The organism is Streptomyces sp. NPDC048664, assembly GCF_040650555.1.
Classification (GTDB): Bacteria; Actinomycetota; Actinomycetes; order Streptomycetales; family Streptomycetaceae; genus Streptomyces.
Genome location: NZ_JBEZHK010000046.1, coordinates 1 through 53,463, shown reverse-complemented (window position 1 = coordinate 53,463; position 53,463 = coordinate 1). Strand labels below are relative to the sequence as shown.

At 71.7% G+C, this 53,463-nt stretch carries 47 protein-coding genes, 1 tRNA gene, 1 pseudogene and 1 riboswitch; of the genes and pseudogenes, 31 read left to right on the top strand and 18 right to left on the bottom strand.

Features of this window, described 5'->3' with window-relative positions:
* Positions 1-115 precede the first annotated feature (115 nt).
* Positions 116-2,935 carry a penicillin acylase family protein gene (locus AB0C59_RS33075; protein ID WP_363011239.1) on the bottom strand — a complete coding sequence of 940 codons (2,820 nt, stop codon included), beginning with the start codon at positions 2,933-2,935 and terminating at the stop codon, positions 116-118.
* Between the two features lie 235 nt (positions 2,936-3,170).
* Between AB0C59_RS33075 and AB0C59_RS33070 the strand changes: the two genes are divergently transcribed.
* From AB0C59_RS33070 to mscL, 6 genes are all read left to right on the top strand, one after another.
* The gene (locus tag AB0C59_RS33070; RefSeq protein WP_363011245.1) at positions 3,171-4,682 is read left to right on the top strand and encodes a potassium/proton antiporter; all 1,512 of its coding nucleotides are present in this window, start codon (positions 3,171-3,173) and stop codon (positions 4,680-4,682) included.
* Between the two features lie 224 nt (positions 4,683-4,906).
* Positions 4,907-6,184, top strand: a complete 1,278-nt coding sequence (locus AB0C59_RS33065) for an MFS transporter (RefSeq protein WP_363011237.1) — start codon at positions 4,907-4,909, stop codon at positions 6,182-6,184.
* A gap of 85 nt (positions 6,185-6,269) precedes the next feature.
* Positions 6,270-6,602 carry an FmdB family zinc ribbon protein gene (locus AB0C59_RS33060; RefSeq protein WP_363011235.1) on the top strand — a complete coding sequence of 111 codons (333 nt, stop codon included), beginning with the start codon at positions 6,270-6,272 and terminating at the stop codon, positions 6,600-6,602.
* 109 nt (positions 6,603-6,711) lie between these two features.
* Positions 6,712-7,545 (top strand): S-methyl-5'-thioadenosine phosphorylase, encoded by an 834-nt coding sequence (locus AB0C59_RS33055; protein ID WP_363011233.1) that lies wholly within the window; start codon positions 6,712-6,714, stop codon positions 7,543-7,545.
* A 154-nt stretch (positions 7,546-7,699) separates the two neighbouring features.
* Positions 7,700-8,302 carry a hypothetical protein gene (locus AB0C59_RS33050; RefSeq protein WP_363011231.1) on the top strand — a complete coding sequence of 201 codons (603 nt, stop codon included), beginning with the start codon at positions 7,700-7,702 and terminating at the stop codon, positions 8,300-8,302.
* A 96-nt stretch (positions 8,303-8,398) separates the two neighbouring features.
* Positions 8,399-8,905 carry a large conductance mechanosensitive channel protein MscL gene (gene mscL / locus AB0C59_RS33045; RefSeq protein WP_363011229.1) on the top strand — a complete coding sequence of 169 codons (507 nt, stop codon included), beginning with the start codon at positions 8,399-8,401 and terminating at the stop codon, positions 8,903-8,905.
* A gap of 15 nt (positions 8,906-8,920) precedes the next feature.
* On the opposite strand, the gene AB0C59_RS33040 is transcribed toward mscL, so the two are convergent.
* Positions 8,921-9,115 (bottom strand): hypothetical protein, encoded by a 195-nt coding sequence (locus AB0C59_RS33040; protein WP_363011227.1) that lies wholly within the window; start codon positions 9,113-9,115, stop codon positions 8,921-8,923.
* Between the two features lie 59 nt (positions 9,116-9,174).
* Here AB0C59_RS33040 and AB0C59_RS33035 point away from each other — a divergent pair, with 59 nt between their 5' ends.
* The 3 genes from AB0C59_RS33035 (at position 9,175) to AB0C59_RS33025 (ending at position 11,643) form a co-directional block, all read left to right on the top strand.
* A complete protein-coding gene (locus AB0C59_RS33035) occupies positions 9,175-10,227 on the top strand; it encodes a P1 family peptidase (RefSeq protein ID WP_363011225.1) in 1,053 nt (350 codons plus the stop codon).
* A 270-nt stretch (positions 10,228-10,497) separates the two neighbouring features.
* On the top strand, positions 10,498-11,247 hold the full coding sequence (locus AB0C59_RS33030; protein ID WP_363011223.1) for a DUF6227 family protein: 750 nt from the start codon (positions 10,498-10,500) through the stop codon (positions 11,245-11,247).
* Between the two features lie 42 nt (positions 11,248-11,289).
* On the top strand, positions 11,290-11,643 hold the full coding sequence (locus tag AB0C59_RS33025; RefSeq protein ID WP_363011221.1) for a VOC family protein: 354 nt from the start codon (positions 11,290-11,292) through the stop codon (positions 11,641-11,643).
* A gap of 18 nt (positions 11,644-11,661) precedes the next feature.
* On the opposite strand, the gene AB0C59_RS33020 is transcribed toward AB0C59_RS33025, so the two are convergent.
* From AB0C59_RS33020 to AB0C59_RS33010, 3 genes are all read right to left on the bottom strand, one after another.
* The gene (locus AB0C59_RS33020; protein ID WP_363011219.1) at positions 11,662-12,234 is read right to left on the bottom strand and encodes a GNAT family protein; all 573 of its coding nucleotides are present in this window, start codon (positions 12,232-12,234) and stop codon (positions 11,662-11,664) included.
* Positions 12,235-12,333: 99 nt separating this feature from the next.
* Positions 12,334-12,594: a hypothetical protein gene (locus AB0C59_RS33015; protein ID WP_363011217.1), complete on the bottom strand. Its 261-nt coding sequence runs from the start codon at positions 12,592-12,594 to the stop codon at positions 12,334-12,336.
* A 197-nt stretch (positions 12,595-12,791) separates the two neighbouring features.
* The gene (locus AB0C59_RS33010; RefSeq protein ID WP_363011243.1) at positions 12,792-14,291 is read right to left on the bottom strand and encodes an MFS transporter; all 1,500 of its coding nucleotides are present in this window, start codon (positions 14,289-14,291) and stop codon (positions 12,792-12,794) included.
* Between the two features lie 165 nt (positions 14,292-14,456).
* Here AB0C59_RS33010 and AB0C59_RS33005 point away from each other — a divergent pair, with 165 nt between their 5' ends.
* Positions 14,457-15,464, top strand: a complete 1,008-nt coding sequence (locus tag AB0C59_RS33005; protein WP_363011215.1) for a YafY family protein — start codon at positions 14,457-14,459, stop codon at positions 15,462-15,464.
* 743 nt (positions 15,465-16,207) lie between these two features.
* Here the strand turns inward: AB0C59_RS33005 and AB0C59_RS33000 are convergent.
* Complete coding sequence (locus tag AB0C59_RS33000) at positions 16,208-17,206, bottom strand: sigma-70 family RNA polymerase sigma factor (RefSeq protein WP_363011213.1); 999 nt, start codon at positions 17,204-17,206, stop codon at positions 16,208-16,210.
* Between the two features lie 171 nt (positions 17,207-17,377).
* On the opposite strand from AB0C59_RS33000, the gene AB0C59_RS32995 reads away from it, so the two are divergent.
* On the top strand, positions 17,378-17,896 hold the full coding sequence (locus AB0C59_RS32995) for an N-acetyltransferase family protein (protein WP_363011211.1): 519 nt from the start codon (positions 17,378-17,380) through the stop codon (positions 17,894-17,896).
* 84 nt (positions 17,897-17,980) lie between these two features.
* Here AB0C59_RS32995 and AB0C59_RS32990 read toward each other — a convergent pair whose 3' ends face one another.
* Positions 17,981-18,787, bottom strand: coding sequence for a class III extradiol ring-cleavage dioxygenase (locus AB0C59_RS32990; RefSeq protein ID WP_363011209.1), 807 nt, complete (start codon positions 18,785-18,787; stop codon positions 17,981-17,983).
* Positions 18,788-18,918: 131 nt separating this feature from the next.
* Between AB0C59_RS32990 and AB0C59_RS32985 the strand changes: the two genes are divergently transcribed.
* A complete protein-coding gene (locus AB0C59_RS32985; protein WP_363011207.1) occupies positions 18,919-19,422 on the top strand; it encodes a MarR family transcriptional regulator in 504 nt (167 codons plus the stop codon).
* Positions 19,423-19,710: 288 nt separating this feature from the next.
* On the opposite strand, the gene AB0C59_RS32980 is transcribed toward AB0C59_RS32985, so the two are convergent.
* Positions 19,711-21,252: an MFS transporter gene (locus AB0C59_RS32980; RefSeq protein ID WP_363011205.1), complete on the bottom strand. Its 1,542-nt coding sequence runs from the start codon at positions 21,250-21,252 to the stop codon at positions 19,711-19,713.
* Positions 21,253-21,632: 380 nt separating this feature from the next.
* The gene (locus AB0C59_RS32975; protein WP_363011203.1) at positions 21,633-22,277 is read right to left on the bottom strand and encodes a helix-turn-helix domain-containing protein; all 645 of its coding nucleotides are present in this window, start codon (positions 22,275-22,277) and stop codon (positions 21,633-21,635) included.
* A gap of 376 nt (positions 22,278-22,653) precedes the next feature.
* Between AB0C59_RS32975 and AB0C59_RS32970 the strand changes: the two genes are divergently transcribed.
* A complete protein-coding gene (locus AB0C59_RS32970; protein WP_363011201.1) occupies positions 22,654-23,928 on the top strand; it encodes a M6 family metalloprotease domain-containing protein in 1,275 nt (424 codons plus the stop codon).
* A 126-nt stretch (positions 23,929-24,054) separates the two neighbouring features.
* On the opposite strand, the gene AB0C59_RS32965 is transcribed toward AB0C59_RS32970, so the two are convergent.
* Entirely contained in the window at positions 24,055-24,690 is a 636-nt protein-coding gene (locus AB0C59_RS32965) for a helix-turn-helix domain-containing protein (protein ID WP_363011199.1), read from the bottom strand.
* Positions 24,691-25,127: 437 nt separating this feature from the next.
* Between AB0C59_RS32965 and AB0C59_RS32960 the strand changes: the two genes are divergently transcribed.
* A tRNA-Arg gene (locus AB0C59_RS32960) sits at positions 25,128-25,203 on the top strand.
* Between the two features lie 773 nt (positions 25,204-25,976).
* Here the strand turns inward: AB0C59_RS32960 and AB0C59_RS32955 are convergent.
* Positions 25,977-26,147, bottom strand: a complete 171-nt coding sequence (locus AB0C59_RS32955; RefSeq protein ID WP_171154443.1) for a hydrophobic protein — start codon at positions 26,145-26,147, stop codon at positions 25,977-25,979.
* Positions 26,148-26,286: 139 nt separating this feature from the next.
* Between AB0C59_RS32955 and AB0C59_RS32950 the strand changes: the two genes are divergently transcribed.
* The 3 genes from AB0C59_RS32950 to AB0C59_RS32940 all read left to right on the top strand — a co-directional run bounded on the left by AB0C59_RS32950 (position 26,287) and on the right by AB0C59_RS32940 (position 29,880).
* Positions 26,287-26,460, top strand: coding sequence for a CsbD family protein (locus AB0C59_RS32950; protein ID WP_363011197.1), 174 nt, complete (start codon positions 26,287-26,289; stop codon positions 26,458-26,460).
* Between the two features lie 268 nt (positions 26,461-26,728).
* A riboswitch (M-box (ykoK) riboswitch) is annotated at positions 26,729-26,900 on the top strand.
* A gap of 344 nt (positions 26,901-27,244) precedes the next feature.
* Positions 27,245-28,591: a CBS domain-containing protein gene (locus AB0C59_RS32945; RefSeq protein WP_363011195.1), complete on the top strand. Its 1,347-nt coding sequence runs from the start codon at positions 27,245-27,247 to the stop codon at positions 28,589-28,591.
* Entirely contained in the window at positions 28,588-29,880 is a 1,293-nt protein-coding gene (locus AB0C59_RS32940) for a divalent metal cation transporter (RefSeq protein ID WP_363011193.1), read from the top strand. The genes AB0C59_RS32945 and AB0C59_RS32940 overlap by 4 nt, the downstream gene beginning before the upstream one ends.
* Before the next feature lie 499 nt (positions 29,881-30,379).
* Here AB0C59_RS32940 and AB0C59_RS32935 read toward each other — a convergent pair whose 3' ends face one another.
* On the bottom strand, positions 30,380-30,586 hold the full coding sequence (locus AB0C59_RS32935) for a hypothetical protein (protein WP_363011191.1): 207 nt from the start codon (positions 30,584-30,586) through the stop codon (positions 30,380-30,382).
* A 321-nt stretch (positions 30,587-30,907) separates the two neighbouring features.
* Here AB0C59_RS32935 and AB0C59_RS32930 point away from each other — a divergent pair, with 321 nt between their 5' ends.
* The 5 genes from AB0C59_RS32930 (at position 30,908) to AB0C59_RS32910 (ending at position 34,099) form a co-directional block, all read left to right on the top strand.
* On the top strand, positions 30,908-31,648 hold the full coding sequence (locus AB0C59_RS32930; protein WP_363011189.1) for a hypothetical protein: 741 nt from the start codon (positions 30,908-30,910) through the stop codon (positions 31,646-31,648).
* A 16-nt stretch (positions 31,649-31,664) separates the two neighbouring features.
* Positions 31,665-31,829 carry a hypothetical protein gene (locus tag AB0C59_RS32925; RefSeq protein ID WP_363011188.1) on the top strand — a complete coding sequence of 55 codons (165 nt, stop codon included), beginning with the start codon at positions 31,665-31,667 and terminating at the stop codon, positions 31,827-31,829.
* A gap of 429 nt (positions 31,830-32,258) precedes the next feature.
* Positions 32,259-33,467 carry a cytochrome P450 gene (locus AB0C59_RS32920; protein WP_363011186.1) on the top strand — a complete coding sequence of 403 codons (1,209 nt, stop codon included), beginning with the start codon at positions 32,259-32,261 and terminating at the stop codon, positions 33,465-33,467.
* Positions 33,468-33,569: 102 nt separating this feature from the next.
* Positions 33,570-33,857, top strand: coding sequence for a hypothetical protein (locus tag AB0C59_RS32915; RefSeq protein ID WP_363011184.1), 288 nt, complete (start codon positions 33,570-33,572; stop codon positions 33,855-33,857).
* The gene (locus AB0C59_RS32910; protein WP_363011182.1) at positions 33,854-34,099 is read left to right on the top strand and encodes a hypothetical protein; all 246 of its coding nucleotides are present in this window, start codon (positions 33,854-33,856) and stop codon (positions 34,097-34,099) included. Before AB0C59_RS32915 ends, AB0C59_RS32910 begins: the two co-directional genes overlap by 4 nt.
* A gap of 242 nt (positions 34,100-34,341) precedes the next feature.
* Here AB0C59_RS32910 and AB0C59_RS32905 read toward each other — a convergent pair.
* Positions 34,342-34,569 (bottom strand): annotated as a pseudogene (locus tag AB0C59_RS32905) (chaplin); the annotation flags it as partial.
* A 402-nt stretch (positions 34,570-34,971) separates the two neighbouring features.
* Here AB0C59_RS32905 and AB0C59_RS32900 point away from each other — a divergent pair.
* The 4 genes from AB0C59_RS32900 (at position 34,972) to AB0C59_RS32885 (ending at position 38,377) form a co-directional block, all read left to right on the top strand.
* Positions 34,972-35,919: a slipin family protein gene (locus AB0C59_RS32900; RefSeq protein WP_363011180.1), complete on the top strand. Its 948-nt coding sequence runs from the start codon at positions 34,972-34,974 to the stop codon at positions 35,917-35,919.
* 136 nt (positions 35,920-36,055) lie between these two features.
* Entirely contained in the window at positions 36,056-36,793 is a 738-nt protein-coding gene (locus tag AB0C59_RS32895) for an SDR family oxidoreductase (protein ID WP_363011241.1), read from the top strand.
* A 99-nt stretch (positions 36,794-36,892) separates the two neighbouring features.
* Complete coding sequence (locus AB0C59_RS32890; protein WP_363011178.1) at positions 36,893-37,402, top strand: glutathione peroxidase; 510 nt, start codon at positions 36,893-36,895, stop codon at positions 37,400-37,402.
* A 78-nt stretch (positions 37,403-37,480) separates the two neighbouring features.
* Positions 37,481-38,377: a MerR family transcriptional regulator gene (locus AB0C59_RS32885; protein ID WP_363011176.1), complete on the top strand. Its 897-nt coding sequence runs from the start codon at positions 37,481-37,483 to the stop codon at positions 38,375-38,377.
* Positions 38,378-38,488: 111 nt separating this feature from the next.
* Here the strand turns inward: AB0C59_RS32885 and AB0C59_RS32880 are convergent, their stop codons facing one another.
* Positions 38,489-40,495: an MFS transporter gene (locus tag AB0C59_RS32880; protein WP_363011174.1), complete on the bottom strand. Its 2,007-nt coding sequence runs from the start codon at positions 40,493-40,495 to the stop codon at positions 38,489-38,491.
* Positions 40,496-40,676: 181 nt separating this feature from the next.
* Positions 40,677-43,133 carry a D-alanyl-D-alanine carboxypeptidase gene (locus AB0C59_RS32875; RefSeq protein WP_363011172.1) on the bottom strand — a complete coding sequence of 819 codons (2,457 nt, stop codon included), beginning with the start codon at positions 43,131-43,133 and terminating at the stop codon, positions 40,677-40,679.
* A gap of 226 nt (positions 43,134-43,359) precedes the next feature.
* Here AB0C59_RS32875 and AB0C59_RS32870 point away from each other — a divergent pair, with 226 nt between their 5' ends.
* The 3 genes from AB0C59_RS32870 to AB0C59_RS32860 all read left to right on the top strand — a co-directional run bounded on the left by AB0C59_RS32870 (position 43,360) and on the right by AB0C59_RS32860 (position 45,753).
* Entirely contained in the window at positions 43,360-44,112 is a 753-nt protein-coding gene (locus tag AB0C59_RS32870; protein ID WP_363011171.1) for a GPP34 family phosphoprotein, read from the top strand.
* A 418-nt stretch (positions 44,113-44,530) separates the two neighbouring features.
* Positions 44,531-45,388, top strand: a complete 858-nt coding sequence (locus AB0C59_RS32865) for a helix-turn-helix transcriptional regulator (protein ID WP_363011169.1) — start codon at positions 44,531-44,533, stop codon at positions 45,386-45,388.
* Between the two features lie 176 nt (positions 45,389-45,564).
* Positions 45,565-45,753 (top strand): DUF397 domain-containing protein, encoded by a 189-nt coding sequence (locus AB0C59_RS32860; RefSeq protein ID WP_363011167.1) that lies wholly within the window; start codon positions 45,565-45,567, stop codon positions 45,751-45,753.
* A gap of 94 nt (positions 45,754-45,847) precedes the next feature.
* On the opposite strand, the gene AB0C59_RS32855 is transcribed toward AB0C59_RS32860, so the two are convergent.
* Complete coding sequence (locus AB0C59_RS32855) at positions 45,848-46,687, bottom strand: hypothetical protein (protein ID WP_363011165.1); 840 nt, start codon at positions 46,685-46,687, stop codon at positions 45,848-45,850.
* Between the two features lie 96 nt (positions 46,688-46,783).
* On the opposite strand from AB0C59_RS32855, the gene AB0C59_RS32850 reads away from it, so the two are divergent.
* The gene (locus AB0C59_RS32850; protein ID WP_363011163.1) at positions 46,784-47,569 is read left to right on the top strand and encodes an SDR family oxidoreductase; all 786 of its coding nucleotides are present in this window, start codon (positions 46,784-46,786) and stop codon (positions 47,567-47,569) included.
* 4 nt (positions 47,570-47,573) lie between these two features.
* Here AB0C59_RS32850 and AB0C59_RS32845 read toward each other — a convergent pair whose 3' ends face one another.
* On the bottom strand, positions 47,574-48,734 hold the full coding sequence (locus AB0C59_RS32845; RefSeq protein ID WP_363011161.1) for an ADP-ribosylglycohydrolase family protein: 1,161 nt from the start codon (positions 48,732-48,734) through the stop codon (positions 47,574-47,576).
* Between the two features lie 143 nt (positions 48,735-48,877).
* Complete coding sequence (locus tag AB0C59_RS32840; RefSeq protein WP_363011159.1) at positions 48,878-51,466, bottom strand: bifunctional FO biosynthesis protein CofGH; 2,589 nt, start codon at positions 51,464-51,466, stop codon at positions 48,878-48,880.
* Positions 51,467-51,658: 192 nt separating this feature from the next.
* On the opposite strand from AB0C59_RS32840, the gene AB0C59_RS32835 reads away from it, so the two are divergent.
* Entirely contained in the window at positions 51,659-53,176 is a 1,518-nt protein-coding gene (locus tag AB0C59_RS32835; protein ID WP_363011157.1) for a CehA/McbA family metallohydrolase, read from the top strand.
* Positions 53,177-53,463: the final 287 nt, after the last annotated feature.

Sequence of the window (53,463 nt, the reverse complement as noted above, 5' to 3'; positions counted from 1 at the left end):
TCAAGCTGGTTTACTTGCTATACGTCGTGTCCTCCGCCCTTGTCGGGGGGGCCGAATTCCGCATCCCCCACCACCCCGGGGGGGGGGGGGGCCCGGTTCGGGGGGCTCGTACCCGTCAGGGAGTGAGCTTCAGGGTGTCGGTGGTGCTCTTGTCGACCGCCGGCCCGGAGAAGTGCCACGACAGCAGATCGCCCTTGGCCCACAGGTCCGTCTGGTCGGTGTAGTGGGCGTTGTAGGCGTGCCCGGAGGCCCCGGAGAGGTTGATCCACTTGGACTTGTCGAAGTCGGCCAGGTTGACCACCATCCGCATGGAGGGCACCCAGACGACGCCGTAGCCGCCCGCCGCGTTCCACCCGGTGGCGTTCACGGTCGCCTCGCCGCCGTCGAGCTGCCAGGGCCCGCGGTTGAGCATGTACTGCAGTATCCCGGGGCCGTCGGTGCCGAGCGTCTGGTTCTTCAGGAACAGGCGGTGCAGCCGGCCCCAGCTCCAGGTGTCGACGTCCTTGCCGAGCTTGGCGGTCAGCTCCCAGCGTGCGTCCGCCATGGCCCGCGCGAAGAGCTGGTCGCGCGTGGTGGTGGCCGCCTCGGTGCGCGTGGCCGGCGTGTGCCACCAGTCGTTCTGCTGGTCGTCGAGGATGCTGCGCACGACCTCGAACCAGCGGTCGCCGCCGTCCGGCTGCGCCTGGTCCGGCTCGCGCTCACCGCACTCACGCACCTTCTTCTGCTCGTCCGCGGGCCCGGTGCTGTCGGCCGGCTCCACCCACAGGCACTGCCCCTTGACCCGCAGCTCCTTGGGCATCTTGTTGCCGAAGGCCAGCTTGAGGACGTTGCGCCAGACCGCGTTGAAGTACGCGGCGGCCGCCGAGTCGGCGTCCTGGGTGTAGTCCCAGCCCTCCAGCAGCTTCTGCGTCTGGCGGACGTTCTTGTCGGCGATGTCGATCTTGAGCAGCTTGGGCACCAGCAGCTTGGCGATCTCGCTGCTGTCGTCGAGCTGCATCTGCCGCATGTCGTCCGTGGAGATCTTGCCGCCGGTCTTGATCTTCGACTCGATCAGGTCGGCGATCCGCTGGCTGCGCGCGCCGTAACCCCAGTCCGTGGTGAGCGTGTAGGGGTACTTGCTCTTGTCGATCACGGCCTGGTTGGCGGTGACGATGTAGCCGCGGCTCGGGTCGAGCGCGTAGGGCAGCGCGTCCTGGGGGATGTAGCGGCCCGTCCAGCTGTAGCGGGAGTCCCAGCCGGGCGCCGGGAGCGAGCCGTCGCCCTTGGCCCGCACCGGGATCTTTCCGGGCAGCTGGTAGCCGATGTGGCCCTTGGTGTCGGCGTAGACGAGGTTCTGCGAGGGCACGTCGAACGAGCGGGACGCGGCCCGGAACTCGTCCCAGTTCGCCGCCTTGTCGAGCGCGAAGACGGCGTCCATGGTGGTGCCGGGGTCCAGGGCGGTCCACCGCAGGGAGATGCCGTAGCCGTCCCCGCGATCCGGGGCCCCGGTCTCGACGGTGGCCTTCCTGCCGACGGTGACGAGTTCGTCGTCCCGGTCGGACAGCAGCGGGCCGTTGTCCGTGGCGCGCACGACGATCTTCTTGGAGCTTCCGCCGGCGACCTTGATCGTCTCGGTGCGGGTGGTGAACGGCCGCACCTTGCCGTCGGAGAGGTAGCCGTTGCCGGACATCTTCTCCAGGTAGAGGTCGGTGACGTCGACCCCGGAGTTCGTCATGCCCCAGGCGATGTTCTGGTTGTGGCCGATGACCACACCGGGCATGCCCGCGAAGGTGTACCCCGTGACGTCGTACGAGCACGCGCTGGACACGGTGGTGCAGTGCAGGCCCATCTGGTACCAGACCGACGGCAGCGAGGCCGACAGGTGCGGGTCGTTGGCCAGCAGCGGCTTGCCGGTGATCGTGTACTTCCCGGAGACGACCCAGGCGTTCGAGCCGATGCCGTTGCCGTTCACGCCCACGGCCGTCGGAACGTCGTCCAGGACCTTGGTCAGGCCCGAGAGCTGGCTCTGCAGGGCGGCGGACCGCGCGGAGGACGAGCCCGACGCCGAGGCGCCGGTGCCGGTGGCCGTTCCGGAGCCCGTACCGGTGCCGGTGCCCGTGCCGGTCCCCGTGCCCGTGCCCGACTGCGTGCCCGCCGTCGAGGAGCCGCCGAACGTCTTCGTGAGGGCGTCGTACTCACCCTCGCCGTTCTGGACGATCGGCTTGTTGCGTCCGTAGGGGTAGTCCGGATACAGGTCGGAGATCTGCTTCGGGCCGAACCGGCTGGTCATCAGCGCGCGGTCGACCTCGTCCTTCATGTTGCCGCGCAGGTCCCAGGCCATCGCCTTGAGCCAGGAGACCGAGTCGACGGGGGTCCACTGCTCGGGGTGGTAGTCGTTGGTGAACCCCAGGGCGGCGTACTCCAGGGAGATGTCCTTGCCGTCCTTGCCCTTGAGGTAGGCGTTGACTCCCTTGGCGTACGCCTGGAGGTACTTCTTGGTCGAGGCCGACAGCTTCGTGTCGTACTCCTGGCGCGCCACCCGGTCCCAGCCGAGCGTCCGCAGGAACTCGTCGTTCTTGACCTGGCCCTTGCCGAACATCTCGGACAGGCGACCCGACGTCATGTGGCGGCGGACGTCCATCTCGTAGAACCGGTCCTGCGCCTGGACGAATCCCTGCGCCATGAAGAGGTCCTGGTCGGAGGAGGCGTAGATCTGGGGGATCCCGTTGCCGTCGCGCTTGACCTCGACGGGGCCCGACAGGCCCTGGAGGGTGAGCGACCCCTTGGTCTGCGGGTAGGAGGCGCGCACGGTGCTGACGGACCAGTAGCCGCCATAACCGAAGCCCCCCACGAGGCCCAGAACCAGGACGATCAGAAGCAGACGGGCTCTGCGCCCCTTCTTCCTGCCGGACTTGCCGGGCTTCTGGCCGGAAGAGGCGGTGGTGTTGGGGGGCATCGCTGTCCTTGCTGTCCTAACACGAGCGGCAGGGCGGGCTGTGCTTTCTACTGAGCGCTGGAGCAACCATAGGCGCAGGGCCCGGTCCGCCCTACCGCGGAGTCGGGAACGAGCCGGACCACCGTTCGATCATGGACCCCGAAGCGTCAAGAAAGCGTCAAGAGTTAGGTAGGCTAATGAAGTATCGGGGCCGACGCCACGGGCCCCGGCCCCCTGGAGAGAAGGGACCCAGCCGCTGACTGTCCACCACCTCGACCAGCTCCTGCTCGCGTGCTCGCTCGTCCTGCTCATCGCGGTGGCGGCCGTCCGGATCTCCTCGCGCAGCGGTCTCCCCAGCCTGCTCGTCTACCTCGGCATCGGCATCGCCATGGGTCAGGACGGGTTCGCCCACATCCACTTCAGCAACGCCGAACTGACCCAGGTCATCGGATACGCGGCCCTGGTCGTGATCCTGGCCGAGGGCGGACTCGGCACCAAGTGGAAGGACATCCGGCCCTCCCTGCCCGCGGCCACCTCGCTCGCCCTCGTCGGCGTCGCGGTGAGCGTCGGCGTCACGGCGGCCGGCGCCCACTACCTGTGCGGTCTGGGCTGGCGGCACGCGCTCATCATCGGCGCGGTGGTCTCCTCCACCGACGCGGCCGCCGTCTTCTCGGTCCTGCGCCGCATCCCCCTGCCCGCGCGCGTGACGGGCATCCTGGAGGCCGAGTCCGGCTTCAACGACGCCCCGGTGCTCATCCTCGTCGTCGCCTTCTCCACGGCGGGCCCCGTGGAGCACTGGTCCACGCTGCTGCTGGAGATCTTCGCGGAGCTGGCCGTCGGCGCCGCCATCGGCCTCGCGGTGGGCTGGCTGGGCGCCTGGGGGCTGCGGCACGTGGCCCTGCCCGCGTCCGGCCTCTACCCGATCGCCGTCATGGCCATCGCGGTCTCGGCCTACGCGGCGGGCGCGCTGGCCCACGGCAGCGGGTTCCTGGCCGTGTACCTGGCGTCGATGATCCTCGGGAACGCGAAGCTGCCGCACTGGCCCGCCACCCGCGGCTTCGCCGAGGGGCTCGGCTGGATCGCGCAGATCGGCATGTTCGTGCTCCTCGGCCTGCTGGTGACCCCGCACGAACTGGGCGACGACGTCCTGCCCGCCCTGCTGATCGGGCTGGTCCTGACCATGGTCGCCCGGCCGCTGAGCGTGGTGGTGAGCCTGACCCCGTTCCGGATGCCGTGGCCGGAGCAGACGCTGCTGTCCTGGGCCGGGCTGCGGGGCGCGGTGCCCATCATCCTCGCGACCATCCCCATGGTGAACGGGGTGGACGCCACCCACCGCATCTTCAACATCGTCTTCGTGCTCGTGGTCGTGTACACCCTGGTCCAGGGCCCGACACTGCCCTGGCTGGCCCGCACCCTGCGCCTGGGCGAGGGGTCGGGGGCCGCCGACCTGGGCATCGAGTCGGCGCCCCTGGAGCGGCTGCGCGGACACCTGCTGTCCGTCGCGATCCCCGAGGGCTCACGGATGCACGGCGTCGAGGTGGGCGAGCTGCGGCTGCCGGCCGGCTCGGCGGTCACCCTCGTCGTACGCGAGGGCGAGTCGTTCGTTCCGCTGCCCGCGACCGTGCTGCGGCGCGGCGACGAACTGCTCGTGGTCGCCACCGACCAGGTCCGCGACGCGGCGGAGCGGCGGCTGCGGGCCGTCGGCCAGGGCGGCAAGCTCGCGGGCTGGCTCGGGCTGACGGGGAACGGGACCGGGAATGCCAGGTGAACACCCCGCCCGTGCCGCTTTTCACAGGCACCGCACGCCTTTGGCTCTGTACAATCACAGGGCACCCTGATCGAACCAACTCTGCCTGACGCAGAGCTGGCGCGACCGTATGGCGGCCGGGACGCTCGTGGAGCAGACGACGGCATCTACCGCAGTCCGCGCAAGAGGACAGCTCTCGGCGCCCCCGCACGGGCGCGCTACCAGGCGGCAGAAAGGCACGGGCCGTGGCATCCACGGTCACCTCGAAGTCGTCCCGTCCGGGCTATGGGCAGCTGCTGCGCACCCGCGGCGCCTGGACGTTCCTGCTTCCCGGATTCGCGGCGCGTCAGCCGTTCGCGATGCTCACCCTGTCGCTGGTGCTGCTGGTGCAGCACACGACCGGCTCGTACGGCGCCGCCGGTGCCGTCGCCGCGGTCACCGGCGTCTCCATGGCGCTGTTCGCGCCCTACAGCGGTCGGCTCGCCGACCGTCACGGCCAGCGGGCGGTGCTGCTTCCGGGCGTCCTGGTGCACGCCCTCGCGGGCTCGGTCCTGACGGCGCTCGCCCTCGCCCACGCACCCCTGTGGGTCCTGTTCGTGGCCTCCGTGCCGACGGGCGCCTCCGTGCCGCAGGTCGGCCCCATGGTGCGCGCCCGCTGGGGCGTGAAGCTCCAGGACTCGCCCCTGATGGCGACGGCCACGGCCTTCGAGTCCGTCACCGACGAGCTGACCTTCGTGCTCGGCCCGCTGCTGGCGACGGCCCTGTGCACCACCGTGGACCCGGCCGCGGGCCTGCTCACCGAGGCCGGTCTGACGCTGGTCGGCGGTGTGCTGTTCGCGGCGCAGAAGAGCACGCAGCCGTCCGTCGCCGCCGTGGCCCGGACACACGAGCGGCACGACTCCGCGCTGAGCATCCCCGGGGTGCGGGTGCTGATCGTGACCTTCCTCGGCATCGGCAGCGTCTTCGGAGGCATGCAGGTCGGGTTGGCCGCGTTCACCGAGTCGATCGGCGAACCGGGACTCAACGGCGTCCTGTACGGAGTCTTCGCCGCCGGCAACATGCTCTCCGGCGTGGTCTGCGGCGCCGTCGTCTGGAAGGCCGCCCCCCAGCGCCGTCTCGTCGTCGGCTACGCCGCTCTCGCCCTGGTCGCCTCCGGTCTGTGGACCGCGCACTCCGTGATCCTCCTGGCGGGCCTCGGCCTCCTGGTGGGCATGTGCATCGCACCCTCCCTGATCACGGGCTACACACTGGTCGAGTCGCTGGTGCCGGCCGCCGCGCGCACCGAGGCGTTCACCTGGATGACCGGCGCGGTCGCGCTCGGCCAGGCGGCCGCCGTGACGGCCGCCGGACAGCTGGAGGACCGGCTGTGGGACGGCGCCGGATTCCTGGTGCCGATGGCCGGAACGGTCCTGGCCCTGGCGACCCTGGTGACCCTGCGGTCGCGGCTGGCCCAGCCGCACGCCGCCAGGGTGGTCGCCGGTGGCGCGGGCCGGCGGGAGCGGGTCGCGCTCGGCGAGAGGTGACGTGCATTACTCCGCTCTTTGGCCGCACGGGTTAAGATGGACGATCGTTAGCACTCATCGAGTGAGAGTGCCAGGAGGAAGACAAGTGCCGACCTACCAGTACCAGTGCACCGAGTGCGGCGAGGGCCTTGAGGCGGTGCAGAAGTTCACCGACGACGCCCTGACCGAGTGCCCCAACTGCCAGGGACGCCTGAAGAAGGTGTTCTCCGCGGTCGGCATCGTCTTCAAGGGATCCGGCTTCTACCGCAACGACAGCCGCGGCTCCTCCTCGAGCAGCAGCCCGGCGTCCGCCAAGTCGTCCGGCTCCTCGTCGGGCACGTCGTCCTCGTCGTCGGACTCCGGTTCGTCGTCGTCCTCGACGTCGTCCTCCTCGTCTTCTTCTTCGTCCTCGTCCTCGAGCACCAGCTCCGCCGCCTGAGTCCGAGCTCCGGCCGGGGCCCGCGAGGCACGCCCCGCACCCGGCCCGGCCCCGCCGTCGCACGACGGCGGGGCTTTCGGGGTTTCCGGGGCCCGCTAGGGTGCTCGCCATGCAGAACGCAGAGATAGGCGTCATCGGCGGCTCAGGGTTCTACTCCTTCCTCGACGACGTCACCGAAGTCCAGGTCGACACCCCCTACGGAGCGCCGAGCGACTCCCTCTTCCTGGGGGAGATCGCCGGACGCCGGGTGGCCTTTCTCCCCCGCCACGGCCGCGACCACCATCTGGCACCGCACCGCATCAACTACCGGGCCAACCTGTGGGCGCTGCGCTCCGTCGGCGTGCGGCAGGTCCTCGGACCGTGCGCGGTGGGCGGGCTGCGCGCCGAGTACGGGCCAGGCACGCTGCTGGTCCCCGACCAGTTCGTGGACCGCACGAAGTCCCGGGCGCAGACGTACTTCGACGGGCTGCCGCTGCCCGACGGCACCACGCCGAACGTGGTGCACGTGTCCCTGGCCGACCCCTACTGCCCCGCCGGCCGCGAGGCCGCGCTGCGGGCGGCGCGCGGACGGGACTGGGAGCCTGTGGACGGCGGCACCCTGGTCGTGGTCGAGGGCCCGCGCTTCTCCACCCGCGCCGAGTCCCTGTGGCACCAGGCGCAGGGCTGGTCCGTGGTGGGGATGACGGGGCATCCCGAGGCCGCGCTCGCCCGTGAACTGGAGCTCTGCTACACGTCGTTGACCCTGGTCACGGACCTGGACGCGGGGGCCGAGAGCGGGGAGGGCGTCTCGCACGACGAGGTGCTGAAGGTGTTCGCGGCGAACGTGGACCGGCTGCGCGGCGTGCTGTTCGACGCGGTGGCCGCACTGCCGCGGACGGAGGCGCGGGACTGTGCGTGCCGTGGCGCGCTGGGCGGGATGGATCCGGGTTTCACCCTGCCGTGATCAGGCCGGCGAGCCCGGTGAGGGCCCGGGGAGGGTCTCGTTCGGGTGAGCGGGTTGTCCACAATCGGGCGGTGGTGCACGGGCGCCGACGGGCCGCGCGCCGAAGCCTCATCGTGGGTCACGTCCCGATCGCACGACGCGGATGGTGATCACGATGGCCCGCTTCTCCCCTCCCTCCCCTTCCCTCTTCCTCCACCCGGGTCGGCCGGAGTCCGGCCGATGGCCGGAGGCGGTCGAGCCGGGCGTCCCGGTCCGCGCCGACACGCCCCCGACGTGCCCGGTGCCGCACTTCGCCCCGCTGCGGGTGCGCGGCGCGGAGAGCGGGCTGCGGCGTCTGGCCCGGCACCGGAGGCGGGCCGTGGCGGCGGGCCTGGCGGTCACGGCCGCCGCGCTCGTGGCCGCGGGCCCGGACAGATCCGAGGGGGCGCGGGGGCATCCGGCGGCGATCGCGCGTCCGACTCCGGCGAAGGGCGGTCGGCCGCCGGCGCACCGGGCGGTGGAGATGGTCACGGCCGCGGTGCGCATCGCCGACGCGGCCACGGTGCGGCTGCTGCGACCGGGTACCCGGGTGGACGTGATCGCCGCCGACGCCGAGGGCGGGGCGAGGGTCGTGGCGGCCGGGGCCGTCGTGCGGCGCGTGCCGGACGAGGGTCCCACGGAGAGCGGCGCGCTGGTGGTGCTGTCCGTGCCGCGCGCCACGGCCGCACGCCTGGCCGGGGCGGGCGCGACCGCGCGCCTGGCGGTGACGCTGTGCTGATGTTCCATGGCATGGGCTGGACAACCGCGGGCACCTCTGACGTAGGTTGCGGAGCTGTTCGTTCCACATTGTGCGTGGCAAAGGAGGGGCTCACCGGTGAGCGAGAAGAAGGCGCCGAGCGTCTGGCAGGGCTTCAAGGCCTTCCTGATGCGGGGAAACGTGGTCGACCTGGCGGTGGCGGTGGTCATCGGTGCCGCCTTCACCGGAATCGTCAACTCGGTGGTGAAGGGCGTCATCAGCCCCGTGGTGGGCGCCCTCGGCACCAAGAGCCTGGACAACTACAGCTCCTGCATCAAGGACCCGTGCACGGGCACCGGCGACACCGCGGAAGGTGTGCGCATCATGTGGGGCTCGGTCCTCGGCTCGGCGCTCAACTTCGTCATCACCGCGGCCGTCGTCTACTTCCTCATGGTGCTGCCCATGGCCAAGTACCTGGCCCGCCTGGAGGCCCGCCGCAAGGCCAAGGAGGGCACGCAGGAGATCATCGAGGTGACGGAGCTGGAGGTGCTCAAGGAGATCCGCGACACCCTGCTCGCACAGCAGGGCCAGAGCCAGAGGCCTGGGCAGGACCGCGGGGACACCTGGCCCCCAAACCAGCGCTGAGGGCTGTTCCCCAGCTCACAGGTGGTGGGGCGGCTTCTCGTCGAGGAAGCGCGCGAGGTCGGCGGCGCTGCCGCCGCTCGGCGTGGGCCGCTCGCCCCAGCCCCGGTCCGTGTCGTCCGAGGACTGCCGGTCCAGCGGGTCGTCGAAGACGAGGGCGTCCTTGGGGTCCGGCTTCGGGTCTCGCGGCTGGTCGGCGGAGGCGGTGCTCATACCCACCAGCGTACGTCCAGGGCGTCCGCTGCCGGGGGGCGGCGGCGGATGATGGACCCATGACAGTTGACGCGCTGACAGATGTCACGGGCCTGCGGGTGGGGCACGCCACACGGTCCGGGGACGGCTGGCTGACCGGCACCACGGTCGTCCTCGCCCCCGAGGGCGGCGCGGTCGCGGCGGTGGACGTACGCGGCGGCGGCCCCGGCACGAAGGAGACCGACGCGCTCGACCCGCGCAACCTGGTGCAGCGCGTGGAGGCGGTCGTCCTGACCGGGGGCAGCGCCTACGGACTCGACTCGGCGTCGGGCGTGATGGCCTGGCTGGAGGAGCACGGGCGCGGGGTGCGCGTCGGTCCCGGCCCGACGCACGTGGTGCCGGTCGTGCCCGCCGCCTGCGTCTTCGACCTCGGCCGCGGCGGCGACTTCTCGGCCCGGCCGGACGCGGCTCTCGGCTGGGAGGCGGTCCGGGCGGCCGCGGCGAGCCCGCCCGGCGCGCCGGTGGCGCAGGGCTGTGTGGGCGCGGGCACGGGCGCGGTGGCCGGACCTCTCAAGGGGGGCGTGGGCACGGCGAGCACCGTGCTCGCCTCCGGGATCACGGTGGGCGCCCTGGTGGTGTGCAACGCGGCGGGCTCGGCGGTCGACCCCGAAACAGGCGCGTTGTACGGGGAGTTGTTCCAGGGCCGGGTCGACCTCCCGGCACGGGAGGTGCACCGGGCCGCGCAGCGCGAGGTCGCCGGCCTCGCGGCGGACGCGCAGGCCCGTCGCCCGCCGCTGAACACCACGCTGGCGGTCGTGGCGACCGACGCCGACCTCACCAAGGCCCAGGCGCAGAAGCTCGCGGGAGTGTCGCACGACGGCATGGCACGCGCCCTGCGCCCGGTGCACCTCCTCCACGACGGGGACACGGTCTTCGCCCTGTCGACGGCCACCCGCCCGCTCCCCCAGACCGACCCCCTGGCCCTCAACGAGATCCTCACGGCAGCCGCGGACCTGGTGTCCCGAGCCATCACCCGAGCCGTACGCGCCGCCACCCCGACGGCCACCCCGTCCGGCACCTGGCCGTCCTACGAGAGCCTGTACGGCTCCCCCGGGGCGCACGCGCCCCGCTGAGGGGTCCGTGCCGGGGCCCCGCGGCCCCAGCGGATGAACGACGGGCCCGGTGAACCGCGATGCCGGGCCGCACCCGAGCGGGCTGATCCGGGGCAGGCGCATCCAGGGCGCGCCCGGAGGCATATGACAGGTGATCGGGCCGCGCGGGAACACCCCGCGCGGGCCGTTCGTTTTCCGGCCGTACGTTTTCTCGGTTCCCGGAGACGATGTCCGAGCGAGGAGCTACGGTATGCACCCACCAGGTGACATGCAGCAAGGCCGGGAGAACCCTTGAGCGTTCCCTACGAGACGGCGGCATACGAGGCCGCCGAGTCGCCCGAGTCTCCGCAGGAGCACCTCGCGCGGCTCCTGGGCCGCGCGCTGAATTCCTTCGAGCTGCCCGACGAGACGATAGAGCGGCTCGAGTACGCGCTGGCGCACGACAGTTCGCTGCACTCCGCGCAGCACAGCGCCGGGCTGCACCGCCAGACCTACCGGCACACCTGGCTGCTGGTGGACGGCTCGGCGGTGACCCTGTGGGAGCTGGCCCACAACACGGGCCTGCGCGGCGACGCGGAGCACGAGGTGTACGCGGACGAGGAGGAGCTGCGTGTCGCCACGAGCCGGCTCGCCCTGCCGCAGGACGCACCGGAGTTCGACCTCCAGGCGCCGGTGGAGCTCTCGCCCGTGCCCGAACCCCGCCATGTGTACGTCGTCGACGAGTCGGCGGACCACGCGCGCCGGCTGCTGCGCCGGGCGGAGAACGCGGACCGCCCGGACGCGGCCCTCACGACGTTACTGCTCGACTCGGCGCTCGCGCACGAGATCACCCAGGCGTTCGGGCGCCCGCGCCGGGCCGGGCAGGCGGGGCTGTGCTTCTCGCTCTACGAGCACGCCTTCCTGCTGCACGACGGCCGGGAGCTGTCCCTGTGGGAGGTGGAGCACACGGCGACACCGGACGGCCGTCACATGTGCGAGGTGTATGTGTCCGAGGACGCCGCGCGGGCCGCGATGGAGCGACGGGCGGCGCGGCTCGGCTGACATCCCGGCGTCCCGGGGGCGCCGCCCTGGCAGGATGACGGCATGGAACGTGTGCTGGGAATCGGTGGATACTTCCTGCGCGCCGCGGACCCCGGGGCCCTGAGCGCGTGGTACCGCGACTGCCTGGGTCTGGATGCGGACGAGCACGGCCTGTGGCGTCAGGAGACCGGGCCGACGGTGTTCGCGGCGTTCGAGTCCGGGACCGACTACTTCGGCTCCCGCACCCAGCAGACCATGCTCAACTTCCGGGTCCGCGACCTCGACGCCATGCTCGCGCAGTTGCGGGCCAAGGGAGCGGACGTGGCGGAGGAGACACAGGACATGGACGGGGTCGGACGCTTCGGCTGGGTCACCGACCCCGAGGGCAACCGCGTCGAGCTGTGGCAGCCGGCCTGACGCCCGCGCCCGCCGGCCTCAGCGCCTGAGGTCGGCGGCGAGTGCCGCGTAGACGTACTCGCTGCCCCAGCGCTCCCCGTCCAGGTCGTTCTCCACGAGATGGGCCTCGCGCCTCATGCCCAGGCGCTCGCAGACCCGGACCGACGCGGTGTTCTGCACGTCGAGACGCGCGTACACGCGGTGGACGCCCAGGGTGTCGAAGGCGAGCGCGGCCAGCGCGTGCGCGGCCTCGCTCGCGTAGCCGCGGCCCTGGAAGCGGGGGTTGAGCAGCCAGCCGATCTCCGCCTGACGCGCACGTGCGTCGGCCAGGGTGAGACGCACCTCGCCGACCACGGCCGGCTCCCCGGCGCCCGGCTCCCCATGCCCGCACACGGCCAGGGTCAGCGTGTCCCCGTCCTTCGCCCAGGCGGTGGCCTTCGCGATCTCGGCGATGACCTCCTCGCACCGTTCACGGGTGCGGGGCGGACGGTAGAGGTAGCGGGCCACCTCCTCCAGCCGCTGGTAGTCGTACGCGTCATCGGCGTCGCCCGGCGAGAAGAGCCGCAGGCGCAGGCGTTCGGTGGTCAGGGGCAGTACAGCGGAGAGATCCATGCCGCAGCGTAAGCCGCGCGGGCCGGTGCGGGCATCCGCATTACGCGGGTTGCGCGGGCGGGAGCGGCTGGGGCGCCCGGCCCGGTCGCGGGACGGCCCTCAGGAGGTGCGGCCCTCGTCGAACTGCCGCATCAGGCCCGCGAAGGCTGCGTGTTCGGCCGGGGTGAGTTCGACGGACTCCAGGGCCGGGCCCGTGCGCCGCTGCCGGGGAAAGGCCTGGATGCGGGCATACCGGCGCCGCGCCGCCAGCTCCATGCGGCGGCGCCCCACGACACGGCCCACGCAGATGATCCAGAGGGCCGTCGCCAGGGCGAGAACGGGCACACCCAGCAGCTGGAAAGTCGACATATGCACCGGCATGCATTCCAGTAGACACCACGTTCCGGGCTTATGACCCCGGACCGTGACGCATATCGCAGATGCGACGAGCCACGCCAAGAGGGCCTGGCGAAAGGGCCGGAGAAACCGAAGGGGGCCTGGCGGGAGACCGTCCGGCCATCCCGGCGGTTCCTCTCCAGGCCCCCTCGCGGACCGTCACCCCACCCGACCGGCGGGCGTCAGGAGACCAGCGTCGGCTTCGCCTCCCCGGCCTGCTCCGGCACCTCGACCCGTGCCGGTTCCCCGGTCGGCTCGGCTCCCTGGTCCCGCCGCGGCGCGTCGAGCGGCTCCGCGCCCTCCAGATGCTGCGCGGGCCGTTTCGGCAGGGCGAACATCAGCAGGAAGATCGCGGCCATGACCACGGCCACCCAGCCCAGCGCGTGCTGGAAGGCGTGGACGAAGGCCGGGCCCACCTGCGCCGGGGGCAGCCGGTCGCCGATCTCGCCGAAGAAGACCACCGACACGAGGCCCAGGCCCAGCGCGTTGCCCATCTGCTGCACCGTGTTGATCAGCCCGGAGGCCGAGCCCGCGTGCTCCTGGGGCACCTCGGACAGCACCGCGTCCGTCAGCGGCGCGACGATCAGCCCCATGCCCACGCCCATGACCACCAGCGGCAGCGCCATCTGCCAGGAGGCGATGGACTGACCGTAGTGACGGGCCTCCCCGATGTAGAGGAGGACGCCCGCCGCCATCACCAGCGCGCCCGCCTGCAGCACCTTGCGGCCGAAGCGCGGCACCAGCTTCTGCACGGACAGCCCGGCCGCCGTCGACACCGCGATCGAGAACGGCACACCCGTCAGACCGGCCCGCAGCGCGCTCCAGCCCAGCCCGATCTGCATGTAGAGGGTCCAGACGAGGAAGAAGACGCCGAGGCCGACCCCGAAGACCGTCTGGACCGCGATGCCCGCGGCGAAGCTCTTCACCCGGAACAGGGAGAGCTCGATCAGCGGGGAGCCGTCGCGGGCGGCCTTGCGCTTCTCGTACGCCACCAGCGCCACGAAGACGACGACCGCGCCGGCCATCAACGCGTGACCCCACAGCGGCCAGCCCAGTTCCCGGCCGCGGGTGAGCGGGTAGAGGAGCATCAGCAGACCGAGGGTGACCAGGGCGACGCCGACGAGGTCGAGGCGCAGTGCCTTCGGTGCCTTGGACTCCTCGATGTAGCGGCGGCCCAGCAGGAAGGCGGCGATCCCCACCGGCAGGTTGATCAGGAAGATGGGCCGCCACTGGAGACCGAACAGGTCCCACTGGGTGAGCAGCGCACCGAGCAGCGGACCGGAGACGGCGCCGAGCCCGACGATCGCGCCGAACAACCCGAAGACCTTGCCCCGCTCGTGCGCCGGGAAGGTGGCGTGCACGATCGACAGCACCTGCGGCACCATCATCGCGGCCATGGAGCCCTGAAGGATCCGCGAGGCGACCAGCATCTCCGGGTTCACCGCGAAGCCGCACAGCGCCGAGGCCAGGGTGAAACCGCTGATGCCGATCAGGAAGAGGCGCCTGCGCCCGTGGATGTCGCCGAGGCGCCCACCGGTGATCAGCCCGGCGGCGAACGCGAGCGCGTAGCCCGCGGTGATCCACTGGATCTGGCTGAAGGTCGCGCCCGCGTCCCGCTGGATCGACGGGATCGCGATGTTGACGATCGTGACGTCGACCAGGTCCATGAAGGCCGCGGCCATGACGATGGCGAGGGCGAACCAGCGACGTCGATCGCCGGCCCCGGCCCCGCCGCCGCCCTCGCCGCCCTTGCTGCGTACGGGTGTGGTGTCGGTGGAGGTCATGGCTGCGACGATAGGACGCCATTAGGCCAGATCGCGTCCTATATATGCGTCATCCTCGGAGGCATGACGACGGACACACCGGCCCGGCTGCTGCAGTTGCTCTCCCTTCTCCAGACGCCCCGCGAGTGGCCGGGCGGCGAGCTCGCCGAACGACTCAGGGTCTCCCGGCGCACGATCCGACGCGATGTGGACCGGCTGCGCGAACTGGGCTACCCGGTCCAGGCCAGCAAGGGCGCCGACGGCGGCTACCGGCTGGTCGCCGGGAAGGCCATGCCCCCGCTCGTACTGGACGACGAGGAGGCCGTGGCGATGGCGGTCGGACTGCGCGCCGGCGCCGGGCACGCGGTCGAGGGCGTGGACGAGGCGTCCGTACGGGCCCTGGCCAAGCTGGAGCAGGTGCTCCCGAGTCGGCTGCGCCACCGCGTCACCACGCTTCAGGCCGCCACCACCCATCTGACCAGCGGCGACGGGGCGAGCGTCGCTCCCGAGACACTGACCGTCATGGCCTCCACGATCGCCGGCGGTGAACGGCTGCGTTTCGCCTACCGCTCCGGCGACGGAACACCGTCACGGCGTCTGGCCGAGCCCTACCGCCTGGTGTCGACGGGACGTCGCTGGTATCTGGTGGCCTACGACCTGGAGCGCGAGGACTGGCGCACGTTCCGCGTCGACCGGGTCACCGAACCGTTCGCCACGGGGGCGCGGTTCACGCCGCGCGAGCTGCCGACGGGGAGCGCGGCGGAGTTTCTGCGGCAGTCGATGTACCGGCGGCAGGAGACGTACGAGTTCGAGGTGACCTTCGCCGCCCCCGCGGACTTCGTCACGGCACGCCTGCCCCGGTGGTTCGACGCGCCCGAACCCCTGGAGGACGGGGAGGGCGGCGCCTGCCGGCTGCGCGGCACGGCGACCGACTCCGTGGAGTGGCTGGCGGTGCGCCTCGCGCTGGTCGACTGCGAGTTCACGGTCCACCGCCCGGCCGAGCTGGTCACCCACGTACGGGACCTGGGCGCCCGCCTGAGCCGGGCGGCGGGACCGACGAGCCCACCGGGGGTACCGACCGAGGAGGAGTGACCGGCGGCCAGGTCGATGGGCCCTCGGCCCAGGGCGACCCGCGACGGCGAGGAGTCGTCCCGCGCGGTCTGCCCCGGCCCGGCTGGTCGCCCACGTACGGGCCCTGGGCGCAGGCCTGAGCCGGGCGGCGGGACCGCGGCCCTGCGCCTGGTGAGGGTGAGGGGTCCGGCGTGGTCCGCGGGAGACGGCGGCGGCGCGCGACGTCGGTCGATCTCCCGGACGAAGGCCTTGAGGGCCTCCAGGTTGCGCACGGCGGGTTCGGCGGGCCCGCCCGGTGCACCGCTCCGGTGCTCGCTGCCGGCCACGTCGGCAGGCTGAGCCGCTGTGACACAATCTGCCATCCGGGTCGCCCCGGGGTTCAGGTCCGGGGCGACCCGACCGGAGCGTACCGGTCCCGTGGAGAAGGGGGCCGAGCCCCGGCGCCAGGGGGGGATTGGCGCCGAAGCCCGGCCGGGAGGAGTCCCGGCGCCGGGGGGAGTGCGTCGGGACTCGGCTGCGAGAGCCCGGCGCGGGCCGTGAACCCCGGGGTCAGGACCGCGCCGTCACAGGACTTGGAGTTCTTGTGCCCCGGTCCCGGCGGGTTGAAGCGACGTAACAGAGCCAACTCCGGCGCCGTACGGGGCCTGGTTGGCCGAAGTCATACACCTACCGGTGGCCGCGCCCCCGGACCTGGACCGGCTGCCCCGCCGACCGGGCGGCCACCGCCCCGCCCGTCCCGACCGGCCCGCCGCCGCAGGCGATCGTCATGCCGCCGCGTCGAAGCCCGTCTGCCGGGCCAGCTTCTTCAGTTCCAGCAGCGCGTGCTTCTCGATCTGCCGGATCCGCTCACGCGTCAGCCCGTGCTCCTTGCCGACCTCCGTCAGCGTGCGCTCGCGGCCGTCCTCGATGCCGTACCGCATCTTGATGATCGAGGCCGTGCGCTGGTCGAGGCGGCCGATGAGGTCGTCCAGTTCCTCACTGCGCAGCAGCGTGAGCACCGACTGCTCGGGAGAGACCGCCGAGGTGTCCTCCAGCAGGTCGCCGAACTGGGTCTCGCCCTCGTCGTCCACCGCCATGTTCAGCGAGACCGGGTCGCGGGCCCAGTCCAGGACGTCGCCGACGCGCGTCGCCGAGGTGTCCAACTCAACCGCGATCTCCGCCGGTTCCGGGTCGCGTCCGTGCTCGCGGTTGAACTCCCGCTGGACCCGGCGGATTCGGCCCAGCTCCTCCACCAGGTGGACGGGCAGCCGGATGGTCCGGGACTGGTCCGCTATCGACCGGGTGATCGCCTGGCGGATCCACCACGTCGCGTACGTCGAGAACTTGAAGCCCTTGCGGTAGTCGAACTTCTCGACCGCGCGCACCAGGCCCGCGTTGCCCTCCTGGATCAGGTCGAGCAGGGGAAGGCCGCTGCGCGGATAGCGGCGGGCCACCGCCACGACGAGCCGGAGGTTGGAGCGGATGAAGACGTCCTTGGCCCGCTCACCCTCGGCCACCAGGGACTCCAGCTCCGGGCGGGTGGCGTCGGCCTTGGCCTCCTCCTCCCCGTCCAGGATCTGCTGCGCGAACACACCTGCTTCGATGACCTGGGACAGCTCGACCTCTCTGGCGGCGTCGAGCAGCGGTGTACGCGCTATCTCGTCGAGATACATGCCGACCAGGTCGCGATCGGCGATCTCGCCGCCACGGGCGCGAACACTGTTTACCGCGTCCTTGGTCCCGCCTTCGACGGCCTTGCGACGGGCGACGGCACGGGTTGCCATGCGTGCTCCCTTGCGATGGTGGGCTGGCAGATGGTCCGGTGACGCTTCGGACACCCTGACCGGGTGCCCGGCATCCGAAGGAAACAACGACTGGAATCCGGACAGAATTCCCAACCTGTCCCCCGATTTTTCTGATCATGCAGTACCCTGTGCCCGCCACAGGGAGGTCGGGTGTCGCCGGAGCTCGCAGAGGTGCAGGTCAGGCCAGGGGTCGAGAGTGACCTCGAAGCCCTCACGGACATCTACAACCACTACGTGCTCACTACGCCGATCACCTTCGACACCGCGATCTTCACTTCGGAAGAGCGACGTCCTTGGCTGCTCTCCCACCTTGAAGACGGGCCGTACCGGCTGATGGTTGCCGACTCGCGGGACTCACAGCAGATCCACGGGTACGCGACATCCAGCCCTTTCCGCGCGAAGCCGGCGTACGCGACCTCGGTGGAGGTCACCGTCTACCTCGCCCCGGGCGCGACGGGCCGCGGCGTCGGCACGCTGCTCTACGAGGCCCTCTTCGCCGCGCTGGCGACCGAGGACGTCCACCGCGCCTACGCCGGCATCGCCCAGCCCAACGCGGCGTCCGCGCGGCTGCACGAACGCTTCGGCTTCCGCCCCGCGGGCACCTACCGCGAGGTGGGGCGGAAGTTCGGCCGCTACTGGGATGTGTGCTGGTACGAGAAGGAGCTGTAGCCCTCGTACCCCGCATCCGCCCCTCGAATCCCCGGAGCCCGCGGAGCCTCGCTCCCCCCGTAACCCCCTCGCGTCACGCGGACGTCAGCCGAACTGCACCGACCGCTTGGCCAGCCCCATCCAGAACCCGTCGATCACCGACCGTCCCGCGTCCAGCTGCCCCGTCGCGTCCGCGGCGCCCATCGCGACGAAGAGCGGGGCGAAGTGCTCGGTGCGGGGGTGGGCGAGACGGCCCGCAGGCGAGGCGTGCGCGAAGTCCACCAGGCTGTCGACGTCACCCGCCTCCAGCGCGCGATGACCCCAGTCGTCGAACTCCGCCGACCAGCCGGGCACCCCGCCGCCGGTGTGCCGCAGCGCGGCCAGGTTGTGGGTGAAGAAGCCGGAGCCGACGATCAGCACGCCCTCGTCGCGCAGCGGGGCCAGCTTGCGGCCGATGTCCATGAGCGCGGCCGGGTCGAGGGTCGGCAGGGAGATCTGCAGGACGGGGATGTCGGCCTCGGGGAACATCTCCACGAGCGGCACGTAGGCGCCGTGGTCGAGGCCGCGGTCCGGGACGTCCTGCACGGGGACGCCGGGGCCGCGCAGCATTCCCCGTACGGCCGCCGCGAGTTCGGGGGCGCCGGGGGCGGCGTACGTCACCCGGTAGTAGTGCTCGGGGAAGCCCCAGAAGTCGTGGACGAGCGGCAGCGTCTCCACCGCGCCGACGGCGAGCGGCGCCTCCTCCCAGTGGGCGGAGACCATGAGGATCGCCCGGGGCCGCGGCAGGGCGGCGGACCAGGCGGCGAGCTGGCCGGGCCAGACGGGGTCGTCGGCCAGCGGGGGCGCGCCATGGCTCAGGTAGAGGGCGGGCATGCGCCCGGGTACGGCGGTCTCCTCGACGGCGGCGTTCATGACTGCGGCTCCCTCCGGTCGGGCCCTTCCGACAGCTTGCCCCAACAGTTGCTTGAACTCTCAAGCTCTCACGCGGCACCCTACCTGTCATTTGTTTAACTTTCAAGAAGCGGGCTCGTAGAGTAGGACGCATGAAAAGCGCACCCGCCGACGACACCCGCTGGCTCACCGACGAGGAGCAGCACACCTGGCGCGCGTACCTGCACGCCACCACCCTGCTCGACGACCATCTCGACCGGCAGTTGCAGCGCGACTCGGGCATGCCGCACATCTACTACGGGTTGCTCGTCCAGCTCGCCGAGGCGCCGCGCCGCCGGCTGCGGATGACCGAGCTGGCCATGCGGGCGAAGATCACGCGCTCCCGCCTCTCCCACGCCGTCGCCCGTCTGGAGAAGAACGGCTGGGTCCGGCGCGAGGACTGCGCATCCGACAAGCGCGGGCAGCTGGCCGTCCTCACGGACGAGGGGTTCGCCACGCTCTCGCGTGCCGCACCCGGCCATGTCGCGGCCGTCCGCCAGGCCCTCTTCGACCGCCTCAGCCCGCAGCAGCAGGACACGCTCGGCGAGATCATGGCGATCATCGCCGAGGGACTTCAGCCCAAGGACGCGGGGGCGGACCTGCCCTGGATGCGCTGACCGGGGCGCACTCGGGGACCGCGCGCGGGCCACGTGGGCGGTCCGGGACAGGAGCGAGGGTCCGGCGCGAGGGGGACGGAAGGCACGAGGGAACACGGGGAGTAGGTACGGGGAGTACCGGAAATCACGCGGCCGGGCGCAGCGCGCGGACATGGGTCCGCCCCGGTCCCGGCTCGCGCCGAAGCGCGGGACGGAACCGGGGCGGACCGCCGGGAGCGTACGGGCGGGGCGTCCCCACCCCTCGCCCGCACGCGCGGGTACCCGTGGGGCGTGCGCGAGGCGCGTGGGTCAGTGGGCGATCACCGGGATCGGCACCTCGTCCTCGACGGCCTCGCCCTCACCGCTCCCGGCCACCGCGGCGCCGGCCGGGCTGCCCGCGTTGACGAGGGTCAGGGCGATGGCCGAGGCGGCGAGCAGGATGCCGACGGCGAACCAGATCGCGCTCGCGTAGCCGTGCACCATGCCCTGCGCCTGCACGAGCTGCAGCTGAGGCTTGGTGGTGGCGGTGCCGGCGTGGTCCTTGATGTAGGACACGGTCGCCGAGGACGCGATGGTGTTCAGCAGAGCCGTACCGATCGCGCCGCCCACCTGCTGCGACGTGTTGACCATCGCGGAGGCGACACCGGCGTCCCGCGGCTGCACACCGTACGTGGCCAGCGACATGGCCGGCATGAACGCCGTACCCATACCGAGGCCGAGCAGCAGCATGGCCGGCAGCACCACGGCGGCGTACGACGAACCGATCTCCAGCTGGGCCAGCAGGAACATGCCCACGGCGGCGACGAAGAAGCCGGGACCCATCAGCAGCCGCGCCGGGACGCGGTTCATCAGCCGGGCGCCGATCTGGGTGGAGCCGGTGATCATGCCCGCGATCATCGGAAGGAAGGCGAAGCCGGTCTTGACCGGGGAGTAGCCCTTGATGACCTGGAGGTAGTAGGTCAGGAACAGGAACGTGCCGAACATCGCGATGATCGCGAGACCGAGCGAGAGGTAGACGCCGCCGCGGTTGCGGTCGGTGATCACGCGCAGGGGCAGCAGCGGCGCCCTGACCTTGGACTCGGTGGCCACGAAGGCCAGGAGCAGCACCGCGGACGCGACGAACAGGCCGATCGTCACCACGTCGCTCCAGCCGTCGGACTCGGCGCGGGTGAAGCCGTAGACCAGGGAGACCAGGCCGAGGGTGGAGAGGATGACGCCGGGGATGTCGAGCGGCGAGCGGTTGCGGCCGCCCTCCGGCTCACGGATGACGAAGTACGCGCCGGCCGCGGCGACGACGGCGAACGGGATGTTGACGAAGAACGTCCAGCGCCAGTCCAGGTACTCGGTGAGGAAGCCGCCGAGGATCAGTCCGACGGCGCCACCGCCACCGGCGATCGCGCCGTAGATGCCGAACGCCTTGGCGCGCTCCTTGGCGTCCGTGAACATCACGGCGAGCAGCGACAGCGCGGCGGGGGCGAGGAGAGCGCCGAAGACGCCCTGGAGGGCGCGGGCGCCGAACATCATGGCCCCGCTCTGCGCCGCACCACCGATGGCGGACGCGGCGGCGAAGCCGGTCAGTCCGACGACGAAGGCCCGCTTGCGGCCCCAGAGGTCGGCGATCCGGCCGCCGAAGAGCAGGAGGCCGCCGAAGGCGAGGGCGTAGGCCGTCACCACCCACTGGCGGTTGCCGTCCGATATGCCGAGGTCCGTCTGGGCGGACGGAAGAGCGATGTTCACGATGGTGGCGTCGAGCACGACCATCAGCTGGGCGAGCGCGATGAAGATCAGCGCGCGCCAGCGGTTGGCGTCCGGCGCGGCGGCGCCCGGGACGTTGCGGACTGTTTCAGACATGAGGGTACCCACTTCGGGACTGCGTGACGGAAGTGTCGGAGTTGAGGGGACGGGAGGTGCGGGCCTGGACCGTAAGGGGCCCGAGGCCGGGAACGAGGACGAAAGGGGCGTCGAAGGGCGCGGCTCGTCGGCGGTGACGGCCGGAGCCTGTCGTCAGGGTGGTGGTGGTCGATCGTGCGGCGTGGGGTCGGTCGCCCTGGGTGAGGACGGTCCGAACCCGCGAAACTCATCGCGGCGCCGACCGCAGCCGGCCGCTTGTCCCGCCGCCGGTGTCGCTGCTTGTGTCGCTTCTGGTGTCGTTGCCGCTGCCGCTGTCGGCGGCGCCGTCGATGGCGCTGCCGACGTCACTACTGCTGCTCGTCTGCTGATCTGCTCATCGCTCAGGCGTTGCGAAGATCCTCCACGGTCGAGGGCGTGCCGGGCAGCTGGGAGCGGGCCGGGGCCCGCAGTCCGTCCAGGAACAGCTGCAGATGGCGATGGACGAATCGGTCGAGGCTCAGGCAGTCGGTGCCGGCCGGCGGCCTGCTGAGCTGGGCGACCGCGATCATCAGGTCTCCGACCCCGACGTCCGGACGGAGCTGCCCGGCCGCCCGGGCTCGCGCCATGAGCGCCTCGACCAGGTGTGTGATGCGTCCGCTGGAGGCTTCCAGGTCGGGGTGGTTCTCGTCGAACGCCGTGGAGACCATCGGGCACAGCGCGCCGATCCGCTCCTTGGCGGAGGCGTGCACGAAGTGCGACAGGGCGTCGAAGGCGTCCCCGTTCTCGGCCAGAGCGCGCTCGGCACCTTCGGCCAGCCGGTCCATGACCGAGCAGACGACCTCACGCGCCAGGGCGTCGCGGTCGGGGAAGTTGCGGTACACCGTGGCGTTGCCGACACCTGCCCGGCGGGCGATCTCGTCGAACGGCACCTCGGGGCCGAACTCGACGAACATCTCCCGGGCGGCGGTGACGATCCGCTCCCGGTTGCGCAGGGCGTCGGCGCGCGGCCGGGTCACTCGGCGCTGCACGGGGGCTGCGGTCTGCACGGCGTACTCCTCGACGAAGGTGATGCGTTCCGATGGACCCGGGGAGGATCCGGTGGGACCCCGGAGAGGATCCGGTGGATTCCGGGTCACTCCGGGCGCGATCCGGGGACTCAGTCCCCGTTTCACTGTGACACAGGGCTAAACGGGGAATCGGTCCCCGGTTATTTCCCCCACGCCCCCGATTCCGTGTGAGCTGGACCACACCCCGTCGGCGGCATTTCCTCCCTTCCTTCCGGCTCCCCTTCGGACTTCATCCGGACGACCCGAGAACCCCTCGTTCGGTCCGCCTCAGCGCGCGCGCCCAGAACCCGCGACACAGGGTGAATCCAAGGGTGCAGCCGGTGACCGGCGGCTGCCGTGGAGCGAAGGGCCCCGCATGCCGCCGTACCGCCGCCGCATACGCTCGCGCCGCGCCATGTCCCTCGCCTCGGTCGCCGTACTGACGCTGGCGATCGCGACCTCCGCCGGCGCCGGGCGTCTGCTGACGGACCCCGTGACGGCGGGCCCCGTCGCCCCGGGCCGCCTCACGGCCCTCAGTCCCTGCATGATCCACGGCCGCAGCGGCGTCCAGATGCCCGAGGGCATCCCGACCCCGACCGGTTACGCCCGGTCCACCGGCACCATCCACGCGCTGACCGTGATGGTCGACTTCCCCGACGTGCCCGGCCAGGGCAGCGCGCTCGGGCGGCTCGCGGAGTTCTTCCCGCGCACCCAACGCTGGTTCACCACCAGCTCCTACGGTCGGCTCGACTACCGTGTCGCCACCCCGATACGTCACTGGCTGCGGATGCCCCGGCCGTTCTCGGCGTACGGGATGGAGCGCGGGGCCCCCTTCGACCCCGGCTACCGCCGACTCATCCAGGACATCGTGGCCGCCGCCGACGCCCAGGTGGACTTCCGCCGCTACGACCTGCTGAACGTACTGGTCACCCCGAACGCGGGACCGTCCGCCCTGGACACCGTCCTGTCGGTGACCTTCGCGGGCAACCGCGCCGCCCCGGTCGCGGACGGCGTACCGATCGCCAACGCGTCCTTCATCTACAGCCGGCAGGACGACGGCTCCGGGTCCTTCGACCGGACCGGGTACCGGGTCCTGCCCCATGAGAACAGCCACACCTTCGGGCTGCCCGACCTCTACACCGCCGACGGCGGCAGCGCGGTCGGTCACTGGGACATCATGAGCGAGGACTGGGGCGCCGACAACGACCTGCTGGCCTGGCACAAGTGGAAACTGGGCTGGCTCCGGGACACCCAGGTCGGCTGCGCCACCGGGCACGGGGCCCAGGAGTACACGCTGACCCCGCTGGAGCGCCCCGGCGGCCGCAAAATGGTCTTCATACCGCTCAGCCCCAAGGCCGGGTACGCCCTCGAACTGCGCACCCGCGGTGGGAACGACGACGCGGTGTGCCGGCCCGGCATCCTCGTCTACCGGGTCGACGCGAACGTCGACACGGGCAACGGCCCCATCACCGTCTCCGACTCCGAGCCCGACAGCGGCGGCTGCACCCGCAGCCCCAACGTCCAGGCCGAGTTGTCCGACGCGACCTACCGTCCGGGGCAGACCTTCACCGACACGAAGGCGGGGATCACGGTCAACGTCGTGGACCGTGACTCCGCCGGGAACTACCGGGTGCGGGTGACGCGACGCTGACGGAAGCGTTCGAGGGGGAGGGAGGGGCGGGGGCAGGGCAGATACAAACCGGTCATGCGGTTCTCCCCACCGCCTTACCGACGACTTTTCCCCTCTCGCCCCTCTCCCCTCCCTCGAAGGCGCCGGTCACACCGCCTCCGCCGCCTGCCTCCCCGAGGCCGTCATCACCCGCAACGCCTGCTCGGAGGCGACGCGCGGCAGGAGCAGCGCCCAGAAGCGGGTGAGCGTGATGCGTGACAGCCAGCGCACATCGTGGCCTCCCATCGCGGCGAAGCCGACGGTGGCGCCGACGACCGTGGCCGCCAGGTCCCTGGGCGCCACGTCGGACAGCAGCCCGTCGCGCGCGGACCGTACGACGGCCTCGTCCACCCAGGCGTGCCAGCACTCGTAGAGATCCTCGCCCCGGCCGGCCGCCTCCAGGCCTTCGCCCAGGTCGAACCCGGCCCGGAGGATGACGTCACCGCTCAGCCCCTGGAGCAGGGCGTGGCTGGTGTCGACGAGGGCCTGCAGCGCACCGCCGAGCTGCGGCGACGGGCACTCGGAGGACACGATCCGGCGAAACCGCCGCGCCGCCTCCTCCCGCACACCGGTGGCGAGCGCCGCCTTGCTGGGGAAGTGGAAGTGCAGGGCCCCGTTGCTCACCCCGGCCCTGGCGCTGATGGCCGACAGGGGCACCACCTCGTAGCCCTCACGACCGAAGAGCACAGCAGCGGACTCGATGAGGGCGCTGCGAGTCCGCACCGCCCGTTCCTGCTTGGCCATCAATCACTCCATCACAGCCGGGAGATGGGAGCCTAACAAACCGTACATGCGGTTTTCTAGAGCCAGTAGGCGATCGCCGCAACCGGCAACGCCCTCCCCCGGGCCCGGCACACGTCGCCCAACTACCCGCCACCACCCCCACGGTGGGCCGAGCCGCGCCCTCCACGGCCGCACCCCCGCGTCCGTTCCCGGCGAACCCGCGCCCAGCTCCGCGGCTAGCCCCGCCCGAGGCCCGACGACCGAGACGGACACCTCCCCGTGCCGGCACCGCAGGAAGGCCCCGCACCCCAGCCGAGCTGCGCCGTCACGCCGTGGCCCCACGGCGCCACCCTGATCCGCTACGCTGTCAGGGACCGCACTCGGCTGCGGTCCTCACCTTGCCAGGGCAGAGGTGAACGCTCACGGAGAGTGTCCACCCCCGCTTCACGCAGGGCCCCGCCTTCGTAGCTCAGGGGATAGAGCACCGCTCTCCTAAAGCGGGTGTCGCAGGTTCGAATCCTGCCGGGGGCACCATGCGTTTCCGCTCTGCCCTGGGGTTCATCCCCCAGGGAGGGCTCCTACTCGGCCTCGGACTCCCCGTCCGGGGTCGTTTGCGTAACGCCTACCAGCACACCGCCCGCCTCACCGAACGCGCCCCCGGACCGGACGAGACCCGGCGCCTCGCCGCAATCGTGCAGGCAGCCGTACCCGAAACAAGCCGAGCGAATACTCACCGACCCGGCGTGGCCCGCCCTCGCCACCGCCCTGACTCAAGCCGAATCCGCCGGCACCCAACCCCGGCGCACACTCACAACCGCAGCCGAACAGCGAGAACTGGACAGCGCCGACCACCCCGCCGGAGTCCTCGTCTGGCGCATCCGCAACACCACTACCGAACAGACAAACGCCCGCGCCCGCGTAGCGACCGCCCGCACGCGACGAACGACGGTCATCAGCGCCCCGCCCACTGCCGCACCTGTCACAGTCCGACGGCCTGGCGACACCACGCGGCGCAGGCGCTGACACCAACACGAGCGTGACCTGTGCTGGGCCTCCAGCCCCCGATTCCTGCTGCCCGTCCCGGTGCGGTGCCAGCAGTTCTGTGTGGGTCAGAGGCAGGAGGGCCGGGAGGTTGCGCCGGTTCCGCCGCGCATGGCCCTCCCGCCTCGACAGTAATACGCCTGCCCTCGTTGGCCTTTGAGATTCCCCCGTCCAGTCCGGCGTAGGACGCACATGCTCGTCGTGCGTACGCGCCTGGGCCCGGCCATCAACGATGGCCGGGCCCAGGCGAGGGGTGCGATGTCAGGTCACCATCGGTACCAGCGGCCGCGACCACCACCCGCGTTGGTGGATCGCATGACGAAGCCGAGCAGCCACAGCACGAGGACCGCGACGGCCACCCACCAGAGAATCTTGATGGCGAAACCGGCACCGAAAAGGATCAGGGCGAGCAGCAGAACGAGAAGCAGGGGAACCATAGTTATCAACCTCCTGGCCGCCGTGTGCCCTGCCGATGGAGTCCCAATCACCAAGCAATCTTTGTTTGTGAAGGAAACCCCGGGGCAGCAGGGGTCTACCGCGGCAGCGGAATCCGAAGCGACGAGGAGGCGTGTTTTCATGAGTGCCGGCGAGAAGGCCAAGGCGAAGACCGAGCAGGCCCAGGGCAAGGCCAAGACGGTGCTCGGGCGCACCCTCGGCAACGAGAGCACGACTGCTGAAGGGCAGGCGAAAAAGAGCACGGGCGACGCCCGTGAGGCCAAGGAGAAGGTCAAGGACGCTTTCAAGAGCTGACGCTCTTTCTCGGCGAGGGCTTTCCCGGAGTTGTTCCGGGAAGGCCCTCGCCTTGCGTGTTTCGGCGTCGGCCGCCTCCGAGGCGGTCCTGCCCTGTGCCTCATGTCTTGTGCGAGTTCTCCTCAAGGGCGGAGAGTCACGGGAATCAGGTCCGGGTGGCCGTGGTGGGCAACGCCGGCGCCGGGCCTCGTCCGGAGGCCCCCGGTCAAGCACTGGTCATGGATTAGGGAAGCTCGTGGGTGCGGGCGTAGTCTTCATGTGGTTTGAACAGACACCTCGTTCGGTGAGGCGTCTTCACGGACACAGGCCACTGACCCCACGACGTCGAGAGACGCCCAGGTTCAGGACAGGTCTCCCCGACCTAAGGGGTGACCCCAAGTGGCTTCCCTTACCGGGATCACGCCGTGGAGTGCCAAAGCTCTGACGAGTTGGGGTGTGCCGGGGCCGAACGCGCCTGGCTGCCCCTTGCCGCAAGACCGTGACGCCCTGCGCGCGGCCGTGACCGGGAGGAGGCGACATGGACAGTAGTCCGGGCCATAGTCGGCCCCTCCTCGTGATGTCCGCGCCGTCCTTCCGCGGCCCGCGGTAGCTCGTCCCTCACCGACACATCCGGCCCGCAGCCGGTGGTTCGCCCTGCTCACCGGCTTCGACAGGCCGCGCGCAGGCGTGTCGCTGACGTCCCTGCGTCGGCCGGTACGGGGAGGAGGAGCACTGCCGAGGGTCGCCCGCCGCCCCGTCATGGCGGGGCAAGGGGGTGTTTACCTTGGCTGCTCACACTCTGCTCATGTCCACCAAGGCCCGGTTCCGCGACCGCCGGGTCCACCTCGAACGCCGTGCCACCACCACCAAGGCTGTGCGCACTTCGCTGGTCTCGCTGGCCGGGCTGATCGGCGGTCCGGTCACCAACCAGGCGGGCGAGGAGGTCGGCCGTGTCGTCGACGTCGTTGCCCGGCTGTACGGTGTGGAGCCGTATCCGCCGGTCACCGGGCTGATCCTGCGGATCGGACGCCGTCAGACATTCCTGGCCGTGGACGCCGTCGGCAAGGTGCAGGCAGGCACCGTACGGCTGCGCACCGCCCGCGTCGACCTGCGCGACTTCTCCCGCCGCCCCGGCGAGGTGCTACTGGGCAAGGACATCCTCGACCACCAGCTCGTCGACGTGGACGGCGTCCAGGTCACCCGGGCGGCCGACCTGTACCTGGCGCCGCTGGTCGATCAGATCGTGCTGGTCGGGGTGGATGTCTCGCTTCCGACTCTGCTGCGTCGGCTGGGGCCGCGCCGCTGGCAGGTGCGGCCGACACCGGAGCGGGTGTTGGACTGGCAGGCGGTGGCTCCGTTCGCCGAGCAGGCCACCGAGGGACCGCCCGAGGTACGGCTGCGCGCCTCCCGGGCCGCGCTGCAGCGGCTGCGCCCGGCCGACCTCGCGGACATCCTCGAAGACCTCGGCCGCGACGAACGCGAGCAGCTGCTGGGCTGGCTGGAGCCGGAGCAGGCCGCCGACGCGCTGGAGGAGATGGAACCGGCCGAGCTGGAGAACCTGCTACGCGAGGCGAAGCCGGAACACGCCGCTCGCCTGGTGGACGAGATGGAGCCGGACGAGGCAACGGACGCCCTGCGCGACCTCACCCGTGAGGAGCGCGAGGCCCTGCTGTCCCGCATGCCGGCCGGCGAGGCCAGTGAGTTGCGCCGACTGCTGACCCACCGGGAGGGCACCGCGGGCGGCGCCATGACCACCCTGCTGATCACCACCCGCCTGGACGAGACTGTCGCCAAGGTGCGCGCGCAGCTGGCCGAACAGGCCGAGCACCGCACCGAGATCGACGCGATCGCCGTGGTCGACGACAACGGTCGGCTGCTGTGCGACCTCGCGCTGTTCGACCTGGCTGTCGCGGAGGACACCACCCCGATGGCCGACCTGGTCACCTGGCGGTCCCAGTTCGGTCCTCCAGTCACCGTACGTCCCGACACCCCCCTGCCCGAGGCCGCCGACCAGCTGGTCGCCTCTCGTGCCTCCTCGCTCCTGGTGGTGGACGATTCCGACCGGCCCCTCGGCCGGATCCTCGCCGACGACCTGCTCGACCACCTGCTGCCCGAGCGTGGGCGCCTGCACTTCCGGAGGTTCCTGCGGTGACCCGCGACCTGGACACGACGACGACCGCGCCCGCCCCTGCCACCGCGCCACGGCGGCGGGGCCTGGGCCGGCTCGCCATGGTCGCGACGATCGCCGGGCCGGGCCTGGTCGCCGCGAACGCCGGCAACGACGCCGCCGGCATCGCCACCTACGCCTCAGCGGGCTCCCAGTTCGCCTACGGCACTCTGTTCTTCATGGTGCTGGTCACCGTCGCCCTGGTCATGGTGCAGGAGATGGCCGTCCGGCTCGGCGCCCACACCGGTAAGGGGCTGGGAGCGCTGATCCGCGAGCAGTTCAGCCTCCGCCTGACCGGCCTGGCGGTGTTCTGTCTCCTGCTGGCCAACACCGGCTTGGTCGTCAGTGAGTTCGCGGGCATCGGCGCCGCCTTCGAACTGCTCGGCGTGCCCAAGTGGGCCGTGATCCCACCCGCCGCGTTCCTGCTGTGGTCGCTGGTGCTCTTCGGCTCCTACCGGTGGGCCGAACGCATCTTCCTCGTCATGTCGCTGGCGTTCTTCGCCTACCCGATCGCGATGATCCTGGGCCATCCGCGGTGGGGCGATGTCGGGAAGCACCTGGTGATCCCCCACATGGAACCCAGCAAGGACTTCATCCTGCTCGCCGTCGCCCTGATCGGCACCACCGTCAGCCCCTACATGCAGTTCTACGCCGCGGCAGGCGTCGTGGACCGCGGTGCCAAGCCCGAGGACTACAAGCTGATCAAGCTGGATGCCGTCCTCGGCGCGGTGTTCGCCTGCGTCATCAGCCTGACCATCATCATCGCCACCGCCACCGCGATCGGCGGCACCGGCCCGCTGGGCTCCGCCGCCCAGGCCGCCGAGGCCCTCAAACCGGTCGCCGGCCAGAACGCCGAACTCCTCTTCGCGGTCGGTCTGATCGGCGCCTCCGCCCTGGCAGGCGCGGTCGTACCACTGTCGGCCAGTTACGCTGTCGGCGAGGCCGCCGGCGTGGAACGCTCCGTCTCCCGCAGCTTCCGCGACGCGCCGCTCTTCCTCGGCCTGTTCACCGCCCAGATCGTGCTCGGCGCCGCGGTGGCCATGACCCCGGTGAACGTCATCCAGCTGCTGATCGGCACTCAGGTCCTGCAGGGCCTGATCAGCCCCATCGTGCTGGTCTACCTGTTGGTCCTGACCAACCGCCGCTCGGTGCTCGGCGCGGCGGCCAACGGTCCCCGCTATCGGATCGGCGCCACCGTCGTGGTCGTCGGCGTCGCGGGCATGTCCACCATCCTGCTCGTCCAGACCGTCCTCGGCTGGTTCGGCCTCGGCTGATCCACGGCGCGGGCGTCATGCGTGCGCGGTGCGTGAGCGGACTGTCCGGCACAGGGCGTCATGCGTCACCCCGGCACGGATTCGATCCCACTCCTGAAGCGGGTGCCACAGGTCCAGGGACCGGGGCCCAGGGTGAAGCTCGAGGGACCGGTTATGCCTCGGCTTCTTGCACCAGGTCGGTCTCGACCAGGCGCTGCCACGCTGTCTGGATGTGGGCCTCCGTGAAGAGGCTCTCCTTTCGGTGATTCCATGCCCTGATACACGCCGTTACCGATTCGGGGCTTGACGGAGGCGTCACCAGTTCTTCAGCGGCGAAGAGAACGGTACTCAAGAGCTCCATGCCGAATGCGTCCTCGAAACCCGCTGTGAGAGCTTCGAACCTGGACGCGGTTTTCTCGAACTCCGGGTACTGCTCCGAGCCCCTCTACGGTCCGGGCCGGCTCGGGCGGGTGCGCCCCGCGGCGGGTGGCTGCGGGGCGCCTTGCGCCTTGGGGGGCGGTCAGTCGACCTGCTCTCCGTCGTGCGTGCCGCCCTTGCAGTAGTTGCCCGCCTCGTTGATCGCGGGCGTTCCGCCGCCCTGCCGGCACTGCGAAGGGGTGACGTAGGACGGGGCGCTCTGTGCCGTGGCGGTGGCGGCGCCCGTGAGGCCGAGTCCGGTGAGGGCGGCCGTGGCGAGGACGGCGGCGAGGATTCGTCGAGTGCGCATGTGGTTCCCCTTTCACGGATTACCTCGGTTGGGGCACTAGCCAGCGTGATCTTCGACCGTGCGGGTGGCACGCCATGGTGCGCCGTTCGGGTGACACGGCCGCCGGGAGCGGGGTGCTCGGCCCAGGCCCCCCAAGGCCTGCGCGGCCGTCGGGGAAGGCGGGTGCGGCGGACGGTCGCGCGAGCGCCGCGACCCGCGGGCCTGCTTGTCATGCGCAAGATCAAAGTCTGAGGTTCTCCTGAGGAGGAACGGCTACTTCCAGTGGTTGCCTCTTCACAACAAGCCCGACACGTAAAGAACTTGAGAAGGTCCTAGACAACGATGCTGAAGACCCCAGCTTCCCGTGGCACCGCTACCGCTCTTGCTGGTCTGGCCGCCGCCGCGCTGCTGAGCACCGGAACCGCTCACGCCTCGATCATCTCCAAGGACGGCGCGCGTATCGCCGCGTACGAGGCGAACCTGGCGGACAGCAAGGAGCCGGGTGCCGGCGACACCCTCAAGCAGTTCCAGGCCCTCTCCCATGACCAGGAGGTCAAGTTCCTCGACTACTCCGAGGACCAGGACAACCTCAAGGCCCTGCTCGACGAGGCCGCCGACGTGCCCACCCCCGGCACACCCATGCACTCGATCACGAGCCTGGGCGGCGGTGACGTCGACATCACGGCCGACAGCGACGCCACCTTCACCCCCGACACCGCCTCGGGCCTGGACGCGGCCGCGGCCGGCAGGCTCCACCGCGGCTGGTGGAACACCACGTACACGGTCAGCCAGAAGATCTTCGGCGTCACCGTCACGAAGCTGAGCCTGTGGGTGGAGTACTACACCAACGGTTCGTCGATCACCAAGGTGGACCACGCCGACTGCGGCAAGCGGAACTTCAACGCGGCCGTCTCCATCGGACACGGTGTGCCGAAGGCGTGGCTGGCCAGTGGCAACGCCAACGGCGAGGTGGTCTGGGAGGGGTCGATCATCTACAAGGGCTTCGGCATCGAGATCGACAAGAGGCAGCACGTCACCGCCGACGCCTGGGGCTACAAGGGCGGCTACCTGAAGAACATCTGATCCCCGAGGAGCAGCGATGGCGACGACGTCCACCCTGATCAAGGTACTTCTGGCCGTCCTGACCGGCCTCCTGCTGCTGGCCGTAGCCGGGATGGCCGTGTGGTCCTCGGACTCCGGCGAGGACTCCTCGTCCTCGACGCACCGGGCCACCGGCGCGACGCGGGCGGAGGTGACCCCGTGAACGCGTGGCAGCAGGCCAGCACCGGCCAGAAATGGTCGATAGTCCTGCTCACCCTGGCCATTGTCGCGATCCTCAACGGCATGGCGCACAACATCACCTGGTAGTCCCGCGGTTCGCAGCCTTCCGGGGCACCGCGCGAAGGGCCCCGGACCGATCATGGTCCGGGGCCCTGTGGTCGGCCGAAGGGCGCCTCTGCCCGCCCGGCGCCCTCGCCTTGCGGGCGCCGGGCGGGCAGGCCCATCCTGAGGAAGAGGCATGCCGACCCCACAGGGGCAGACGGCCGCGCGGGGCCTGGACCCGGACGCGGAGCACGCGCGCCTGGCGAGCGGCGTGTGGAGTGGTCTCCGCCGTGTGCCGGATCGCCGCACACCGGGTCGCCGCATGCCTGATCCCCGATCCCGTGCCGCCCGGAGCCCTGCAGGAGGCACCATGACGCCCGGCACCCTCTCCGCGCAGATCAGCGACTACGCCCATCGGGCCGATCCGTACCCGCTCTACGCGGAACTGCGCAAGCAACCGGTCAGGCGGGAGGACGACGGCACCTACCTGGTCAGCACCTACTACGAGGTGCGGAACCTGGCGACCGACCCGCGGCTGAGCAACGACACGAGCAACCGTCCACCCGGCTACGCCCGCCCCGGGCAACCGGCCGCGGAGTCCGGGCTGCCGCCGAGCTTCATCTTCACCGACCCGCCGGTGCACGACCGGTTGCGCGACACCATCAACCGGCCGTTCGGTCCCCCGCACAGCCCCAGGTTCCTCGACGGACTGCGCGGGGATCTGGCCAGGACCGTCACCGAACTGCTCGACGCCTTCGACGGCAAGGACCAGGTCGACATCGTCGACGACTTCGCCTACCCGCTTCCCGTCACCGCCATCTGCAAGGTCCTCGGGGTGCCGCGCGAGGACGAGCCGCGCTTCCACGTCTGGGCCGACGCCCTGGCGTCGTCGCTCGACCCCCACCCCGGCGACGACTCCGGCCCGGAGAAGGCACAGCGGGCACGCGAGGAGATGGGCGCCTACCTGACCGACCTGATCGAGACCAGACGCCGCCACCCCGGCCCCGGGATGCTCAGCGCGCTCGCCCCCGACATGACACCGGCGGACCTGGAGGCCACCGCGGTACTGCTCCTGGTCGCCGGCCACGAGACCACCGTCAACGCGATCAGCAACACGACCCTCACCCTGCTGCGCCACCCCGACGTCCTCCAGCGGTTCCGGAAGGACCCGCAGCTGGCCGTACCGATCATCGAGGAAGTGCTGCGGTACGAGCCCCCGGTCCAGTTCGTGCCGTGGACCACCGCCCTGGCCGACATCGAGGTCGCCGACACCGTGATCCCCAAGGGCTCGCCGGTCTGGCTCATGCTGGCCGCGGCCAACCGCGACCCCCGGCGCTTCGAGCACCCGGACCGGTTCGATCCCGACCGCAAGGACAATGAGCACCTGGGCTTCTACACCGGCATCCACTACTGCTTCGGCGCCCCGCTCGCCCGTATGGAACTCCATCTGGCCGTGCCCGAACTGTTCCGCCGGGTCACGTTCTCCCGGCTGCTCGAGGACCCGCCGCCGTACCGTGCCAACGCCGTGCTGCGCGGCCCCCGCCACCTTCCCGTGGCGATCGAGGGCGTCACGGCCTGAGCAGCGCCGCCGGCCGTCGCGCGGTCGAACGCACCCCGCGCTCCCCCGTCTCCGCGTACCGTGAGGGCCTGGGACTCGCTGGCGGTGCGGGAGGGTCAGGCGATGAGTGGGCGGAGCTGGACCATCGAGACGATCTGTGAGGCGCTCGGGAGTTCCGCGGCCGAGCAGCGGTTCCTCGGCGAGATCAACCGTGTTCCCGTGCACGAGATCGTGACCGTGTTCGCCAAGTGGCAGCGCATCGCCGCCGATCTGAGGGCCGCGGGCGAGTGGGGGCGCAGCCTCGCCCGGGTCGAGGCCGAGACGGGCGAGATCCCCGGTGAGTGGATCGACGTGACCGACCGGGTGCGGGCCGAGGCCGCCCGGGCCCGCGCCAGAGGTGTCTCCCGGTGAGCTTCCGGCTCAGGTACGGCCCCGGGACCGAGGCCGTGCACGACGCCATGCCGACGGCTTCGAGCGGGTCGCTGTCGCTCGCGCTCGCGGCGGCCTGCGAGGATCCGACCGGCGCGGGCGAACCCTACGGCGAGGATGACGGCGTCGTCCGGACACTGGTCACGGAGCACGCCATCGCCGTGGTCCTGATCGGGCGGTTCACCGGGACGCTGACGGTGCTTCAGCTCAGCTACCTCGGCTGATCGGCTCGGGGCCCGACGCGGGAGTGACCGCCGTCCCTCGCGGAACGGCGGTCACCCTCGCAGTCGTTCGTGCCCTGGCGGAGCCCGATGGCCGACGGACCTTACTGCCCGGCCAGCTCGTGGCAGAAGCAGTCCGCGAGGCTGTCGTCGACGGCCGTGGTGCCCGTGTCCGGAAGGACCACGGGGTCCTCCTCCTCGGCGGGCAGCGTGGTCACCGCGGTACCGCCCGGCATGACGCCACCGTTGGAGCAGCTGTTGCCGGAGGCCGGGTTCAGCAGACCGATCACGTTCACGGTGTTGCCGCACACGTTCACCGGGACATCGATCGGCACCTGGATGACGTTGCCGCTCAGCACACCCGGCGAGCCGGTCGCGGTGCCCGAGGCACCCGAGTCCGCCATGGCCGGAGCAGCCGCTCCGAGAGCGACGAACACACCCGCGGCCAGAGCCGCCGTCTTCTTGAGGTTCATGTGAATCCTTTCCCTGCCGTCCTGTCGACGTGCCGCAAAGACTGAGTGCTCTTCAGCACCCTCGATCCCAACGCAACAGCATGGAAACGACCACAACGCCCCTGAGGCCACTCTAAACGGGGCAGTTTCCGACATATACGCCCGGATGGCCGACAAGGAACCTTCCACGAGAGCCCTTTGAGGCCGCTTTCTGTGTAAATCCTTTGCGATTCCGCTCGGGAAGTTCTCGGAAGGTTCGCGGCTTGGCTGTGCGGCGGCTTGGTGCACGCGTGCGGCACACGTGTCCGCACACCCGGCCCTGTCTTGACGAAATCCTGACGCTCTGTGCGCATCCGGGGGTTCACTCTCCGGTGTCCACTGGGGTGTCACTCTTCGACACCCCAGTGAGGGAAGTGAAGTGCCATGGAAGGCACCGTCGTTGCGGTCGTTCTGGTGGTTGTGCTGTTTCTGCTGGTGCTGCGCGCCGGGATGCGCGTGGTCAACCAGGTGGAGCGCGGGGTGGTGTTCCGCCTGGGCAAGGCGCTGCCGGACCAGCGGCATCCCGGCATCACGTTCCTGATCCCGTTCGCCGACCGGATGCGGAAGGTGAACGTGCAGGTGGTGACCATGCCGGTGCCGACGCAGGAGGGCATCACCAAGGACAACGTCTCGGTGAAGGTCGACGCCGTCGTCTACTTCCGTGTGGTGGACCCCGTCCGGGCCACCATCGAGGTCCAGGACTACGTCTTCGCGGTCGGGCAGGTCGCCCAGTCCTCGCTGCGTTCGATCATCGGCAAGAGCGACCTCGACGATCTGCTCTCCGACCGTGAACGGCTGCACGAGGGGCTCGCGCTGATGATCGACAGCCCGGCCGCGGGGTGGGGCGTCCACATCGACCGGGTCGAGATCAAGGACGTACAGCTTCCCGAGTCCCTCAAGCGGTCCATGTCCCGCCAGGCGGAGGCCGAGCGTGAGCGGCGGGCCCGTGTGATCACCGCGGACGGCGAGTTCCAGGCGGCCCAGCAGCTCGCCAACGCGTCCCGGATCATGTCGGACACCCCGGAGGCCATGCAGCTGAGGCTTCTCCAGACCGTCGTGGAGGTCGCGGCCGAGAAGAACTCGACGCTCGTGATGCCCTTCCCGGTCGAGCTGCTGCGCTACTTCGACCGGGCGGCAGCGAAGCTGGGGCACGAGAGCGAGGGCCTCCGGCTCGGCGAGGTCCCGGCTCCCGCCCCCGCCCCCGAGCCCGAGCCCGCGCCCGCGCCCGCGCCCACGGCCGCACCGGCGTCCACGGCCGCGCCGGCCCGCCGTCCGTCGCCGGACACGGAGCAGGTGCGGGCCGAGGCGGAGACCGAGGCGGAGCGGGCGTAGGGGCGCCGCCCGGACGCCCCGGGCGGCCGCGCGTGATCGAGCTGGGCGAAAGCGGTCCGGCGGCGGGAGCGCGACCCTACGGTGGGGTTCACGAGGCCGTCGTCCGCGGTCCTGGCCGGTGGGAGGAACCGTGAGCGTGTCGGAGGGCAGGACCGCCGTCGTGACGGGCGGGTCCCGTGGCATCGGGCGGGCGATCGTGGAGCGTCTGTGCCGCGACGGGGCACAGGTGGTCTTCACCTACGCCGCCAACGAGGGAGCCGCGATGGACGTCGTCCGCGCCGTACGGGCGGACGGCGGTGAAGCGCACGCCCTGCGCGCCGAGTTCCTGGACCCGGCCGAGCCGGAACAGGTGATGGAGGTCGCGCGGGCCCGCCTCGGCGGCCTGGACATCCTGGTGAACAACGCCGCGCTTCCCCACGATCCGGCCCCGCTCGCCGAGACCGGGACCGACCTGTTCGACCAGGTGATGACAGTCAACGCCCGCTCGGTCTTCCTGACCGTCCGCTACGCGGCCCGGTGGATGCGGGACGGCGGCCGGATCGTGAACATCTCCACGCTGAACACCGTGCGGCCCACCGCGGGCATCGGCGCCTACGCCGCCAGCAAGGGCGCGGTCGAACAGCTGACCGTGATCGCCGCGCGGGAGCTCGGGCCGCGCGGCATCACCGTCAACACCGTCTCGCCCGGCGCGACGGACACCGAGCAGCTGCGCTCGGTCAACTCCTCTGAGGCCCTTGAGGCGGTGGCCGGTCTGACGCCCCTCGGGCGGCTCGGGCAGCCCGCCGACGTCGCCGACGTCGTCGCGTTCCTCGTCGGCCAGGACGGCCGGTGGATCACCGGCCAGAACCTGCGGGCGGCGGGCGGCCTCGTCTGACGGGCGGGCGTCGGGACCGGGGGACGGGGCGGACGAGGTGCGAGGAGCGGCAGGGGTGGCAGGTCTTCGCGCGTGTCGGGCCCGGCTTAGCATCGCCCCATGACACTTACGGAAAACACCGGCGACTCCGTGCTCGACGTGGCGATCGGCTCGCTCCAGGGCGGCTCCGCCGATCTGACCCAGTACGCGGGGAAGGCCGTCCTCGTGGTGAACGTGGCGTCCAAGTGCGGGCTGACCCCCCAGTACGCGGGACTCGAGCGGCTCCAGGAGCGGTTCGCGCCGCAGGGCTTCACCGTGCTCGGGGTGCCCTGCAACCAGTTCCTCGGGCAGGAGCCCGGGAGCTCCGAGGAGATCGCGGAGTTCTGCTCGGCGACCTACGGCGTGACCTTCCCGATGACCGAGAAGGTCGAGGTCAACGGGGAGGGGCGGCACGTGCTCTACGAGCGGCTGGTCGACTTCGCGGACGGCGAGGGGCACACCGGGGACATCCGCTGGAACTTCGAGAAGTTCCTGATCGGCAAGGACGGCCGCATCGCCGCCCGCTTCTCCCCGCAGACGGAGCCGGAGTCGGCCGAGGTCCTGGCCGCGGTGGAGAAGGCCCTGGCCTGACGGTTCCGGACCGCCGGCGGATTGACCTTGCCCCTGGGGCAGACAGGAGCGTCTTCCGCACCGGGCCGGACGCGCCCGGTGACGGAGGACGACCTGGTGGACGACGACCTCGTGGACGACGACCTGCTGACCATCGGCGTGTTCGCGGCCCGCTCACGGCTGACGGCGAAGGCGCTGCGGCTCTACGACCGGCTCGGGCTGCTCGCGCCCGCGCACGTCGACGCGGCCAGCGGCTACCGCTACTACCGGGCGGACCAGATCGAGCGCGCCCGCACGGTGGAACTGCTGCGCCGCCTCGACATGCCGCTCGGGCGGATCGCCGAGGTGCTCGCCGCCCGCGAGTCGGACGGCGGCCACGCGGCCGAGCTGCTCGCCCGCTACTGGGCCGAGGTCGAGGGGCGTGTCAGCGCGCAGCGGACGCTCGCCGCCTACCTCCGTGGACGACTGTCGGGGAGGAGCTCCCAGATGTACGGAAAGTTCGTGGTGGAGACGGTGGACGTGCCGGAGCAGGTGCTGGTCACCGAGAAGCGGCATGTGCTCAGCGATGAGCTGCCGGCCTGGATCGGCGGCTCGCTGGGGCGGCTGGAGGCGGCCGCGAGGGAGTGCGGCGGAACGAACGGTTCGCCGTTCGTCGTGTACCACGCGGCGGTGTCCCAGGACAGCGACGGGCCCGCGGAGGCGTGTGTGCCGGTCGCCGACCGGGCGGCGGCCGAGGAATGGGCGGCGGCGTGCGGCCGGGCGCGGGAGGTCCAGGTGCGGGTGGAGCCCGCCGGGCGGCTCGCCTTCACCCGTATCACCAAGGCGCAGGTGGCGCATCCGCAGATCCTCGCGGCGTTCGAGGCTGTCGAGGCGTGGATCGCCGGGCAGGGACTCACGGTCGCGGGCCCCTGCCGGGAGGTCTACTTCGCGGACTGGGACGCGTCGGGGCCCGGGGACCCGGTGTGCGACGTGGCCTTCCCCGTGACGTCTCCGTGACGGGCCCCGTGCCGTCCCCGTGACGGGCCGGTGGACGTCAGGCGCGCCCGGGCCGTCGTCGGACGGCGGCGCGGGCACGCGGACGGGCGTGCGAGCGGCCGTGCGCTCGGATCAGCGCAGTTCCTGCGGGCAGGGCGTGCCCCGCGGCAGCCGGTACAGGGCCGCCAGGCGGTAGGTGCCCGACCGCGGGGCCACGAGCTCCGTCCACCGGTCGCCCGAGGTGTCCTCGGGGGTGTCCAGGAGGCAGCCGCCGGGGTTGTCGTACGCCTTCGGTGCGCCGGGCGCGCGGTGCTTGGAGGCCTTCGTCTCCTGCGGCGGCTCGACGCTCTTGCCCTGCGCGTCGACCAGGCCGAGCCACGGCGAGTACGGGACGCGGATGAGCACCCGGCCCGGCCGGTTCACCTCGATCGTCAGTTCGCCCTGCTCGGCGCGGTCGACGGTCGCCGGGGGGTCGGCCAGCGGGGTGGCGTCGGTCACCGCGAACAGCTGCCAGTTGTCGTCGGCCCAGATCTCCTTCAGATACGGCATGCCCCGCAGCACGAGCTCCCGCTCCCGCTTGCCGCCGTCGCCGTCCGGCTCGCCCTTCGGCAGCACCACGTAGTGCACCGCCCAGCGCTGGAGCCACACGTGGTAGTTCGCCGAGTTGAGCGTGTCGTCGTAGAACAGCGGGTTGCGTTCCATGTCGGCCTGCCGGTTCCAGCCGCGGGCCAGGTTGACGTACGGGGCGAGCGCGGACGCCTCGCGGTGCGAGCGGGCCGGGACCACCTCCACGCGGCCCTTCTCCGCGCCCACCACCTGGAGCTGGTTGACCAGCGGGGCGAGCTCGCGCGCCCAGGAGGCGGCGGGGGTCGAGTGCAGGATGTCGTCGACCGTCTTGGCGCCGAGCCACACGGTGAAGCCGGTGAACGCGATGACGAGGGCGTACCACTTGCGGCTGCGCGGCACCGCGAACGGCAGCGCCGCGATCAGCGCCACCCCCGCGAAGAGCATCACGAGCCGGGTGATGTTCGAGCCGATCTGGGAACTGATCAGCCAGACGAGGAGCACGGACAGCGCGTACACCCCCGCCGTGATCCGTACCGTCTTCCACTCGGCGGGCACCAGGACGCAGACCATGACCGCGAAGACGAAGGGCAGGATCGCCGACCAGAAGGTCATCGGCTGCGTGCCGGAGAAGGGGAACAGCAGCGCCGACAGGCCGACCACCGCGGTCGGCGCCAGGCCGAGGGCCCAGGCGCCCGGGCGGCGCTTCTGCAGGAACAGGGCGACCGCGACCAGGCCGATGAACAGGCCCGCGACGGGGGACGACATGGTGGCCAGCGCGGCGAGCGGCGCGGCGCACAGGGCCTTCGCCCAGCGTTTGTAGCGCCAGCGGTAGGGCCAGCAGAAGACGCAGGCCGTCGCGCCCAGCGCGAACATCGTGCCCAGGCCGAAGGTCACGCGCCCCGAGATGGCGTTGCACAGCAGCGCGAACACGCCGGACATGACCGGCCACAGCGGTTCGCGGACGGCCCGGCTGCGGATGAGGATCAGCATGAGCAGCCCGGCCGAGAGCGTGCCCGCGATCATCATCGTGGTCCGGACGCCGAGGACCGACATCAGATACGGGGACACGACGCTGTACGACACGGGGTGCATCCCGCCGTACCAGGCGAGGTTGTACGCGGAGTCGGGGTGCCGGCCCACGAACTCGGCCCACGCGTCCTGCGCGGCGAGGTCGCCGCCGCTGTTGGCGAAGGTGAAGAACCAGACGAGGTGGAGCACTCCGGCGAAGGCCGTGACCGCCAGGACGGGGTGCCTGCGGGCCCAGTCCCCGGCGGCGGAGGAGTTCAGTCGGGTGAGCAGCGCGCGCGTGCGGGAGGGGGCCGCCGGGGCGGTGGCGGGCTCGACGGCCGCGGCGGACGCGGTGGGCTCCGGCGTCACGGTGGACTCGGACGTCACGGTGGACTCGGCGTCGGACGTCGGCACGGCGTCGAGGTCGGAGTCGGGGGTCGGCTCGGCGTCGAGGTCGGGGCCGGGGGCGTGAGGCGGTATTCGCCGGTCCGGTGTCACGCCCGTCACGCCCGGTCCACGGCCCGACTCGGCGTCTTCGGCGTGTTTCGGCTCCGCTGTGGCCACCTCAAGGCACTCCCCGCGTCCTGTTCCTGTTCTTCTCACCGCGTCGGGTTCCCTGCTCCCGTTCGCGCGCCGCGCGAGGCTCGCGGCCCGGTCCGGTCTCGCGACGCTAGCACGCACCCCGCCCGCCGGGCTCCCGGGTGAGGGTCCGGCGGGCGGGGTGCGGTGACGTAGCGTGCCCTGATCAGCCGATACGGGTCACCTTGCTGCCGAAGCCGGGCTCGGCCAGGTCCTTCTGCAGGGCCACCGGCACGCGCACCGCGCCGTCGCGGCCGTCACCGACGGTGAGCGCGCCGACCTTGGTGCCGGCCTTCGCGGTGTGCGGCACGTCCGCCGCCGCGAGCGACAGCTTCACCTTCAGACCGGCCCAGCCGACGGCGCTGACGTCCTCGGTCACCACGACCGGTGTGTGCCCGCCGAGGCCGTCGTCCACATACCCGACGACGTCGCCCTTGTTCATGATCTTCTTCGAGGTCAGCGCGCCCTTCGCGGCGAGCAGCGCGGTCTTGCTGACCCTGTTGACCGTCTCGATGACGCTGGGCGTGTGCTGGCCGAGGATCGCGCCGACGACGACGACCGTCTCGCTGCCGACCTTCTTGCGGGCGGCGAACAGCAGGTTGCCGCCGGCCGCGGTCGTGGAGCCGGTCTTGATGCCGATCGCGCCGATCTCGTAGGGCAGCGTGTTGACGTTCGGGTAGTTCTTGCCGGAGGGGCTGTCCCAGCTCGCCGCGCTGGTGATCGCGACGAGGGCCGCGTTCTGCACGACCTCGTGACCGAGCTTCACCTGGTCCCGGGCCGAGGAGATGGTGGTCTCCTTCAGGCCGGAGGGGTCGGTGTACGTCGTGTCGGTCATCCCCAGGCCCTTGGCGGTGGCGTTCATCTTCTTGACGAACGCCGCCTCGGAGCCCGCGTCCCAGCGGGCCAGGAGCCTCGCGATGTTGTTCGCGGACGGGATCATGACGGCCGACAGGGCCTGCTTCAGGGAGAGCTTCTCGCCCGCCTTGACGCTGACGGTGGACTCGCCGGCGGAGCTGTAGCCGCCCTCCTTCTCGGCGGTGGGGTCGATGGTGATCTTCGGCCCCTCCTCGCCCGGCTTGAGCGGGTGGTCCTTGAGGACGATGTACGCGGTCATCGTCTTGGCCACCGAGCCGATGGGCACCGCCTTCTGCTGACCGAACTGGTCCATCACGCCGATGCCGTCGCCGTCCATCCAGCCCTGCCCCTCGGAGGGCCACGGCAGCTTCAGCTGGCCGCCGTCGAACTGGTACGACTCCTGGGCGGTCAGCGCGAGGGTGGGCGCGGGCAGGGGGCGCACGTTCTGTACGACCGCGAAGACGATCGCCAGCAGCACGACCAGCGGGGTCCAGATCTTGACCCGGCGCACGGCGGTGCGGACCGGGGTCTCCGGGGGCGGCGGCGTGTTCGTCAGCTCGGCGAGCAGGTCGAGCGGCGGCTTCGGCGGCAGAGGCTGCTGGGCGGTGCGCTCGGGGCCGACCTGGGGCAGGGCGGTGGTCGCCTCGGCGGGGGCCGGGGCGGACTCGGCCTTCGGCTGGGGCTTCGGCCCGGTCCTCGCCTTGTCGGCCGCGGGCCACTCCGGCTTCGCCTTCGGGGACTTCGGCCCGTCGAGCGGCTTCAGGGCCACGAACTTGCTGGTGCGCTCGACCCCGGACTCGTCCGACTGCGCGGGGGCGGCCGGCTCGGCGTCCGCGCCCTTGGCGTCGTCCTTCTTGGCCTCGTCGTCCTTGGCGTCGGCCTTCTTGGCGTCGGCCGAGGCGGGCGACTTCGCCGCCCAGGCGGGGGCGGACTTGCCGCCACCCAGCTTGAGCATGGTCGTGGGCTGGTCCACGGCGGGCTTGTCGGCGGGCTCGTCCGACGGCTCGGCGCCGGTCTCGGCCTCGTCGGTGGCGTCCGCCGTGTCCTTCGCCGTGTCGTCCGACGCCGCCGGCTTCGACGGCTTCGCGCCGCCCAGCTTGAGCATGGTCGTGGGCTGGTCGACGGCGGGGCGTCGCGTCGTGAAGACGGCGGTGGGCTGGTCGACGGCGGACTCGGCCTCCTCGTCGTCCTGCTCGGCCTCGGTCTCGGGCGCGGACGCCTCGTCCGCCTCGTCACCGCCCTCGGCGTCGGTCTCCGCCTCAGGAGCCTCCTTGGCCCCGGGCGCGGCCTCGGCCTCGGTCTTCGTCTCAGTCTCGGCGTCTGCGCCTGCGCCTGCGTCTGCGTCTGCGTCTGCGTCTGCGTCTGCGGATTCCGGCTCGGCGTCGGCCTTCGGGTCGTGCTTGGGCTCGGGGGCGCCGTCGGCCGTGTCCTCGGCCTCGTCCTTCCCGTCCGCGGCCCCCGTCACACCGTCGGAGTCGGCCTCGCCGGCACTCTCACGCCCCGCGGCGCCGGACTCGACGTCGGTGTCGGCCTCGGTGTCGGCGGACGCCGTACCGTCGCCCTCGTCCACGGCCACGCCGGTGCCACCGCGCAGCCCCCGGGTGGAGAACACCGCCGTCGCCTGATCGACGTACACCTTCTCGCCGGCCATCACGAGCCGGGGGTCCGACCCGGCCTTGGCCGGCCCGGGAACCGCGGCGTCACTCCCCGGCGTCGGTTCCTCCGACGATCCGCGCCGCTTCGACTTGTCGGGGGACTCGCCCGCCACCGATGCCTCCTCCTGCGCCACGCACCCAGTAGCGCCCTTGCCGAACCATGAACCGCCGCCCGGACAGCGTTGTCCGAACCATGTACCAGTGTCCTGTGTGAGGGATTGACCCTTGCGCTAGACGAGAACGACATACCTGCCGGTTCCACTACATTCCGGTCTCGCACCCTCGACAGACCAATGTGAGAGGGGTCACCCTGTCATTCATCCACGCGGGGAGGCATGGATGGGCAGGAGCCGCAGAACAATTCCGGAGGAGCTTCTGCTGCTCGCACTGGACCCGGCCACGGGTACCACTGCGCAGCCGCAGTCGCTCGACCTTGGTCTGGCCGGAGCACAGCTAGTGGAGCTGGCGCTGGCCGGACGGATAGCCCCTGACGGGGATCGTATCGCCGTGGTGGCACCACGGCCGACAGGAGATCCGACTCTGGACACCGCGTTGGAGTTGCTGCGCAGGCGCGGCGCTCCGGTCCGGGCCGTCCACTGGATCGGCGGGCCGCGTCTCGGGCTCCGCCAGACCTATCTCTCGCACCTCGAACGGTGCGGCATGGTGCAGGCCGTGCCGGGCCAGATGTGCGGGGTGCTGCCGACAACTCGGTACCAGGCAACGGACACCGCCATCAGCCGGGAGATCAGGTCCCGGCTGGATTCCGCGATCCGCACCGGCGTTCCGCCGGACCCGCGGACCGCGGCGCTGGCCGCGCTGGCCCACGCGGTCGGCCTCGGCAAGCACCTGTATCCGGGCAACGAGGGGCGTTCGTCCCGCTCCCGGCTGCGGGACCTGATCCGGCACGACCCCATGGGCGGTCTCGTGGCGCACGCCGTCATGGACGTCCAGAGCGGTGCGGCGGCACAGCCGCGTCGCAGCCCGCCGCAGCCCGGCCGCCCGGCCACGGCCGCCAGGTCGACCCCGGAACCCGCTCGCGGCGTTCCGATGCAACCGCGCCGCGGGCCCATGGCACGCGTCGTGGCCCACTGATCCACCCGGACCCGCCGGGCCCCGGACCCAACGACCCCCGGATCCAAGGGGTCCCGGATCCAAGGGGCCACTGGTCCACCGGCCCGCTGAACCCGCCGAGCCGGAGCCCCACGGCTCGGCGCACCCGGCGGGCGACCGACGGCACGTGCCCGCACGCGTTCGGAAGCCGTGAGACCGCGCGGGGCGGCAGGACCGTACGTCCGAGACGACGACACGGTTCCGCCGCCCCGCGCGGTCCTTCGCGCGTTCCCGAACACCGCGATGTCATATGCCGATCGGCCAACTCCGCGCCAGGGACCACCCAACGGGGGCGCGGTCGTGGCATATCCGTTGTTTCCCAGCGGTAAGAAGCACCTTGGTGGCAATCTGCTCAGCAGCAGATACACAAAGTAGGTACGCAGCCGGAGGTGCACGTCCCGTGGCGTCCAATGTCAATCCCACCGTCCGGCGTCGCCGGCTCGGCCAGGAACTGCGGCGGCTCCGTGAACTCAAGGGCATGACAGCCGAAGAGGTCGCCGAGCGCCTGCTCGTCTCGCAGTCGAAGATCAGCCGTCTGGAGAACGGACGCCGCAGCATCAGCCCGCGCGACGTCCGCGACCTGTGCGGCGTGTACGAGGTCGAGGACCAGCGGGTCGTCGACTCCCTGATGGAGATGGCGCGGGACTCCCGCCAGCAGGGCTGGTGGCACGCGTTCGGCGACATCCCCTACAGCGTCTACATCGGTCTGGAGACCGACGCGGAGTCGCTGCGCGTGTACGAGCCCCAGATCATCACGGGCCTGCTGCAGACCCGCGCCTACGCCGAGGCCCTCATCCAGGGCGCGCTGCCCGAGAGTTCGATGTCCGAGATCGACCGGCGCATCGAGGTCCGGATGCGGCGCCAGGAGCGGGTCACCGCGGCGGCCAACCCGCTGCGCCTGTGGGTGGTGCTGGACGAGGCCGCGCTGCGCCGCGTCGTGGGCAACAACCTGGTGATGCGGGAGCAGTTGGAGCATCTCGCGGAGATGTCGCAACTGCCGCACGTCACCGTGCAGGTCCTGCCCTTCGACGCCGGGGCGCATCCAGGCCTCAACGGCCAGTACTCGATCCTGGAGTTCACCGACACCGCCGACTCCAGCGTGGTGTACCTGGAGGGCGTCACCAGCGACCTGTATCTGGAGAAGGCGCCGGACGTGCAGAAGTACGCGGTGATGTACGAGCACTTGAGGGCGCAGGCGCTCAGCGTCGAGCAGTCCCGCCAGTTCATCTCGGACGTGGCGAAGGAATACGCCCGCTGAACCGACCGGACGAAATCGACGGACGGTACACCAGCGGGACCTTCAGGCGAAAGCCCAATCAGAATATGCCATTCGGTCGAGTGAACGGTTTCTCCGGTCGGGGAAGGCGGCGAGTAGCGTCGATCACGCCATCACAGAAACAAGGTGGCTCGGATCGCAACGCTACTGGAGTGAACATGGCAGTACTGCAGGGGTCCACGGACACGTGGGTCAAGTCGTCGTACTCGGCGGGCAACGGCGCGTGCGTCGAGGTCAAGTCGCCCACCACGGCGGCGCTCGCCGTACGTGACTCCAAAGTTTCCGACGGGCCCGTCCTGGCCTTCCCCGCCGACGCCTGGAACAGCTTCGTCGCGTCGGTCAAGTAGTCCCGCGCGGGACACCCCCGCGCAGGATCAGCGAAAGCCCTCTCGACAGGACCGCCGTCCCGGCCGAGGGGGCTGACTCTTTCGCCCTTCCCCGTCAGCGGAGTTCGTCCGCATAGCGGTCCGTTCCCGGCACGGTGGGGATGAACGGCGCGAGGAGTTCCACCCGGCCCAGTCCGCTCTCAGCCACCGTCTCCTCGAGATCCCCGAAGTGCCGCTCCCAGCACGCGCGGGGGTCCTCCTGGAGGAACCACAGCAGGGTCAGCCTGGTGCCCACCCCCTCCACCTGTTTCACGTACGTCATCCGGTCGCCCGGCAGCGGGGTGGGGCTGAACAGCGTGACCATCGCCGCGGGGGAACCCGCGAGCCGGCGCGGCAGGTGGCGGGCGCGCAGCCACTCCAGCAGGTCCGCGCGCCGGTCCGGACCGTCCGCGTCGACGACCTCCAGGACCAGGCCCGCGTAGGGGTGGTCCAGCGCGTGGACGTCGCGGGGGCCCGCCGCGCCGTCCCGGTACACCGTCGCCTCGTGGTCCTGGAACGCGGTGAACACATGGGTGCGGTCCTGGTAGACGCGGCCGTCGCGGCCCAGGCGCCGGTTGATGCCGACCGTCCAGCGCATGTGGTCGTCGTAGCGGCCGTCCGTGATCCAGTACGTCGACAGGTAGCACCCGGTGGTCACCGGCTGCGCGACCGCCGACTTCTCGGGGCGGCGCAGGAGCTGGAGCTCGCGGGTGGCGACCCAGCGGCGGCCCGCGAACATCCACGGCATGGCCATGGCGCCGGCGTAGTAGTGGTCGTCCTCGTACCAGCGGTTGTACGCGTGCTCGTGTCCCGCGTGCGGCTCCACCAGGGTGATCAGGGCGTGGCCGGGGTGGACTCCGTAGGGCCCCACGGCGGCCAGTTCCGCGTACGTGTCGCTGCGCGTGTCCTCACCCATGCGGTCTTCCCTTCCTCTTCCTTCCATCCCCGGACGCCCATACTCTGACGGTTCGTCAGACAAAGCGCCAGAGTCGAGACCCGAGGGGCCACCGCCATGTCACTGCTCGCGGGCAAGACCGTCGTCGTCTCGGGAGTCGGGGCCGGACTCGGCCACCAGGTCGCCGCGGCGGTCGTACGGGACGGGGGCAACGCCGTCCTCGGCGCGCGCACGGAGGCGAACCTCGCCCGGTCCGCAGCCGCGCTCGACCCGGGCGGCGGGCGCACCGCGTACCGGGCGACGGACATCACCGACGAGGCGCAGTGCGAGGCGCTCGCCGCGCTGGCGCGGGAGCGCTTCGGCCGGATCGACGCCGTGGTCCATGTCGCCGCCTGGGACGGCTACTTCGGCGGCCTCGAGGACGCGGACTTCGCCACCTGGCAGTCGGTGATCGACGTGAACCTGCTGGGCACCCTGCGGATGACCCGTGCCTGTCTGCCGGGGCTCAAGTCGGACGGCGGCTCGGTCGTGATCGTGGGCACCCAGTCGTCCGTGGCCGCCCCCTCGCAGGTGCGGCAGGCCGCCTACGCGGCCTCGAAGGGCGCGCTCACCAGCGCGATGTACTCGCTGGCCCGGGAGCTGGGGCCGCACCGGATCCGGGTCAACACGGTGCTGCCCGGCTGGATGTGGGGCCCGCCCGTCGAGGCGTACGTCCGCTTCACGGCGCACACCGAGGGGGTGCCCCAGGCGGAGGTGAGGCAGCGCCTGACGGACCGGATGGCCCTGCCCGAACTGGCCACGGACGGCGACGTGGCGGACGCGGTGACCTTCCTGGCCTCCGACCGCGCCCGATCGATCACGGGCCAGTCACTCCTGGTGAACGCGGGCGAACTGATGCGCTGACCGGTCAGGTTCGGGGGTAGCGGGTCAGCCAGGTGTCCGAGGAGCCGGTGGGGCCGTGGAGGGCCGCTCCCTGGGTCATCTCCATGGCGAAGTCGTCCGCCAGGGCCAGCATCGTGGGGCGGCCCTCCAGTTCGGCGAGCCAGGCCGGCGGCAGGGCCGTCTCCCCGTGCAGGGCGCCGAGCAGGCCACCGGTCAGCGCGCCCGTGGCGCCCGAGGGGCCGCCGTGGTTCACCGCCAGGCACAGGCCGTGCCGCGTGTCCTCCCCCACCAGCGCGCAGTACACGGCCACGGCCAGGACCCCGTCCGCGCCGCCGGCCCCGGCCAGCTCCTCGATCCGCGCGGGCGAGGGCATCCCCTGCCGTACCGCGCCCAGCGCGTGCTGCAGGGCGTCGGAGACCGGCTGCTGCCCGGGGCGCGGGGCGAGCAGGCCCAGGGCCCGCTGCACGGCGGCGTCCAGGCTCTCCCCGCGGGCCAGCGCGTGCACGATCACGGCGTACGCGCCCGCCGCCAGGAACGCCGTGGGGTGGCCGTGCGTCTGCGCGGCGCACTCGACGGCGAGCTGGAACACCAGCTGCGGCTCCCAACCGACCAGCAGCCCGAACGGGGCGGACCGCGCCGCCGCCTCGGGCCCCTGTTCGCCGGGGTTCTTGGGCGCCTCCAGCGTGCCCATGATCTCGTCGCCGAGGCCGAGCAGACAGGCGCGGGACGGGGCGCGGCGGGCGTACAGCCACTCCTCCCGGGCCAGCCAGCCGTCGTCCGCGCGGCGCTCGTCGGGGCCCCAGTCCCGCTGGGTCACCGCCCAGCGCAGATACGCCCGGTGCAGATCGGTCGGCGGATGCCAGGCGCCGGTGTCCCGGCGGACCTGGGCGCGGATGATCCCGTCCACGGAGAACAGCGTGAGCTGGGTCAGATGGCTGACGGTGCCGCGCCGTCCGGGGGCGGGCGGCTCGGGTGAGGCGAGCGGCGCGGGGTGCTCGGCGGGGGCGGGCGCGAAGCCGACGAGCCCCTCGGGGCCGTGCTCCTGCCTGATCCGCTCCAGCGAGAGGCCGTCCACCGGGGCGCCGAGGGCGTCGCCGAGCGCCGCCCCGAGCAGCGTCCCGCGCACCCGGCTGCGGAAGTCCTGCTGCTCGGCACGGCCCCAGACGGCACCGGCTGTCGCGCCCACCGAGGCCTCCTCCTGGCACGTACGCACGTCCGACAGTCCAGCACTGTAATCGAACATGGCGGGGCCGCCTCTCGGGCCGGCCCCACACGGACCAGCCCCTACGGGGACCGGGGCCCACAGACGCGCCGACGGCGGCTCCGGTGTCAGTCCAGCACCGGCAGCAGCTCCGGCAGGTGCCCGTCCGACGACGACGCCGCCCGCCGCCGTTCCTCGGGCACCTCGCCGTACAGCGTCGTACGCGGCCTCGCCGGGCGGCCCGCCGCCTCCGCGACCGCCACCAGGTCCCTGACCGACTTGTACGAGCCGTAGGAGGAACCCGCCATTCGGGAGATGGTCTCCTCCATCAGGGTGCCGCCCAGGTCGTTCGCGCCGGAGCGGAGCATCTGGGCCGCGCCCTCGTTGCCGAGCTTGACCCAGCTCGTCTGGATGTGGGGGATGTGCGGGTGCAGCAGCAGCCGGGCCATCGCCGTCACCGCCCGGTTGTCGCGCAGGGTCGGACCCGGGCGGGCGATGCCGGCGAGGTAGACGGGGGCGTTGGTGTGGATGAACGGGAGCGTCACGAACTCGGTGAAGCCGCCGGTCCGCTCCTGGATGCCGGCGAGGGTGCGCAGATGGCCCAGCCAGTGCCGGGGCTGGTCGACATGGCCGTACATCATGGTCGACGAGGAGCGGATGCCCAGCTCGTGCGCGGTGGTGATCACCTCGATCCAGGTGGCCGCGGGCAGCTTGCCCTTGGTGAGCACCCAGCGGACCTCGTCGTCCAGGATCTCCGCCGCGGTGCCGGGCATCGAGTCCAGCCCGGCCTCCTTGGCGGCCGTCAGCCACTCCCTGATCGACAGGCCGGTGCGGCTGGCGCCGTTGACCACCTCCATCGGCGAGAAGGCGTGCACATGCATGCCGGGGACGCGCTCCTTGACCGCGCGAGCGATGTCGAAGTACGCCGTCCCCGGCAGGTCCGGGTGGATGCCGCCCTGCATGCACACCTCCACCGCGCCCACGTCCCACGCCTGCTGGGCGCGGTCGGCGACCTGGGACAGGGACAGGGTGTAGGCGTCCGCGTCGGTGCGGCGCTGGGCGAAGGCGCAGAACCGGCAGCCCGTGTAGCAGACGTTGGTGAAGTTGATGTTCCGCGTGACGATGTAGGTGACGTCGTCGCCGACCGCCGAGCGGCGCACGTCGTCGGCGACACGGCACAGCGCGTCGAGCGCGGGCCCGTCCGCGTGCAGCAGGGCCAGGGCCTCGTCGTCCGTGAGCCGTGTCGGGTCGTCGGCCGCCGTCCGCAGGGCCGCGCGGACGTCGGTGTCGATCCGCTGCGGCACCATGCCGGGTACGGCCGCCTCCCGCAGTTCCTCCCAGTCGCCGTAGACCTCGTCGAAGTCGTCGCGGCGGTCGTGGGTACGGCCCTCGGTGTCGATGGTGCGGTGCAGGTCGGTGCGGCCCCGGTCGGTGAACACCTCCTCCGGCTCCTGCCACGGCCGCCCCTGGACCACCGCGTCCGGGCGGGCGAGCCCCGTCTCGGGGTCCGCGAGGGCCCGCACGTGCGGCAGCAGCCTCGGGTCCAGCCAGGGCTCGCCGCGCCGCACGAACTCCGGGTAGACGCAGAGGCGTTCACGCAGTTCGAAGCCGGCCGCCCGGGAGTGCCGCTCCAGCCGTTCGATACCGGGCCAGGGGCGTTCGGGGTTGACGTGGTCGATGGTCAGCGGGGAGACGCCGCCCCAGTCGTCGATGCCCGCGCCGATGAGCCGCTCGTACGCGTCGTCCACCAGGTTCGGCGGGGCCTGGAGGCAGGCGGCGGGTCCCATGACGTGCCGGGCCACGGCCACCGCCGCCACCAGCTCGTCCAGTTCGGCGTCCGGCATGCCGCGCATCGCCGTGTCCGGCTTGGCGCGGAAGTTCTGGATGATCAGCTCCTGGACGCCGTGGTGGGCGCGGGAGACCTTGCGCAGCGCGAACAGCGACTCGGCGCGCTCCTCGTACGTCTCCCCGATCCCGATCAGGATGCCCGACGTGAACGGCACCGACGACCGGCCCGCGTCCTCCAGCACCCGCAGCCGTACGGCGGGTTCCTTGTCCGGGGAGCCGTGGTGGGGGCCGCCCGGCTCGGACCACAGCCGGGTCGCCGTCGTCTCCAGCATCATGCCCATCGAGGGCGCGACCGGCTTGAGCCGCTGGAAGTCCGTCCAGGACAGCACGCCGGGGTTGAGGTGCGGCAGCAGGCCCGTCTCCTCCAGCACGCGGACGGAGATGGCCCGCACATAGGCGATCGTGTCGTCGTAGCCGTGCGCGTCCAGCCACTCGCGTGCCTCGGGCCAGCGGTCCTCGGGCTTGTCGCCCAGGGTGATGAGCGCTTCCTTGCAGCCGAGCGCCGCGCCCTTGCGGGCGATGTCCAGGACCTCGTCCGGGGACATGAACATCCCGTGCCCGGCCCTGCGCAGCTTGCCGGGCACGGTGACGAAGGTGCAGTAGTGGCACGTGTCCCGGCACAGCCGGGTCAGCGGGATGAAGACGCTCTTCGAGTACGTGATGACCCCGGGCCGCCCGGCCGCCTCAAGTCCCGCGTCCCGCACCCGGGCCGCCGACGCGGCCAGGTCGTCCAGGTCCGCACCCCGGGCCTGGAGCAGGACGGCGGCCTCGGCGACGTCGAGCGCGACACCGTCGCGGGCGCGTTTGAGGGCGCGACGCAGGGAGTTCTCGGTGGGGCGGCCGGTTCCGGAGGTCGCGGAAGTCGTCATTCTCCGAGCATACGTTCGCGCGAGCGCGCGGACCGGGCGCGGCCGGCCACGGGGCCCCGGGAGTTACGCCGCCCCGCGGCTGCCGATCGGCTGTTCGTGCCCGGGAGTTCACGCCGGGACGCCACACTGTCGCGTGCCGCACCCGCACCACACCCGCCATCCGGAACACCGCGACACGTGGGGAGCAGCATCATGTGCGAGGACGACCACGGCGTGGCTCGGCGCGCCTTGTTCGTGACCGGCGCCGCCGCCGCGCTTACGTTGGGGACCGTGAGCTTCCCCCAGGGCTTCGCCGCCGAGGCGGCCGGCCACCAGGAGACCCGGACGGTGCGCGGCACGCTGCCCGCCGGCTGCCCCGACTTCGTGTACCTGCCCTTCGAGGTGCCCTCGGGCGTCCGCGAGATCAGGGTGGCCTACTCCTACGACAGGCCGTCCGTGCCCGCCGGCACCCCGGGCAACGCCCTGGACATCGGTGTCTTCGACGAACGCGGCACCGAGGTGGGCGGGGCGGGCTTCCGCGGCTGGTCCGGCGGCGCCCGCACCGAGTTCTTCCTGCGCGCGGACGACGCCACCCCCGGCTACCTCCCGGGCCCCGTCCGCCCCGGCACCTGGCATGTCGCGCTGGGCCCGTACACGGTGGCGCCGCGGGGACTGGCGTACGAGGTCACGATCACGCTCACGTACGGCACGCCGGGCACCACGCCCACGCCCGTGTACCCGCCGTCCCGGGCCAGGGGCCGGGGCCGCGCCTGGTACCGGGGCGACTGCCACCTCCACTCCTGGTACTCGGACGGCGGCCGTACTCCGGCTCAGATCGCGGAGCTGGCCCGGGCCGCCGGGCTCGACTTCATCAACACCTCGGAGCACAACACGCACTCCTCGCACGCGCACTGGGCGGACGTGGCGGGCGACGACCTGCTGATCATGCTGGGCGAGGAGGTGACGACCCGCAACGGCCACGTCCTGGCGCTCGGCACCGAGCCCGGCACGTTCGTCGACTGGCGCTACCGGGCGCGCGACAACCGCTGGGCCCGGTTCGCCCGCCAGATCCATCGTGCGGGCGGTCTGGTCGTCCCCGCCCACCCGCACGCCACCTGCGTGGGCTGCGGCTGGAAGTTCGGGTTCGCGGACGCGGACGCGGTCGAGGTGTGGAACGGCCCGTACACCCCGGACGACGAGGTGACGCTGGCCGAGTGGGACAACACGCTGGTGGCGGCGGTCCGCGCGGGCCACGGCCGGTGGCTGCCCGCGATGGGCAACAGCGACGCGCACCGGCCGCCCGACGCGATCGGCTCGCCGCAGACGGTGGTCCTCGCCGACGACCTGAGCCGCGAGGCCGTCCAGGAGGGCCTGCGCGCGGGCCGGTCGTACGTGGCCGAGTCGAAGAACGTCACGCTGACGTTCGAGGCGGTGGGCGGGCGCGGCGAACACGCGGGCATCGGCGAACGGTTGCGGGTGGACCGCGAGGACCCGGTCACGGTCACGGTGACGGCCGAGGGCGCGCCGCGCTGCACGATCCGCCTCGTGACCGACCAGGGGGTCCTGTTCACGAGCGACCCCCTGCCGGTGGCGGGCGCGGGCACGGCGCGGTGGCACACGACACCGTCGTACGCGGCGTACGTGCGCGCGGAGCTGCGGCACGAGACGGCGGCGGGCCCGGTACCGGGCTCCCTGGCGGCCTTCACGAACCCGATCTTCCTGGGCCGCTGACGACCGCGCCCCTCAGGACCGGGGGCGGTGCCGAGCCGGGCCCGGGCCCCGGCGCGCGTTGAGTTACCCCATTCGCTCGGCCCCTCGCCCGAAAGGAGGCGAAAGCCGGCGGGGCGGACAGCCGGCGGGCCATCTCGGGTATCCCTGTGCTGCAGCGGTCGAGAAACCGCAGGCCGACGCGGGAGGTTACACATGTGCGGGATCACCGGGTGGGTGTCCTTCGACCGTGATCTGCGGTCCGAGAGCGCGACCGTGGACGCGATGACGGAGACCATGGCCTGCCGGGG

Bases quoted from the DNA above. Each gene is read 5' to 3' on its own strand.
- AB0C59_RS33075 (WP_363011239.1), bottom strand. From the start codon at position 2,935: ATGCCCCCCAACACCACCGCCTCTTCCGGCCAGAAGCCCGGCAAGTCC.
- AB0C59_RS33055 (WP_363011233.1), top strand. From the start codon at position 6,712: ATGCAGAACGCAGAGATAGGCGTCATCGGCGGCTCAGGGTTCTACTCC.
- AB0C59_RS33050 (WP_363011231.1), top strand. From the start codon at position 7,700: ATGGCCCGCTTCTCCCCTCCCTCCCCTTCCCTCTTCCTCCACCCGGGT.
- AB0C59_RS33040 (WP_363011227.1), bottom strand. From the start codon at position 9,115: ATGAGCACCGCCTCCGCCGACCAGCCGCGAGACCCGAAGCCGGACCCC.
- AB0C59_RS33035 (WP_363011225.1), top strand. From the start codon at position 9,175: ATGACAGTTGACGCGCTGACAGATGTCACGGGCCTGCGGGTGGGGCAC.
- AB0C59_RS33025 (WP_363011221.1), top strand. From the start codon at position 11,290: ATGGAACGTGTGCTGGGAATCGGTGGATACTTCCTGCGCGCCGCGGAC.
- AB0C59_RS33020 (WP_363011219.1), bottom strand. From the start codon at position 12,234: ATGGATCTCTCCGCTGTACTGCCCCTGACCACCGAACGCCTGCGCCTG.
- AB0C59_RS33015 (WP_363011217.1), bottom strand. From the start codon at position 12,594: ATGCCGGTGCATATGTCGACTTTCCAGCTGCTGGGTGTGCCCGTTCTC.
- AB0C59_RS33010 (WP_363011243.1), bottom strand. From the start codon at position 14,291: ATGGCCGCGGCCTTCATGGACCTGGTCGACGTCACGATCGTCAACATC.
- AB0C59_RS33005 (WP_363011215.1), top strand. From the start codon at position 14,457: ATGACGACGGACACACCGGCCCGGCTGCTGCAGTTGCTCTCCCTTCTC.
- AB0C59_RS33000 (WP_363011213.1), bottom strand. From the start codon at position 17,206: ATGGCAACCCGTGCCGTCGCCCGTCGCAAGGCCGTCGAAGGCGGGACC.
- AB0C59_RS32990 (WP_363011209.1), bottom strand. From the start codon at position 18,787: ATGAACGCCGCCGTCGAGGAGACCGCCGTACCCGGGCGCATGCCCGCC.
- AB0C59_RS32985 (WP_363011207.1), top strand. From the start codon at position 18,919: ATGAAAAGCGCACCCGCCGACGACACCCGCTGGCTCACCGACGAGGAG.
- AB0C59_RS32980 (WP_363011205.1), bottom strand. From the start codon at position 21,252: ATGTCTGAAACAGTCCGCAACGTCCCGGGCGCCGCCGCGCCGGACGCC.
- AB0C59_RS32970 (WP_363011201.1), top strand. From the start codon at position 22,654: ATGCCGCCGTACCGCCGCCGCATACGCTCGCGCCGCGCCATGTCCCTC.
- AB0C59_RS32965 (WP_363011199.1), bottom strand. From the start codon at position 24,690: ATGGCCAAGCAGGAACGGGCGGTGCGGACTCGCAGCGCCCTCATCGAG.
- AB0C59_RS32955 (WP_171154443.1), bottom strand. From the start codon at position 26,147: ATGGTTCCCCTGCTTCTCGTTCTGCTGCTCGCCCTGATCCTTTTCGGT.
- AB0C59_RS32950 (WP_363011197.1), top strand. From the start codon at position 26,287: ATGAGTGCCGGCGAGAAGGCCAAGGCGAAGACCGAGCAGGCCCAGGGC.
- AB0C59_RS32945 (WP_363011195.1), top strand. From the start codon at position 27,245: ATGTCCACCAAGGCCCGGTTCCGCGACCGCCGGGTCCACCTCGAACGC.
- AB0C59_RS32935 (WP_363011191.1), bottom strand. From the start codon at position 30,586: ATGCGCACTCGACGAATCCTCGCCGCCGTCCTCGCCACGGCCGCCCTC.
- AB0C59_RS32930 (WP_363011189.1), top strand. From the start codon at position 30,908: ATGCTGAAGACCCCAGCTTCCCGTGGCACCGCTACCGCTCTTGCTGGT.
- AB0C59_RS32925 (WP_363011188.1), top strand. From the start codon at position 31,665: ATGGCGACGACGTCCACCCTGATCAAGGTACTTCTGGCCGTCCTGACC.
- AB0C59_RS32920 (WP_363011186.1), top strand. From the start codon at position 32,259: ATGACGCCCGGCACCCTCTCCGCGCAGATCAGCGACTACGCCCATCGG.
- AB0C59_RS32915 (WP_363011184.1), top strand. From the start codon at position 33,570: ATGAGTGGGCGGAGCTGGACCATCGAGACGATCTGTGAGGCGCTCGGG.
- AB0C59_RS32900 (WP_363011180.1), top strand. From the start codon at position 34,972: ATGGAAGGCACCGTCGTTGCGGTCGTTCTGGTGGTTGTGCTGTTTCTG.
- AB0C59_RS32890 (WP_363011178.1), top strand. From the start codon at position 36,893: ATGACACTTACGGAAAACACCGGCGACTCCGTGCTCGACGTGGCGATC.
- AB0C59_RS32870 (WP_363011171.1), top strand. From the start codon at position 43,360: ATGGGCAGGAGCCGCAGAACAATTCCGGAGGAGCTTCTGCTGCTCGCA.
- AB0C59_RS32860 (WP_363011167.1), top strand. From the start codon at position 45,565: ATGGCAGTACTGCAGGGGTCCACGGACACGTGGGTCAAGTCGTCGTAC.
- AB0C59_RS32855 (WP_363011165.1), bottom strand. From the start codon at position 46,687: ATGGGTGAGGACACGCGCAGCGACACGTACGCGGAACTGGCCGCCGTG.
- AB0C59_RS32850 (WP_363011163.1), top strand. From the start codon at position 46,784: ATGTCACTGCTCGCGGGCAAGACCGTCGTCGTCTCGGGAGTCGGGGCC.
- AB0C59_RS32840 (WP_363011159.1), bottom strand. From the start codon at position 51,466: ATGACGACTTCCGCGACCTCCGGAACCGGCCGCCCCACCGAGAACTCC.
- AB0C59_RS32835 (WP_363011157.1), top strand. From the start codon at position 51,659: ATGTGCGAGGACGACCACGGCGTGGCTCGGCGCGCCTTGTTCGTGACC.